At 69.1% G+C, this 56,880-nt stretch carries 52 protein-coding genes and 2 tRNA genes (2 of these 54 running past the window's edge); 15 read left to right on the top strand and 39 right to left on the bottom strand.

All coding sequences use genetic code 11. The annotated features are described in order from the left end of the window. The 15 genes from ABZ195_RS02160 to ABZ195_RS02090 all read right to left on the bottom strand — a co-directional run. A protein-coding gene (locus tag ABZ195_RS02160) for an ammonium transporter (protein ID WP_355214421.1) crosses the window boundary here: on the bottom strand, positions 1-794 show its 5' portion. Its footprint begins 541 nt before the window's first position; only the first 794 of its 1,335 coding nucleotides appear in the window; its start codon is at positions 792-794; its stop codon lies off the left edge, out of view. A gap of 301 nt (positions 795-1,095) precedes the next feature. Beyond that, positions 1,096-2,439 carry a signal recognition particle-docking protein FtsY gene (gene ftsY / locus ABZ195_RS02155; protein WP_355214919.1) on the bottom strand — a complete coding sequence of 448 codons (1,344 nt, stop codon included), beginning with the start codon at positions 2,437-2,439 and terminating at the stop codon, positions 1,096-1,098. Positions 2,440-2,487: 48 nt separating this feature from the next. Then, on the bottom strand, positions 2,488-6,084 hold the full coding sequence (gene smc / locus ABZ195_RS02150) for a chromosome segregation protein SMC (RefSeq protein WP_355214419.1): 3,597 nt from the start codon (positions 6,082-6,084) through the stop codon (positions 2,488-2,490). 26 nt (positions 6,085-6,110) lie between these two features. Next, the gene (locus tag ABZ195_RS02145) at positions 6,111-6,401 is read right to left on the bottom strand and encodes an acylphosphatase (RefSeq protein ID WP_355214417.1); all 291 of its coding nucleotides are present in this window, start codon (positions 6,399-6,401) and stop codon (positions 6,111-6,113) included. Beyond that, positions 6,398-6,805, bottom strand: a complete 408-nt coding sequence (locus ABZ195_RS02140; protein ID WP_355214415.1) for an OsmC family protein — start codon at positions 6,803-6,805, stop codon at positions 6,398-6,400. Before ABZ195_RS02140 ends, ABZ195_RS02145 begins: the two co-directional genes overlap by 4 nt. Positions 6,806-6,820: 15 nt before the next feature. Further along, complete coding sequence (gene mutM, locus ABZ195_RS02135; RefSeq protein ID WP_355214413.1) at positions 6,821-7,681, bottom strand: bifunctional DNA-formamidopyrimidine glycosylase/DNA-(apurinic or apyrimidinic site) lyase; 861 nt, start codon at positions 7,679-7,681, stop codon at positions 6,821-6,823. Next, positions 7,674-8,411 carry a ribonuclease III gene (gene rnc, locus ABZ195_RS02130; protein ID WP_355214411.1) on the bottom strand — a complete coding sequence of 246 codons (738 nt, stop codon included), beginning with the start codon at positions 8,409-8,411 and terminating at the stop codon, positions 7,674-7,676. The genes mutM and rnc overlap by 8 nt, the downstream gene beginning before the upstream one ends. Continuing rightward, positions 8,408-9,031, bottom strand: coding sequence for a DUF177 domain-containing protein (locus ABZ195_RS02125; protein WP_355214409.1), 624 nt, complete (start codon positions 9,029-9,031; stop codon positions 8,408-8,410). The genes rnc and ABZ195_RS02125 overlap by 4 nt, the downstream gene beginning before the upstream one ends. A gap of 67 nt (positions 9,032-9,098) precedes the next feature. Continuing rightward, positions 9,099-9,836: a cell division protein SepIVA gene (gene sepIVA / locus ABZ195_RS02120; RefSeq protein WP_355214407.1), complete on the bottom strand. Its 738-nt coding sequence runs from the start codon at positions 9,834-9,836 to the stop codon at positions 9,099-9,101. A gap of 192 nt (positions 9,837-10,028) precedes the next feature. Next, positions 10,029-10,508, bottom strand: a complete 480-nt coding sequence (gene coaD, locus ABZ195_RS02115) for a pantetheine-phosphate adenylyltransferase (RefSeq protein WP_355214406.1) — start codon at positions 10,506-10,508, stop codon at positions 10,029-10,031. A gap of 11 nt (positions 10,509-10,519) precedes the next feature. After that, a complete protein-coding gene (gene rsmD, locus ABZ195_RS02110; RefSeq protein ID WP_355214917.1) occupies positions 10,520-11,086 on the bottom strand; it encodes a 16S rRNA (guanine(966)-N(2))-methyltransferase RsmD in 567 nt (188 codons plus the stop codon). Then, positions 11,083-14,484, bottom strand: coding sequence for a pyruvate carboxylase (locus ABZ195_RS02105; protein WP_355214404.1), 3,402 nt, complete (start codon positions 14,482-14,484; stop codon positions 11,083-11,085). The genes rsmD and ABZ195_RS02105 overlap by 4 nt, the downstream gene beginning before the upstream one ends. 36 nt (positions 14,485-14,520) lie before the next feature. Next, the gene (locus ABZ195_RS02100; protein WP_355214402.1) at positions 14,521-15,150 is read right to left on the bottom strand and encodes a vitamin K epoxide reductase family protein; all 630 of its coding nucleotides are present in this window, start codon (positions 15,148-15,150) and stop codon (positions 14,521-14,523) included. After that, positions 15,147-15,989, bottom strand: coding sequence for a thioredoxin domain-containing protein (locus ABZ195_RS02095; RefSeq protein WP_355214401.1), 843 nt, complete (start codon positions 15,987-15,989; stop codon positions 15,147-15,149). The genes ABZ195_RS02100 and ABZ195_RS02095 overlap by 4 nt, the downstream gene beginning before the upstream one ends. 34 nt (positions 15,990-16,023) lie before the next feature. Further along, positions 16,024-17,079: an alpha/beta hydrolase gene (locus ABZ195_RS02090; RefSeq protein WP_355214915.1), complete on the bottom strand. Its 1,056-nt coding sequence runs from the start codon at positions 17,077-17,079 to the stop codon at positions 16,024-16,026. A gap of 94 nt (positions 17,080-17,173) precedes the next feature. On the opposite strand from ABZ195_RS02090, the gene ABZ195_RS02085 reads away from it, so the two are divergent. Both ABZ195_RS02085 and ABZ195_RS02080 read left to right on the top strand, forming a co-directional pair. Continuing rightward, entirely contained in the window at positions 17,174-18,031 is an 858-nt protein-coding gene (locus ABZ195_RS02085; RefSeq protein ID WP_355214399.1) for an aldo/keto reductase, read from the top strand. A 5-nt stretch (positions 18,032-18,036) separates the two neighbouring features. Further along, positions 18,037-18,873, top strand: a complete 837-nt coding sequence (locus ABZ195_RS02080) for an aldo/keto reductase (RefSeq protein ID WP_355214397.1) — start codon at positions 18,037-18,039, stop codon at positions 18,871-18,873. 10 nt (positions 18,874-18,883) lie between these two features. On the opposite strand, the gene ABZ195_RS02075 is transcribed toward ABZ195_RS02080, so the two are convergent. From ABZ195_RS02075 to ABZ195_RS02065, 3 genes are read right to left on the bottom strand one after another with little or no spacing between them, the layout of a single operon-like run. After that, the gene (locus tag ABZ195_RS02075; protein ID WP_355214395.1) at positions 18,884-19,585 is read right to left on the bottom strand and encodes an HNH endonuclease family protein; all 702 of its coding nucleotides are present in this window, start codon (positions 19,583-19,585) and stop codon (positions 18,884-18,886) included. After that, the gene (gene recG / locus ABZ195_RS02070; protein WP_355214393.1) at positions 19,582-21,831 is read right to left on the bottom strand and encodes an ATP-dependent DNA helicase RecG; all 2,250 of its coding nucleotides are present in this window, start codon (positions 21,829-21,831) and stop codon (positions 19,582-19,584) included. The genes ABZ195_RS02075 and recG overlap by 4 nt, the downstream gene beginning before the upstream one ends. A gap of 2 nt (positions 21,832-21,833) precedes the next feature. Further along, the gene (locus ABZ195_RS02065) at positions 21,834-23,462 is read right to left on the bottom strand and encodes a DAK2 domain-containing protein (protein ID WP_355214391.1); all 1,629 of its coding nucleotides are present in this window, start codon (positions 23,460-23,462) and stop codon (positions 21,834-21,836) included. Between the two features lie 212 nt (positions 23,463-23,674). Between ABZ195_RS02065 and rpmB the strand changes: the two genes are divergently transcribed. Then, positions 23,675-23,869 (top strand): 50S ribosomal protein L28, encoded by a 195-nt coding sequence (gene rpmB / locus ABZ195_RS02060; protein ID WP_264000057.1) that lies wholly within the window; start codon positions 23,675-23,677, stop codon positions 23,867-23,869. Positions 23,870-23,903: 34 nt separating this feature from the next. Here the strand turns inward: rpmB and ABZ195_RS02055 are convergent, their stop codons facing one another. After that, positions 23,904-24,587: a uracil-DNA glycosylase gene (locus ABZ195_RS02055; RefSeq protein WP_355214389.1), complete on the bottom strand. Its 684-nt coding sequence runs from the start codon at positions 24,585-24,587 to the stop codon at positions 23,904-23,906. A gap of 27 nt (positions 24,588-24,614) precedes the next feature. Next, a complete protein-coding gene (locus ABZ195_RS02050) occupies positions 24,615-25,571 on the bottom strand; it encodes a thiamine-phosphate kinase (protein ID WP_355214387.1) in 957 nt (318 codons plus the stop codon). A 100-nt stretch (positions 25,572-25,671) separates the two neighbouring features. Here ABZ195_RS02050 and ABZ195_RS02045 point away from each other — a divergent pair, with 100 nt between their 5' ends. Continuing rightward, the gene (locus tag ABZ195_RS02045) at positions 25,672-25,914 is read left to right on the top strand and encodes an Lrp/AsnC ligand binding domain-containing protein (protein ID WP_355214385.1); all 243 of its coding nucleotides are present in this window, start codon (positions 25,672-25,674) and stop codon (positions 25,912-25,914) included. Between the two features lie 9 nt (positions 25,915-25,923). After that, entirely contained in the window at positions 25,924-26,499 is a 576-nt protein-coding gene (locus ABZ195_RS02040; RefSeq protein WP_355214384.1) for a DUF3515 domain-containing protein, read from the top strand. Here ABZ195_RS02040 and ABZ195_RS02035 read toward each other — a convergent pair. The 3 genes from ABZ195_RS02035 to ABZ195_RS02025 are packed head-to-tail and all read right to left on the bottom strand — an operon-like array spanning position 26,496 to position 29,719. Next, on the bottom strand, positions 26,496-27,611 hold the full coding sequence (locus ABZ195_RS02035) for a D-alanine--D-alanine ligase family protein (protein ID WP_355214382.1): 1,116 nt from the start codon (positions 27,609-27,611) through the stop codon (positions 26,496-26,498). The genes ABZ195_RS02040 and ABZ195_RS02035 overlap by 4 nt on opposite strands. Positions 27,612-27,629: 18 nt before the next feature. Further along, positions 27,630-28,733, bottom strand: coding sequence for a cystathionine gamma-lyase (locus ABZ195_RS02030; protein ID WP_355214381.1), 1,104 nt, complete (start codon positions 28,731-28,733; stop codon positions 27,630-27,632). Between the two features lie 5 nt (positions 28,734-28,738). Then, positions 28,739-29,719 (bottom strand): NAD(P)H-dependent glycerol-3-phosphate dehydrogenase, encoded by a 981-nt coding sequence (locus ABZ195_RS02025; protein ID WP_355214914.1) that lies wholly within the window; start codon positions 29,717-29,719, stop codon positions 28,739-28,741. Positions 29,720-29,782: 63 nt separating this feature from the next. Between ABZ195_RS02025 and cofC the strand changes: the two genes are divergently transcribed. The 3 genes from cofC to ABZ195_RS02010 all read left to right on the top strand — a co-directional run bounded on the left by cofC (position 29,783) and on the right by ABZ195_RS02010 (position 33,656). Then, positions 29,783-30,460 carry a 2-phospho-L-lactate guanylyltransferase gene (gene cofC, locus ABZ195_RS02020; protein WP_355214379.1) on the top strand — a complete coding sequence of 226 codons (678 nt, stop codon included), beginning with the start codon at positions 29,783-29,785 and terminating at the stop codon, positions 30,458-30,460. Between the two features lie 22 nt (positions 30,461-30,482). Beyond that, entirely contained in the window at positions 30,483-32,657 is a 2,175-nt protein-coding gene (locus tag ABZ195_RS02015) for an RNA degradosome polyphosphate kinase (RefSeq protein WP_355214378.1), read from the top strand. A 66-nt stretch (positions 32,658-32,723) separates the two neighbouring features. Beyond that, positions 32,724-33,656 (top strand): NUDIX hydrolase, encoded by a 933-nt coding sequence (locus tag ABZ195_RS02010; protein ID WP_355214376.1) that lies wholly within the window; start codon positions 32,724-32,726, stop codon positions 33,654-33,656. A gap of 74 nt (positions 33,657-33,730) precedes the next feature. Here the strand turns inward: ABZ195_RS02010 and ABZ195_RS02005 are convergent, their stop codons facing one another. The 3 genes from ABZ195_RS02005 to leuC form a co-directional block, all read right to left on the bottom strand. Then, entirely contained in the window at positions 33,731-34,432 is a 702-nt protein-coding gene (locus tag ABZ195_RS02005; protein ID WP_355214374.1) for an HU family DNA-binding protein, read from the bottom strand. 202 nt (positions 34,433-34,634) lie between these two features. Continuing rightward, positions 34,635-35,228 carry a 3-isopropylmalate dehydratase small subunit gene (gene leuD, locus ABZ195_RS02000; protein ID WP_355214372.1) on the bottom strand — a complete coding sequence of 198 codons (594 nt, stop codon included), beginning with the start codon at positions 35,226-35,228 and terminating at the stop codon, positions 34,635-34,637. Between the two features lie 9 nt (positions 35,229-35,237). Then, positions 35,238-36,680: a 3-isopropylmalate dehydratase large subunit gene (leuC, locus tag ABZ195_RS01995; RefSeq protein WP_355214370.1), complete on the bottom strand. Its 1,443-nt coding sequence runs from the start codon at positions 36,678-36,680 to the stop codon at positions 35,238-35,240. Between the two features lie 95 nt (positions 36,681-36,775). Between leuC and ABZ195_RS01990 the strand changes: the two genes are divergently transcribed. Further along, on the top strand, positions 36,776-37,477 hold the full coding sequence (locus tag ABZ195_RS01990) for an IclR family transcriptional regulator (RefSeq protein ID WP_355214368.1): 702 nt from the start codon (positions 36,776-36,778) through the stop codon (positions 37,475-37,477). A 50-nt stretch (positions 37,478-37,527) separates the two neighbouring features. On the opposite strand, the gene ABZ195_RS01985 is transcribed toward ABZ195_RS01990, so the two are convergent. From ABZ195_RS01985 to ABZ195_RS01970, 4 genes are all read right to left on the bottom strand, one after another. Beyond that, positions 37,528-37,603, bottom strand: a tRNA-Glu gene (locus ABZ195_RS01985). 84 nt (positions 37,604-37,687) lie between these two features. After that, positions 37,688-37,762 (bottom strand) — tRNA-Gln (locus ABZ195_RS01980). Between the two features lie 116 nt (positions 37,763-37,878). Continuing rightward, entirely contained in the window at positions 37,879-39,348 is a 1,470-nt protein-coding gene (gene gltX / locus ABZ195_RS01975; protein WP_355214366.1) for a glutamate--tRNA ligase, read from the bottom strand. Next, positions 39,345-40,136: a fumarylacetoacetate hydrolase family protein gene (locus tag ABZ195_RS01970; protein WP_355214364.1), complete on the bottom strand. Its 792-nt coding sequence runs from the start codon at positions 40,134-40,136 to the stop codon at positions 39,345-39,347. Before ABZ195_RS01970 ends, gltX begins: the two co-directional genes overlap by 4 nt. A 175-nt stretch (positions 40,137-40,311) precedes the next feature. Between ABZ195_RS01970 and ABZ195_RS01965 the strand changes: the two genes are divergently transcribed. Next, positions 40,312-41,517, top strand: a complete 1,206-nt coding sequence (locus ABZ195_RS01965; protein ID WP_355214362.1) for an MFS transporter — start codon at positions 40,312-40,314, stop codon at positions 41,515-41,517. 46 nt (positions 41,518-41,563) lie between these two features. Then, positions 41,564-42,811 (top strand): amidohydrolase family protein, encoded by a 1,248-nt coding sequence (locus tag ABZ195_RS01960; protein ID WP_355214360.1) that lies wholly within the window; start codon positions 41,564-41,566, stop codon positions 42,809-42,811. On the opposite strand, the gene ABZ195_RS01955 is transcribed toward ABZ195_RS01960, so the two are convergent. From ABZ195_RS01955 to serA, 3 genes are read right to left on the bottom strand one after another with little or no spacing between them, the layout of a single operon-like run. After that, the gene (locus tag ABZ195_RS01955; protein WP_355214358.1) at positions 42,795-43,409 is read right to left on the bottom strand and encodes a hypothetical protein; all 615 of its coding nucleotides are present in this window, start codon (positions 43,407-43,409) and stop codon (positions 42,795-42,797) included. The two genes, ABZ195_RS01960 and ABZ195_RS01955, sit on opposite strands and share 17 nt — an antisense overlap. Before the next feature lie 38 nt (positions 43,410-43,447). After that, positions 43,448-44,455, bottom strand: a complete 1,008-nt coding sequence (locus ABZ195_RS01950; RefSeq protein ID WP_355214357.1) for a 3-isopropylmalate dehydrogenase — start codon at positions 44,453-44,455, stop codon at positions 43,448-43,450. Next, positions 44,452-46,038 (bottom strand): phosphoglycerate dehydrogenase, encoded by a 1,587-nt coding sequence (gene serA, locus ABZ195_RS01945; RefSeq protein ID WP_355214355.1) that lies wholly within the window; start codon positions 46,036-46,038, stop codon positions 44,452-44,454. Before serA ends, ABZ195_RS01950 begins: the two co-directional genes overlap by 4 nt. 52 nt (positions 46,039-46,090) lie before the next feature. Between serA and ABZ195_RS01940 the strand changes: the two genes are divergently transcribed. Both ABZ195_RS01940 and ABZ195_RS01935 read left to right on the top strand, forming a co-directional pair. After that, the gene (locus ABZ195_RS01940) at positions 46,091-47,539 is read left to right on the top strand and encodes an NAD(P)/FAD-dependent oxidoreductase (RefSeq protein WP_355214353.1); all 1,449 of its coding nucleotides are present in this window, start codon (positions 46,091-46,093) and stop codon (positions 47,537-47,539) included. After that, positions 47,536-48,198, top strand: a complete 663-nt coding sequence (locus tag ABZ195_RS01935) for an alpha/beta hydrolase (protein WP_355214351.1) — start codon at positions 47,536-47,538, stop codon at positions 48,196-48,198. Before ABZ195_RS01940 ends, ABZ195_RS01935 begins: the two co-directional genes overlap by 4 nt. Positions 48,199-48,253: 55 nt before the next feature. On the opposite strand, the gene ilvC is transcribed toward ABZ195_RS01935, so the two are convergent. From ilvC to ABZ195_RS01920, 3 genes are read right to left on the bottom strand one after another with little or no spacing between them, the layout of a single operon-like run. Beyond that, entirely contained in the window at positions 48,254-49,255 is a 1,002-nt protein-coding gene (ilvC, locus tag ABZ195_RS01930; protein WP_355214912.1) for a ketol-acid reductoisomerase, read from the bottom strand. A 52-nt stretch (positions 49,256-49,307) separates the two neighbouring features. Further along, a complete protein-coding gene (gene ilvN / locus ABZ195_RS01925; protein WP_355214349.1) occupies positions 49,308-49,817 on the bottom strand; it encodes an acetolactate synthase small subunit in 510 nt (169 codons plus the stop codon). Then, the gene (locus tag ABZ195_RS01920) at positions 49,817-51,688 is read right to left on the bottom strand and encodes an acetolactate synthase large subunit (protein WP_355214347.1); all 1,872 of its coding nucleotides are present in this window, start codon (positions 51,686-51,688) and stop codon (positions 49,817-49,819) included. The genes ilvN and ABZ195_RS01920 overlap by 1 nt, the downstream gene beginning before the upstream one ends. 324 nt (positions 51,689-52,012) lie before the next feature. Between ABZ195_RS01920 and ABZ195_RS01915 the strand changes: the two genes are divergently transcribed. Beyond that, positions 52,013-52,354 (top strand): PH domain-containing protein, encoded by a 342-nt coding sequence (locus ABZ195_RS01915; RefSeq protein ID WP_355214910.1) that lies wholly within the window; start codon positions 52,013-52,015, stop codon positions 52,352-52,354. 20 nt (positions 52,355-52,374) lie between these two features. Here ABZ195_RS01915 and ABZ195_RS01910 read toward each other — a convergent pair whose 3' ends face one another. Continuing rightward, positions 52,375-53,208 (bottom strand): DoxX family protein, encoded by an 834-nt coding sequence (locus ABZ195_RS01910; protein WP_355214345.1) that lies wholly within the window; start codon positions 53,206-53,208, stop codon positions 52,375-52,377. 137 nt (positions 53,209-53,345) lie between these two features. Between ABZ195_RS01910 and ABZ195_RS01905 the strand changes: the two genes are divergently transcribed. Continuing rightward, positions 53,346-54,467: a PQQ-dependent sugar dehydrogenase gene (locus ABZ195_RS01905; protein ID WP_355214343.1), complete on the top strand. Its 1,122-nt coding sequence runs from the start codon at positions 53,346-53,348 to the stop codon at positions 54,465-54,467. Here ABZ195_RS01905 and ABZ195_RS01900 read toward each other — a convergent pair. Both ABZ195_RS01900 and gatB read right to left on the bottom strand, forming a co-directional pair. Beyond that, positions 54,464-55,294, bottom strand: coding sequence for a glycosyltransferase family 2 protein (locus tag ABZ195_RS01900; RefSeq protein ID WP_355214341.1), 831 nt, complete (start codon positions 55,292-55,294; stop codon positions 54,464-54,466). The genes ABZ195_RS01905 and ABZ195_RS01900 overlap by 4 nt on opposite strands. Before the next feature lie 169 nt (positions 55,295-55,463). After that, positions 55,464-56,880: the 3' portion of an Asp-tRNA(Asn)/Glu-tRNA(Gln) amidotransferase subunit GatB gene (gatB, locus tag ABZ195_RS01895; RefSeq protein ID WP_355214340.1), read on the bottom strand. Its footprint extends 95 nt past the window's final position; only the last 1,417 of its 1,512 coding nucleotides appear in the window; its start codon lies off the right edge, out of view; the stop codon is at positions 55,464-55,466.

Genomic DNA, 56,880 nt, shown 5'->3' with positions numbered 1-56,880 from the left:
CCGGCCAAACCACCTGAGCTGACGGCCGATCCGGCGTTGAACCCGTACCAGCCGAACCACAGGAGCCCGGCACCGAGCATCACGAACGGCAGGTTGTGCGGCCGCATCGGCGACCCGGGCCAGCCCCGGCGCTTGCCGAGGATGATGGCCAGCACCAAGCCGGCCGTACCCGCGTTGATGTGCACGGCGGTACCACCTGCGAAGTCGATTGCCTTGAGCTGGTTGGCGATCCAGCCACCCTTCTCACCGGTGAAGCCGTCGAAGGCGAAGACCCAGTGCGCGACCGGGAAGTAGACGACCGTGACCCACAGGCCCGAGAACAGCAGCCAGCCACCGAACTTGAGGCGGTCGGCGACGGCACCCGAGATCAGGGCGACGGTGATGATGGCGAACATCAGCTGGAAGGCCACGAACACCGACATCGGGATGGTGCCGGCCAGCGGGATGTTGATCGCGTCGGCGGCTTCCACACCCTTGGCGGGATCGGCGGCGACGGCCGCCACGGCGTTACCGCCGATGATGCCCTTGAGCCCGAAGTACTGGGTCGGGTCGCCGACGAAGCTGAACTTGTCGTTGCCGAACGCCATGGAGTAGCCGTAGAGCGCCCACAGCACGGTGACGACGCCCATGGAGCTGATGCTCATCATGAGCATGTTGAGAACGCCCTTGGCGCGCACCATGCCGCCGTAGAAGAATGCCAGTCCAGGTGTCATCAACAGCACGAGTGCGGCGCTGGCCAACATCCATGCCGTGTCGCCGGTGTCCGGCGCACCCATTATCGGAAATCCGTCCACTCCCAGTTTCCTCCTTCGCCCATGCCACGGTTAGTCACCGATGACCTAGGCCAAGACAATGCGCACTGGTTGTTTCGCGGATGAGCCGCCCGTGTTTCGCCGATGTGAACGGATCGGGCGAATGCGTTTCGTCCGGGTTAACTGCCTCGTCAGCAGCCTGAAGCGCTCGTCAGCAGCTCATCGTTCCTCGCGCAAGCGCTCGTCAGCAGCTCATCGTTCCTCGCGCAGGCGCTCGTCAGCAGCTCATCGTTCCTCGCGCAAGCGCTCGTCAGCAGCTCATCGTTCCTCGCGCAAGCGCTCGTCAGCCCAGCAGCGCGTCGACGAACGCCGCGGGTTCGAACGGCGCGAGATCATCTGGTCCCTCGCCCAATCCGACCAACTTGACCGGCACGCCGAGCTCCTGTTGCACGCGAAAGACGATGCCGCCCTTGGCCGTACCGTCGAGCTTGGTCAGCACGACGCCGGTGATCTCGACGACCTCGGCGAAGACCCGCGCCTGGGGCAGGCTGTTCTGCCCGATGGTCGCGTCGAGCACCAGCAGCACCTCGTCGACGACGGCGCGCTTGGAGACGACCCGCTTGACCTTGCCGAGCTCGTCCATCAGACCGGCCTTGGTGTGCAGCCGGCCGGCGGTGTCGATGACGACCACGTCGGCCCCGGTGGCGATGCCCTGGACGACGGCGTCGAAGGCCACCGAGGCGGGATCGGCGCCCTCCGGGCCGCGCACTACTTCGGCGCCGACTCGGGCCGCCCAGCTCTGCAGCTGATCCGCCGCCGCAGCGCGGAACGTGTCGGCCGCGCCCAGCACGACGCGGCGGCCGTCGGCGACCAGGACACGGGCGAGCTTGCCGACCGTGGTGGTCTTGCCGGTGCCGTTGACGCCGACCACCAGCAGCACCGACGGCTTGTCGGCGTGCGGCAGGGCCCGAATCGCGCGATCCAGGTCGGGACGGAGTTCGTTGATCAGGACCTCGCGTAGAACGGCTCGCGCGTCGGCCTCGGAACGGACGCTGGTCGCGGCCATCCTGGCGCGCAGTGCCGTGACGACGGATTCGGTGACCACCGGGCCGAGGTCGGCGACCAGCAGGGTGTCCTCGATCTCCTCCCACGAGTCCTCGTCAAGGTCGCCACCGCCAAGCAGTCCGAGCATGCTGCGGCCAAGGGCGTTCTGGGACTTGGAGAGCCGTCCACGCAGACGCTCCAGCCGGCCGTCGGTCGGGGCGATTGGCTCGATCTCCGGTGCCGGCTCCTCGACCGGAGGCGTCTCGTCGACGGGCTCCTGCACCCTGGGGGCCGGCGGCGTCTCGACCCGGGGCACCGGCGCTTCGGGCAGCTGCACCTCCGAGATGGAGCGCTTCGGCGCGTCACGCGGGATCGTCGCGTCGTCGCCGACGGCAGGAAGACCCTCGACGTCGAGCAGATTCTTGGGTTTCGTCGGCGGCGGTGCGGCCGTGCTCTTGGCCTCGGTGAACGAGATGGTCGACGACGCGGTGTACCCGCCCGACTTGTCGACGGGCTTCTCGAGCTCCGTCGCATCCGTCGACGACAGGCTGATCCTGCGCCGCCGGTATCGCACCAGCCCGACGACCAGCGCCACCACGACGAGGACGGCGATGACCGCGAGGGCGATGTAGAGACCTAACAGCTGACCTTGTGTCACCGGGTCATTGTCTCAGGGTGGCCCCGTTCGAACTCACGTGGTCGTGGTGACCAGTTCCTGGCCGCGCATCCGCTGCGAGATGACCGTGGTGATGCCGTCCTCGCGCATCGTGACGCCGTAGAGCGCGTCGGCGATCTCCATGGTCGGCTTCTGGTGGGTGATCACGATGAGCTGCGAGACCTCGCGAAGCTGCTCGAAGAGACTGATCAACCGGCGCAGGTTGACGTCGTCGAGTGCGGCCTCGACCTCGTCCATCACGTAGAAGGGCGACGGACGGGCCCGGAAGATCGCGACGAGCATCGCGACCGCCGTCAGGGACTTCTCGCCACCGGACAGCAGCGAGAGCCGCTTGATCTTCTTGCCGGGCGGCCTGGCTTCCACCTCGATGCCGGTGGTCAGCATGTCCGACGGATTGGTCAGCACCAAACGGCCCTCGCCACCGGGGAACAGCGTCGCGAACACCTGGGTGAACTCGCGTTCCACGTCGGCGTAGGCCTCGGTGAAGACCTGCAGGATGCGGTCGTCCACGTCGGTGATGACGTCGAGGAGATCCTTGCGGGCGCCCTTGACGTCCTCCAACTGGGTGGACAGGAAGTTGTAGCGCTCCTCCAGCGCCGCGAACTCCTCCAGCGCGAGGGGGTTCACCCGGCCCAGCTCGGTGAGTTCGCGTTCGGCCTTCTTGGCGCGGCGCTCCTGCGTGGGGCGGTCGAAGGGCATCGGTGCGGGCGCAGTCACCTGTTCGCCGCGCTCCTTGGCCTGCTCGTACTCGGCCATCTCCAGCTCGGTCGGCGGCAGGGGCACGTCGGGGCCGTACTCGGAGACGAGGTCGTCGGTAGCCATGCCGAACTGTTCGAGTGCCTGCTGCTCGAGTTGCTCGATGCGCAGGGCCGCCTGGGCCTTGGCGACCTCGTCGCGGTGCAGGGAGTCGGTCAGCGCGGTGATCCTGGCACTGAGTTCCTGGACCTCGTGGCGCACCCGGTCGAGCGCTTCGACGCGATGACCACGCTCGGCGGCCAGGCCGTCCCTGGTGCGACCGGCGACGGCGACGGCCGTCGAGAGCCGGGCGGCGACCAACCGGCCGGACTCGGCCACGGCCACGGCCACGGCGGCGGCCTGCTCGCGAGCGATGCGCGCCCGTTGCGCGCGCAGCCGGGCCTCGCGTTCGGCCGTCGCGGCGCGACGTAGCGAATCCGCCCGTCCACGAACGGCATTCGCGCGTTCCTCCGCGGTGCGCACCGCCAGGCGTGCCTCGAACTCCGCGGTTCTGGCCTCCTCGGCGGCGGCCACCGACTCCTGGCGGTCGACGGGCTCGGAGTCGAAGGTGGGCACCTCTTGAGCGTTGCGCAGCCGCTCCTCGAGAGCGGTCATCTCCTCGACGGTCTTCATCCGGCCGGCCTCGAGCTCGTTGCGCTGTGCGTTGAGTCGTTGCCACTCCTCCTCGGCGGCCCTGGTCTCCTGACCCAGCCGGCCGAGTTGTTCGTAGATCCCGGAGATGGCGGCGTCGGACTCGTTGAGCGCGGCGAGCGCGTCCTCGGCCGCGTCGCGGCGGGCGGCCTGCTCGGCCAGCGCGCCGGACAGCGCGGCCGAGAGCTCCGAGACCTGCCGCTCGGAGGCCTCCAGCTCGCTGCGCGCCTTCTCGATCTCGCCGGTGATCTCCAGCGTGCTCGGCTTGCGGTCCGAGCCGCCGGTCAACCAGCCCGCACCCACCAGGTCACCGTCGGTGGTGACCGCACGCAGCCGGGGGCGCGCGGCGACCAGGTCCAGCGCCGCCGCCAGATCGGGCACCACGACGACGTCGGCGAGCATGGCTGCTGCGGCACCACGCAATCGGGGCGAGGGCTCGACCAGGTCGACCGCCCACACGGTGTCGGCGGGCAGGTCGAATTCCGAGTCACCCCGTGCCGCTTGCATTTCCGGCCAATCACCGATGACGATCGCGGCCCGTCCGCCGTCGGCGGCCTTGAGCGCCGCTACCGCGGACCGTGCCGCGCCGGAGCTGTCGGCGGCCACCGCGTCGGCGGCCGATCCAAGCACGGCCGCCACCGCCGCCTCGTAACCGGGGCGGACCCGCAGCATCGTGGCAACCGATCCGAGCAGGCCCGAGCCGTCGTGGTTCTTTTGCAGCCACGCCGCGCCGTCGCGGCGGTCCAAACCGACGCTCAGTGCGTCGATGCGCGCCCGCAGCGAGGCCACCTGGCGTTCGGCGGCGCGCTCGCCGGCCTGCAGTTCGGAGACCCGCTCGTCGGCCAGGCGCAACGCGGCCACGGTGCGATCGTGCTGGTCGTCGAGGCCGACTTCGCCCTCGTCGAGCTCACCGATGCGGCCCTGCACGGTCTCGAAGGCCGTCCTGGACTGCTCGACGCGCATCGCGGATTCTTCGAGGCTGACCGTCAGCCGGGCGACGCCCTCGTCGATCGACTCGACGCGGGTGCGCATGGTGTCGACCTGGCCGGAGAGCCGAGCCAGCCCCTCGCGGCGGTCGGCCTCGGCACGGGCCGCGGCGAGGTGCGCGCGTTCGGCTTCGGCGGCCAGGCGTTCGCGCTCGCCCAGTTCGGCGCGGGCCGCCTCCTGCCGGGCGCGGCACTCCGCGAGTTCGGCGAGCAGCTCCTGCTCGTGTTCGGCGACCATCTCGGCCTCGGCGTCGAGTTCGTCGGGGTCGGGTCCCGTGGCCGCCTCGACGTCGGCGTCGAGCAACTGCGTGCGCTCACTCGCGATGCGGACGGTGGCGCTGACGCGTTCGGCCAACGCCGAGAGCCGGAACCACGTCTGCTGCGCGGCCTCGGCCCGTCCGCTGAGATCGGCCACGGCCGTCTCGTGGGCGCTGAGTTCGAAGGTCGCCGTCTCCAGCCGGGTGGTGACCTCGTCGTGCTCGCGCCGCAGCGTCGTCTCCGCCTGGTTGGTGTCGTTGAACTCGGTGCGTCGGGCGACGAGGTCGTCGGCGGCCAGGCGCAGGCGGGCATCGCGCAGGTCCGCCTGGATCGTCTGCGCCCGCCGCGCCATCTCGGCCTGCCGACCCAGTGGTTTGAGTTGACGCCGCAGCTCGCTGGTCAGGTCGGTGAGGCGGTTGAGGTTCGCCGACATCGAGTCGAGCTTGCGGACCGCCTTCTCCTTGCGCTTGCGGTGTTTGAGCACGCCGGCGGCTTCCTCGATGAACGCGCGCCGGTCCTCGGGGCGCGACTCGAGAATCTCGGAGAGCTTGCCCTGGCCGACGATGACGTGCATCTCGCGGCCGATCCCGGAGTCGCTCAACAGTTCCTGGACGTCCATCAGCCGGCAGCTGCTGCCGTTGATCTCGTACTCACCGGCGCCGTCGCGGAACATCCGGCGGGTGATCGACACCTCGGAGTACTCGATGGGCAGCGCATTGTCGGAGTTGTCGATGGTCAGGGTCACCTCGGCGCGCCCCAGCGGTGCCCGCGAGGACGTACCCGCGAAGATGACGTCCTCCATCTTGCCGCCACGCAGGGTCTTGGCGCCCTGCTCGCCCATCACCCAGGTGAGCGCGTCGACGACGTTGGACTTGCCCGATCCGTTGGGCCCGACGACACAGGTGATGCCCGGTTCGAAGCGCAGAGTCGTCGGCGAGGCGAAGGACTTGAAGCCCTTCAGCGTCAGACTCTTCAGATGCATGACGTGCGAGCTTACCTGCGAGGTTGCTACCGCTCGGTGAAGCCCTCGATCGGATCCCCGGCCGCCGACCAGTCCTCGACGACCACGTCGACGGTGCCCGGCGTGGCGCCGCCGCGGAGGAGTTCGAGCAGCCGCTCGCAGGCGTCGCGAGGTCCGCGGGCGACGACGTGCACGCGACCGTCGGCCGTGTTCGCCGCGTATCCCGTCAGTCCGAGTTCCAATGCCCGCGAGCGCGTCCACCACCGGAACCCGACGCCTTGGACATGGCCGTGCACCCAGGCGTCGAGGCGGACCTCGGGGTCGGGTGACTGGGTCACGTGGGGGTGACCTCGAAGGTCACCTCGGTGCCGGCCTTGAGAGTGCGCCCGACGGTACAGACCTTGTCGATCGACCGCTCGACGATGACGACGAGCTTGCGAATCTCCTCCTCCGACAGAGCCGAGAGGTCGACCTCGAGCTTCTCCTCGAGCAGGGGGTAGAGCTCCTGCTCGCGGTCGGCCGGTCCGGTCACGCGGATGGTGGCCGGGTAGTCGTCGCCGAGCCGCATCCGCAGGGGGTGGTCACTGCTCATCCCACTGCACGCCGCGAGGGCGATCTTCAGTAGTTCGCCGGGGGTGAAGACGCCCTCGACGTCCTCGGAGCCCACCAACACCTCCGCCCCGCGACTGCTGTGGCCGGTGTAGCGGCGCACACCGGTGCGCTCCACCCAGAGTTCGGTCATGGCGTGTCTCGTCTCCTAATTCACTCGTCGTCGACGGGGTCGTGGCTGGCATGTCGGGCAGTAGTACGACGACCGGTTCATGAACTTCTCCCGGACGATGGCCGTACCGCAGCGCCGGCAGGGCAGGCCCTCCTGGCCGTAGGCGTCCAGGGACCGGTCGAAGTACCCCGACTCGCCGTTGACGTTGACGTAGAGCGAGTCGAAGGACGTGCCCCCCTGGCCGAGGGCGTCGGTCATCACGTCGGTGGCGTGGCCGAGAAGGGCGCTCAGCGTCGACGCGCTCAACGTCTCGGCGATGCGGGCGCCGTTGACCTTGGCCCGCCACAGCGACTCGTCGGCGTAGATGTTGCCGATGCCCGACACGACGGTCTGGTCCAGGAGTTGTCGCTTGATCTCGGAGTGCTTGCGCCGCAACACCTTCACCACCGCTGCCCGATCGAACGAGGGATCGAGCGGATCGCGGGCGACGTGCGCGACGGGAAGGGGCACCTCGGTACCGTCGACGGTGACGAGTTCGGTGAGCATCCAGCCGCCGAAGGTGCGCTGGTCGACGAAGCTCATCGCCGTGCCGTCGTCGAGCAGTGTGGCGACGCGCAGGTGTTCGGTCTTGGCGACCTCACCCAGCAGCATCTGGCCGCTCATGCCGAGGTGCACCACGAGGGCTTCACCGCTGCCGAGGGTCAGCCAGAGGTACTTGCCGCGTCGCCCCGTCCCGGTGATGACGTTGTCGAGCAGGCGTGCGGTGAGATCGGTCGGGCCCTCCACGTGGCGGCGCACGGCACGCGGGTGGTTGACCCGCACCGCGGTGATGGTGCGTCCGACGACGTGGGCGGCGAGACCGCGTCGGACGACCTCGACCTCGGGTAGCTCAGGCATCCTGCTCGGGCTTGCCGTTGAGGGACGCACCGTCGGCACCGAGGGCCTCGATCGCCTTGTAGGCCGCGGCGGCCGCCTGCTGCTCGGCCTCCTTCTTGGTGCGGCCCTGACCGTGGCCGTAGTCTTCGGCACCGACGACGGCGCGGGCGGTGAAGTGCTTGTCGTGTTCGGGGCCGGTCGAGTCGACGACGTAGGCGGGGACACCCAGTCGCCGGACCGCGGCGAGTTCCTGCAGGCTGGTCTTCCAGTCCAGGCCCGCGCCAAGGTTGGCCGCGGTATCCAGCACGTCGGCGAACAGCCGGATGACGACGTCGCGGGCGACTTCGTGACCGTGCTGGACGTAGGTGGCGCCCAGCAGTGATTCCACCGCGTCGGCGAGCAGGTTGGCCTTGTGCGCGCCGCCGCTGCCGACCTCGCCGCGTCCGAGCAACAGGTAGGCGCCGAGCCCGTCGGGGGTCAGCGTCCTGGCGATGCCGGCCAGCGCCTGGGTGTTGACCACGGCGGACTTCAGCTTCGCCAGCTCACCCTCGCTGCGGTTGGGGTACCGCGTGAAGATCTCGGCGGTGATCACCAATCCGAGCACTGCGTCGCCGAGGAATTCGAGCCGCTCGTTGGTGGGCAGTCCGCCTGCCTCGTAGGCGTAGCTGCGGTGCGTCAGTGCCAGGGTCAGCAGGTCGTCGGGGAGGTCGACGCCGAGGGCTTCGAGCAGCGGTGCGCGGTCGACCGTCACTCGCGATCCCCGGCGGCCGGATCCGGCAGGTCCTCCTGGACGGTCTTCATGGCCGCCAGCTTGGCCCACCTGGGGTCGATGACGTCGTGGCCGTGCGGTTCGGGGTCGTTCTCGAAGTCCGCCAACGGAACTCCGCATTCCGGGCACAGGCCCGGGCAGTCCTCGCGGCACAGCGGCGAGAAGGGCAGCTGCATGCCGACGGCGTCGATGATGGGCTGCTCGACGTCGACGGTGTCGTCCACGACGCGCCCCACTTCGTCGTCGTCGTCGGTGGTGGCCTCGGTGGTGCTGTCGGGATAGGCGAACAGTTCGGTGAGATAGATCTCCACCTCGCCGGAGACCGGGGTCAGGCAGCGGGCGCACTCGCCGGCGGTCGGGGCCGACACCGGTCCGCTGACCAGGACGCCCTCCGACACCGATTCCAGGCGCAGGTCGAGGGTCACCGGCGCGCCCTCGGGGATGGCGATCAGTTCGATGCCGATGCGTGACGGCGCGGGCACCGTCTCGGCGAAGGTGATCATCGAACCGGGACGCATGCCGAGCCGCGAAACGTCGAGCACGAAGGGCGTTTTGCGGTTGCCCCAGGCGCCGCCACGGGCGCCGTTCTTCGATCCGGCCATTCGTCGATCCTACGGCGGTGGCCCCGCCCGCCCCGAATCCAATCGGCGGCGGGACGGCTGAGGGCCTCTACCGTTGCGCGTAGTCGTGGGTGCCGGCGGCAGTCCGCAGCTGATGGCGTCCCCGTCCGACGGAGCGCAGCGTGCCGTTGAGGTAGTCCTCGAACTCGGCGAGCTTGCTGTCGACGTAGATGTCGCACTCGCCGCGCAGACGATCCGCCTCGGCGTGGGCGGTGTCGATGAGACGCGTCGCCTCCGACGTCGCGGTCTGCACGATCTCGGTCTGCGAGACCAACCGCTGCTGTTCCTTGATGCCCTCTTGGACGGCCTTCTCGTAGGACAGGTTGCCGTTCTCGATGAGGCGGTCGGCCTCGGCCTTGGCCCGTCCGGTGCTGGCTTCGTACTCGCGCTTGGCGGTGGACATGATGCGGGTGGCCTCCTCACGGGCCTCGCCGACCATCCGTTCGCTGTGCTGTCGCGCCTCGGCCACCATGCGGTCGGCCTGGGCCTTGGCGTCGGCGACCATGCGGTCGGCCTCGCCTCGGGAGTGGTTGAGCAGCGAGTCGGCCTCGGCTGTCGCACTGGCGACCATCGAGTCGGCGTGCGCCTTCGCGTCGTGCAACATCCCGTCGCGGGCGTCGAGCACGTCCTGGGCGTCGTCGAGTTCGCCGGGGATGGCGTCCTTGATGTCGTCCAGCAATTCGAGCACGTCGCCTCGGGGCACCATGCAGCCGGCCGTCATCGGCACACCGCGGGCTTCCTCGACGATCGCTCCGAGCTCGTCGAGCGCCTCAAATACTCGGTACACGGCAACACCCTCCCGGCCTAGTTGGTCGTTACCAGTGTGCCTGGTGTTACTCGTGTGACTCGGGACGCCACGCCGGTGAGTCGCGCATTCACCGCAACGCCGCGTCCCCCGTCGAGTGTGCTGTGAGATCGCGATCACGCCGAAGTTCGCGATCTGTCCGCACACGCGGCGCAGAGGAAGGGGCGGTTGGGATCAGCGCGCGGCGAGCTTGGACCGCAATCGCGCATTGACCGGCTCCGGCAGCAACGCCGACACGTCCCCGCCGAGCAGCGCGACCTCCTTGGCCAACGACGACGAGACGAACGAATACTGCGGATTGGTGGCGACGAAGAAGGTGTCGACGCCCGCGACGTGCTTGTTCATCTGCGCCATCTGCAACTCGTATTCGAAGTCGGTGCCCGAGCGCAGACCCTTGACGATCGCCGACAGACCACGGGAAGTCGCGAAGTCCACCACCAACCCGGTTCCGCTCTCCACGCGCACGTTCGGCAGATGTGCCGTCGACTCCCGGATCAGCTCCATCCGCTCCTCGGCGGTGAACATGCCCTTCTTGCTGGGGTTCACCAGCACGGCGACGACGATCTCGTCGAACTGGGCGGCTGCCCGTTCGAACACGTCGACGTGACCGAGGGTGACGGGATCGAACGAGCCCGGGCATACGGCGCCACTCATGTCCGACGACGCTACGCGATCTCGCCGAACTCCAGGCGGGTGTCTCCGTAGCGGCGCTCCCGGTCCGCAGCCCACCCGGCGGGCCACGTCACCGCGGGCGCCGATGCCGGGCGCTCGAGGACAGCGACGGTGCCGTGCGCCACCCAGCCGCCGTCGACCAGCACCGTCAGCACCGCGGTCACGTCGGCCGAGGACACCTCGTAGGGCGGGTCGGCGAACACCAGATCCGCGGGCCGGTCGGTGCCGACGGCCAGCACGGCGGCGACGGTGCCGCACCGCACGGTGGCACCCGTTGCCCCGAGTGCGGCCGCGTTCTGCTCGATGACCGCCGCCGCGCGCCGGTCGGCCTCGACGAAGACCGCGGTGTCTGCGCCACGCGAAAGTGCTTCCAGACCAAGCGCACCCGAGCCGGCATACAGGTCCAACACCGCGCTTCCCGCGAAGTCCAGCCGGGCGGCCAGCACGTTGAACAGCGACTCCCGGACCCGGTCGGTGGTGGGCCGGGTCCCGCGCCCGGCCCGACCCTGCGGCACCACGAGCCGGCGGCCGCCGAACTGGCCGCCGATGATCCGGGTCAGCGGATCACCGCCAGCAGGTCCCCGCCCTCCACCTGCGCCGTGGCCGAGACCGCCACGCGTTCGACGGTGCCCGCCTTCGGAGCGGTGATCGCCGCCTCCATCTTCATGGCCTCGATGGTGGCGATGGTCTCCCCCGCGTCGACCGTGGCCCCGGCCTCGACGGTCACGGTGACCACGCCGGCGAACGGGGCGGCCACGTGGTCGGCGTTGGTCCGGTCGGCCTTCTCGGCGGCGGGGACGGTGTCGGCGATGCTCTCGTCGCGCACCACCACCGGCCGAAGCTGGCCGTTGAGGATGCACATCACCGTGCGCATCCCCCGCTCGTCGGGCTCGGAGATGGCCTCCAGGCCGATGATGAGGTCGACGCCGCGTTCGATCTGGACGCGGTGCTCGTCGCCGTAGCGCAGACCGTAGAAGAACTGGTTGGCCGACAACCGCGACGTGTCGCCGTAGACCTCGCGGTGCGCCTCGAAATCCCTTGTCGGGCCGGGAAAGAGCAGCCGGTTCAGCGTCTGCTGCCGACCGACGCCCGGCTGGGCCAACCGGACTTCGTCGGCGGGGTCGAGCGGCTCGATCGGCTTGGCCGGGGCGCGTCCCTGCAACGCCTTGGTGCGCAGCGGCTCCGGCCATCCTCCGGGTGGATTCCCAAGGTCGCCTCGCAGGAACCCGATGACCGAGTCGGGAATGTCGAACCGCGCGGGGTCCTCGGCGAATTCGTCGGCCGTGACGCCCGCGCCGACGAGCGCGAGCGCGAGATCGCCGACCACCTTGCTCGACGGCGTGACCTTGACCAGATGGCCCAGCACCCGGTCGGCACCGGCATAGGCGTTCTCGACGTCCTCGAACCGGTTGCCCAGACCCAGCGCGGTGGCCTGCTGGCGCAGGTTGGACAGCTGCCCACCCGGGATCTCGTGGCTGTACACCCGGCCCGTCGGCGCGGGAGGACCGGATGCCGCAACATCGAAGGGCGCGTACACCTTTCGCAGCGCCTCCCAGTACGGCTCGAGCTCGCAGACGTTGCGCAGCGACAATCCGGTGTCGTACGGGGTGTGCATCGCCGCGGCGACGATCGAGGACAGTGACGGCTGACTGGTGGTGCCCGCCATGGGTGCCGCCGCACCGTCGACCGCACTGGCCCCGGCCTGCCACGCCGCGGTATAGGTCGCCAACTGCCCGCCCGGGGTGTCGTGCGTGTGCACGTGCACCGGCAGATCGAAGCGACTGCGCAGCGCCGAGACCAACGTGGTGGCCGCGGGCGCCCGCAGCAGGCCGGCCATGTCCTTGATCGCCAGCACGTGGGCACCTGCCTGCACGATCTGCTCGGCGAGCCGCAGGTAGTAGTCCAGGGTGTAGAGCGTCTCGCCGGGATCGGAGAGATCGCCGGTGTAGCTCATCGCCACCTCGGCGACCGCCGTGCCGGTCTCCCGGACGGCGTCGATGGCCGGGCGCATCGAGTCGACGTCGTTGAGCGCGTCGAAGATTCGATAGATGTCGATGCCGGTGGCCGTGGCCTCCTGGACGAATGCCGCCGTCACGACCTCTGGGTACGGGGTGTAACCCACGGTGTTTCGCCCCCGCAGCAGCATCTGCAGGCAGATGTTGGGCACCACCTCACGCAACGCCGCGAGCCGCTCCCACGGATCCTCCTTGAGGAACCGCAGGGCGACGTCGTAGGTCGCCCCACCCCAGCACTCCAGCGACAGCAGTTCCGGGGTCATCCGCGCGATGTAGGGCGCCACCGCCAGCAGACCAGAGGTCCGCACCCGCGTTGCGAGCAGCGACTGATGGGCGTCGCGGAAGGTGGTGTCGGTGACCCCCACCGCGGGAGAGTCACGCAGCCAGGCGGCGAACCCCTCCGGCCCCAGCTCGACCAACCGCTGCCGGCTACCGGGCGGCGGCGTCGACTCGGTGTCCCTGACCTCGATGTCGGGCAGCTTGTCCTGCGGGTAGACCCGATCGCGATCGCCATAGGGCGAGTTGACCGTCACCTCGGCGAGGTAGTTGATGATCTTCGTGCCGCGGTCGGCCGAGGCGTGCCCGGTCAGCAGTTGGGGTCGTTCGTCGATGAACGACGTCGTGACGCGGCCGGCGCGGAAGTCGGGGTCGTCGACCACCGACAGCAGAAAGGGAATGTTGGTCGACACCCCGCGGATGCGGAACTCCGCGAGCGCCCGCCGAGCCCGCGCGACCGCGGTGGAGAAGTCCCTGCCCCGACACGTCAGCTTGACCAACATCGAGTCGAAGTGCGCGCCGATCTCCGCACCGAGGGTGGTGCCGCCGTCGAGCCGGATGCCCGCCCCACCCGGAGACCGGTATCCGGTGATGCGCCCGGTGTCGGGGCGGAAACCCTTGGCGGGATCCTCGGTGGTGATGCGGCACTGCATGGCGAAACCCCGGGGCGGGGGCAGTGTCTCCTGGCTCAGGTTCAGATCGGCCAGCGTCTCCCCCGCCGCGATGCGCAGCTGGCTGGCGACGAGGTCGACGTCGGTGATCTCCTCGGTGACGGTGTGCTCGACCTGGATCCGGGGGTTCATCTCGATGAAGACGTGCTTGCCGCGCTCGTCGAGCAGGAACTCCACCGTCCCGGCGCACGAATAGCCGATCTGGCGAGCGAAGGCGACCGCGTCCCCGCAGATCTTGGCTCGCACCTCCTCGGACAGATTGGGGGCCGGTGCGAGCTCGATGACCTTCTGGTGGCGACGCTGCACGCTGCAGTCACGCTCGTAGAGGTGCATGACGTTGCCCTTGGCGTCGGCCAGGATCTGCACCTCGATGTGACGCGGGTTGAGCACCGCCTGCTCGAGGTAGACCAACGGATCGCCGAACGCGGACTCCGCCTCGCGGCTGGCGGCCTCGATGGACTCGGCCAGCGCATCGGCGTCGGTGACCCGCCGCATCCCGCGACCACCGCCGCCCGACACCGCCTTCACGAACAGTGGGAACTCCATGTCGGCCGCTGCGGCGACCAGATCCTCCACCGAGGCCGACGGATCCGAGGACGCCAGCACCGGCAGTCCGGCGTTGCGGGCCGCGGCGATCGCGCGGGCCTTGTTGCCCGTCAACTCCAGGACGTGGGCGCCGGGTCCCACGAAGGTGATGCCCGCCTCGGCGCACGCGGCGGCGAGTTCGGGGTTCTCCGACAGGAAGCCGTAACCCGGATACACCGCGTCGGCACCGGAGTGCCGGGCGATGCGGATGATCTCGTCGATGGAGAGGTAGGACCGGACGGGGTGCCCCGGCTCGCCGATCTGATACGACTCGTCGGCCTTCAACCGGTGCGGCGAGTTGCGATCCTCGTAGGCGTACACCGCGACGGTGGCGATGTTCATCTCGTAGGCGGCTCGGAACGCCCGGATGGCTATCTCACCGCGGTTGGCGACCAGGAGTTTGGAGATCACGCGGGCTACCCTAACGCGGTCCTCGCCCGGACCGGCCTAGATCAGCGTCGACCAGTAATTCCAGAAGCGGACCAGGATCAGCAGGATCAGTCCGGTGAACCACAGCGCCACCAGCGACCACCGCCACTGGTGGACGATGCGGGCTAAACCGTTGCCCGCCAACGGGCGCAGCGCGATCGACGAGACGACGACCAGCAGCGGGATCGTCACCGTCCACACCACCATGCAGTACGGGCACAGTGCGCCGATCACGTAGAGGCTCTGATAGATCAGCCAGTGCACGAAGACCACACCGATGAGCGTCCCGACCGCCAGACCGGCCCAAAACCATTGCGGCAAGGCCACCTTCGCCACGGCCAGCACGCCGGCGACGACCACGACCGAGAAGGCGACGACGCCGAGCAGCGAGTTGGGGAAGCCGAACTCCGCGGCCTGCGGAGTCACCATCACCGAACCGCACGACAACACCGGGTTGATGCTGCACGACGGCACGTAGGCCGGGTTCTCCAGCAGCTTGACCTTCTCGACGGTCAGCGTGATGGCCGCGGTCAGCCCGACTGCACCGGCGATCAGCACCCAGACCGCGCTCGGCATGCCGACGGGCCGGGCGGACCGGCTCTCGGCGGGCGCAGCCGACGGGGTCGGCTCGGTGGTGGTCGAGGTCATCTCGTGGTGGTGGGGATCGGGCTGGCCGGGGGCGCCGCGGCCGGGGTCTGGACCGGCGCGGTGGCCGTCGGGGTCGGCGCCGGTGCGGGGGGCGCGGCACTGGCACCGGGGATGTCGCCGACGATCTCCTTGATCTTGGCCACGAGTGCGTTGGGGGTGGAGAACTGGTAGTCCTCGCCGTTGATGCGCACGGTCGGCGTGCCGGTGATCTTGTTGGCGGCCGCAAGGCCCTTCACCATGTCGAGGTAACGGCCGTTGTTGATGCAGTCCGGCACCTTGCCGGCCACCCCGGCCTGCCGGGCGGTCTCGATCAGCTGCTGGTTGGTCGGGAACGACGTGCCCGTCTCGCTGGGCTGCTGGGCGTACATCGCCGCGTGGAAGCGGCGGAACGCCTGCTTGTCCGGACTGGTGTCCTCGTCGGCCACGCAGTAGGCGGCGGCGCCGGCCCGCGAAGAGTAGTTCTGGTTCGCCGGGCGGTCCAGGATGGCGACCATGTAGAAGTCGGTGGCGATCGCGCCGCTGTCGATCAGCGTGCTGATCGTCGGGCCGAAGGTCTGCTCGAAGTTTCCGCACACCGGGCACAGGAAGTCCTCGTAGAGCGACACCACGGCCTTGGGCTCGGTGGTACCCGGCTTGGTGACCACGCTGCTGGTCGCGACGCGGATCGCCTTCGACTCGCCACCTGCCGGTTTCGTGCTGCCAGAACTGACGATGTAGGCGACCAGCGCCACGGCGAAGATGACCACCACCGCGGTGAGTCCGACTTGGATCATCACGTTGCGCTTGCGGTCGGCAGCCTTCAGGTCGTAGCTGGCGGTCTTCTTGGGTTTCGTGGCCACGGCACTAGGGTACCGGCGGCCTGCGGCGGTTTACTTAGGCCCGGCTCAGGTGCGCCCGAACGGCGGAGACCACCTCGGCGGTAGCGGTCGCGCTGGCGCCACCCAGCGGGAAGAAGTTCGCGAAGGCGTGCACCACCGGACCGAACTGCCGATGGTCGACGGGGACGCCCGCGGCGGCCAGTGCCTCGGCGTACTGGTTGCCCTCGTCGCGGAGCGGATCGAAGCCGCCGGTGAGCACCATCGCCGGAGGCAGACCGGAGAGGTCGTCGGCCAGCAGCGGGGAGACCCGCGGATCGCCGACGTCGAGCGCAGATCCGGTCAGGTAGTTGTCTCGGAACCAGTCCATGTCCTTCTTGGTCAGGAAGAAGTTCTCCGCGAAGAGCGTCTTGGACCTGGTGTCGCTGGAGAAGTCGGTGGCGGGGTACAGCAGCACTTGCAACGCTGGAACGGTGATGTCGTCGTTGCGCGCCAGCTGCGACACCACCGCGGCCAGGTTGCCTCCGGCGCTGTCGCCGCCGACGGCCACCCGCGTGGGGTCGGCCCCAAGTTCGGCGGCGTGCGCCAGCGCCCAGCGGTAGGCCGCGTAGCAGTCGTCGACCGCGGCGGGTGCGGGGTGTTCCGGTGCCAGCCGGTAGTCGACGGCCATGACGTGGATCCCGGCGTCGCGGCACAGCAGTCGGCAAAGCGCGTCGTGGGTCTCGAGGTCGCCGACGACGAATCCGCCGCCGTGGAAGAACACCAGCAGCGGAGCCGGGCCCGCTGACGAGCGCTCGCGCGAGGTGCCACCCGACACCGAGACGTCGGCCGGTGTGTAGTGCCGGACCGGCAGCGGGCCCGTCGGCCCCGGGATCGTGGAGTCGCGCACGCCGACGGATATGCCAGCGTCGATCATCGCCGACAGCGTGCGCAGCTGAGAGCGGGCGACGGCGACGTCACTACTGGCCACCAGCCCGTTGACGCCGGCCGAGCGTTGGGCGGCCAACATGAACTGCAACGTCGTGTCGAGGGTGTTGCCGTCGACGGTCACCGTGCGGCGCCGCAACAGCAGCCGCTTGACGGCGTCGGGCACGTGCGGCAGAACTCGCAGCATCACCCGACTGGTGGCGTTGAGGACTGCGAGCCGAGCGGGGCCCGGGAGCGCGGCCTCCGCGTGCGGCACGGGTCGGACTGGCAGACTCGCCGTCATGGCATCTCCTTCGAACACGTCGGGTTCCTCGGTGGCGCTCAACGACGGGAACTCGATTCCCGCCGTCGGCCTCGGAGTGTGGCAGACCCCGGCCGGTGAGACCGAGCGCGCCGTTCGCGCCGCGCTGGACGCAGGTTATCGGCACGTCGACACCGCGGCGGCGTACGGAAACGAGGCGGAGGTGGGCCTGGCGCTCGCCGGTGCGGCCGAGACGGGTCTGGCCAGGGACGACGTCTACGTGGTCACCAAGCTGTGGAACGCCGACCAGGGCTACGACTCGACGCTGCGTGCGTTCGACCAGAGCATGTCGAAACTGGGGCTCGACTACCTCGACCTCTACCTCGTGCACTGGCCGTTGCCGGAGGTGAACCGATTCGTCGACACGTTCAAGGCGTTCGCCCACCTTCGCGATCAGGGCCGAATTCGCTCGATCGGCGTCAGCAACTTCGAACCGGAGCATCTGACGACCCTGGTCGACGCGACCGGAATCGTGCCGGCGGTCAACCAGATCGAGCTGCATCCCCTTCTCCCCCAACGAGAGTTGCGCGAGGTGCACGCCAGGATGGGCATCGCCACCGAGGCGTGGAGCCCGCTGGGGCAAGGATCGCTGCTGGAGAACGCGACATTGGTCACCATTGCCCAGGCCCACGGCAAAACGCCAGCGCAGGTGCTGATTAGGTGGCACGTCCAGCTCGGTAATATCGTCATCCCGAAATCGGTGAACCCCGACAGGATTGCGAGCAACTTCGACGTGTTCGACTTCGCACTGAGCGAATCGGACATGGCGTCCATCGAAACGCTCGACGACGGGACTCGACTGGGTCCCGATCCACGGACCTTCAACTTCACAGGGTAGGTGACATGACCTCGGCGGCAATTCCAGCGGTGGCACTCAACGACGAGAACAGCATTCCGTCGCTCGGGATCGGGGTCGGCGAGCTGTCCGACGACGAAACCGAACGCGCCGTGTCGACCGCGCTGGAGATCGGTGTGCGGCTGATCGACACCGCGGCGGCCTACGGCAACGAGGCGGCCGTCGGACGCGCCATCGCCGCGTCGGGCATCCCTCGCGCGGAGATCTTCGTCACGACGAAGCTGGCGCATGCCGACCAGGGCTTCCGGGCGGCGCAGGACGCGTGCCGGGCCAGCATCGACCGGCTCGGCACCGACTACGTCGACGCCTATCTGATCCACTGGCCGGGCACCGACCCCGGCGTCTACCTGCACAGCTGGGGCGGCATGCTCAAGCTGCGCGAGGACGGGCTCGCCAAGTCGATCGGCGTGTGCAACTTCTCGGCCGAGGACCTGTCCAACCTCGTCGACCTGTCCTACGTCGCGCCCGCCATCAACCAGATCGAGCTGCACCCCCTGCTCAACCAGGCCTCGCTGAGGGCGGCCAACGCCGAGCACGACATCGTCACCGAGGCCTACGGCCCACTGGGCGTCGGCCGACTGCTCACCAACGCGACCGTGACGTCGATCGCCGCGGAGTACGGCAAGTCCCCGGCCCAGATACTGATCCGGTGGAGCCTGCAGCTCGGCAACGTGGTGATTCCGCGGTCGGCGACCCCGGGGCGCATCGTCGAGAACGCCGACGTCTTCGAGTTCGAACTCTTGGCCGAGCACATGGAGGCGCTCGACGGCCTCGACGAGGGCACCCGCTTCCGCCCGGACCCGGCCACCTACGACGGGTCCTAGGCCTTCCGGCCTACCCCAGCGGGCAGGTGCTCGCGGCCTCGCGCAACACCACCGCCGAGCGGTCGTCGACCGGCAGGGCATACCCGCGGAGCACGGCGGCGAACTGCACCGCGTACTGGCACCAGAACGCATGGTTCGGAGGCATCCAGTCGGCCGGCTCGGAGTCCCCCTTGTCCTGGTTCGCCTTGCCCTGCACCGCAAGCAGATTCGCGGGATCGTTGGCGAATCGGCGGCGCATGTCGTCGGTCCAGTTCCGGGCGCCGAGATCCCAGGCCAGCGCCAGCGGCACGATGTGGTCGATCTGCACCGCCGCCCCCACCTGATTTCCCCGGGTGAACGGGATGGTCTCGTTGGTGTACGGGTCGTACAGCGTGCCGGTGGCGACCGCGGTCGGGCACCGTGAGATCGCCGTGAAGGTCTTGTCGACGAGGTCGCGGTCGAGGATGTCGTTGCGGGTGTCGCAGCCGTTGTGCCCGCCGGGTGCGGAGGTGTCATCGGTCCACGCCTCACCGAATGCCGCTCGTCGGTAGTCGTTTCCGTGCACGCGCGTCGGCGTCGACGCAATCCCGGCGAGGACGTCGACTCCGGCTGCCACGACGGGGACGTCGGCGTCGGCGACGTAACGGGCCTCGCGGTCGGCGGCGGTGGTGACCTGAACCGCGACCACGATCGCCACGGCCACCGCCGCGATCAACCAGCCGGGCGACCTCACGCCTTGTCCAGGTAGTCGACGCGCTCGGTCTCGACGAACGGCGCTGCCAGCGTGGCGATCCCGGGGTTGTCCGCGAGCGTGGGGTCGACGTCGTAGATCTCCTCGACGAACGCGCGGGCCGCCTCGATCACCTCGCGATGTTCGGCCAGCGACAGCATCTTCAGGGTGATGGGCCGGCCCGATTGGCTCAACCCCAGCACGTCGCCTTCGCGCCGCTCCTGCAGGTCCAGGTCGGCGAGGACGAAGCCGTCCTGGGTGGAGGCGACGGCCTTCAACCGTGCCCCCGCCTTGGATTCCTCGGGGAGGTTGGTCGCCAGCAGGCACAGACTGGGGTGCGCGCCGCGCCCGATGCGGCCCCGCAGCTGATGCAGCTGGCTGATGCCGAACCGGTCGGCGTCCATGACGACCATGACCGTGGCGTTGGGCACGTCGACGCCGACCTCGATCACCGTCGTGCACACCAGCACGTCGACCTCGCCGGCACGAAACGCCGTCATCACGGCGTCCTTCTCCTCGGCGGGCAGCCTGCCGTGCATCAGCCCGAGGCGCAGACCCCGCAGCGGCCCGGCGTTCAACTTCTCGTACAGCTCGACCACCGACGTGGTCGGCGGACCGTCCTGGGTGACCGTCGCCTTCTTGCCGGATCCCTTTGCCGTGCCGTCGTTCTCGTCGATGCGGGAGGCGACGACGTAGGCTTGGCGGCCCGCGTCGACCTCCTCGACGATGCGCTGCCAGGCTCGTTGCAGCCACGCCGGCTTCTGCCCGACGAAGATGGTGTTGGTGACGATCGGCTGCCTGCCCCGTGGCAGCTCACGCAGCACCGAGGTCTCCAGATCGCCGTAGACGGTCAGCGCGACGGTTCGCGGAATGGGCGTCGCCGTCATCACCAGCAGGTGCGGCGTGATGCCGTCGACGGCCTTGGCGCGCAGGCGGTCTCGCTGCTCTACGCCGAACCGGTGCTGCTCGTCGACGACGACCATGCCCAGGTTGCGGAATTCGACGGTGTCCTGCAGCAGCGCGTGGGTGCCGATCACGATGCCCGCCTCGCCGCTGGCGACCTCGTCGCGCACCTGCCGCTTGACCGGTGCGGTCATCGACCCGGTCAGCAGCGCCACCCGGGTCGCACCGTCTTGACCGCCGAGCTCACCGGCCGAGGCCAATGGTCCGAGGACGTCGCGAATGGACCGGAAGTGTTGGACGGCAAGCACTTCGGTGGGCGCCAGCAATGCGCACTGATAGCCGGCGTCGACCATCTGCGCCATCGCCAGCACGGAGACGATCGTCTTGCCCGATCCCACCTCGCCCTGCAGCATGCGGTGCATCGGCTTGTCGTCGGCGAGTTCGACCCTCAGCACGTCGAGCACCTCGCGTTGGCCCTCGGTGAGGTCGAACGGCAATTGCTCTGCCAGTGCAGCCGCCAGCCCCCCCGTCCGCGGTGGCGCCGACGGACCCGTCGATCTCAGCTCGCCATGGCGCCGTTCCACCAGCGCCCACTGCAGGCCGACGGCCTCGTCGAAGGCCAGCCGCAGTCGGGCGCGTTCGCGCTCCTGCTCACGCTCGGCGAGGTGGATGTCGCGCAGCGCCTCGTCCTCGGTCGGCAGATCCCAGTGATAGCGAAGGGGTTCGGGCAGCGGGTCGTCGAAGGGGTCCAGCACGTCGAGCACCTGGCGCACGCACGCGTAGAGGTCCCAGCTCTGCACCTTGGCCGTGGCCGGATAGATGGGAAAGAAGTCGCGTTCGAAGGCCGAGAGCAGCACCTCCCCGTCGGCCGCGCGCGAGGTCTCGGCGATCGTGGCGAGCGACTTGGTGCCCCGGCCCTGACCGGCGCCCTCGAGCACGAGGAAGGCGGGGTGCGTCAATTGCATGGTGCCGTTGAAGAAGCCGACCTCACCCGAAAGCATCAGCCGGGTGCCCTCCGTCAGGATCTTCTTGGTGAACCTGGCATTGAAGAAGGTGGCCGTGACCTTTGGTTTGCTGTTGGCCAGGGTGATCACCAGGAACTCGCGCTTGGGCTGGCGGTTGGTCCAACGGAGGTCGGCCTTGGCGATCACGTCGACGAAGGTGACGTGCTCACCCTCCCGGGGCGGCTCCCAGCCCTCCTCGAGCACGGAGATGCCGTGGCTGTAACCGCGCGGGTAGTGGCGCAGCAGGTCGTCGACCGTGCGCAGACCGAGGTGCTCCTCCAGCGGCTTGGCGGCCTTGGCGCCGATGACCCGGTCCAGCCGGTCGGTGAGCTTGACCGTCATCGCTACTCCACCCCGATCAGCAGCGCGTCACCCCGGTGCCCCGTCTGATAGGTCACCAGTTCGGCACCGAGGTGGTGCCGGTGGACGTGCTCGCGCAGAGCGGCGCCCACCGCGGGGTCGACCCCGTCGCCGGTGAGGACGGTGACCAGTTCGCCGCCGGCACCCAGCAACAGGTCGATCAGGCCGGCGCCCGCGGCGGTGACGTCGCGCGCGACGATGAGGACCTCATCACCGGAGATGGCGAGTCCGTCGCCGGGCCGGCAGGAACCTGCCCAGGTCAGCGCCTTCTCGGTGGCCACGCGCACCGAACCGTGGCGGGCACCGCCCGCGGCCCGCGCCATCGTGTAGCCGTCGTCGACGGCTTGGCGGGTGACGTCGTGGACGGCCAGCGCCGCCAGCCCCTGCACCATCGAGCCCGCGGGCACCGGCACCACGTCGATGCCCCATCCGATCGCGGCGGTGCAACCGGCCACCAGCTCCTCGGCCGCGACGTAGCCGTTGGGCAGCACGAGGATCTGCGCGGCGCCCGCGTCGACGAGGGCGCGCAGGAGCTGGTTGGCACTGATCGCGGCGTCAGCGTCCCTACGCAGGACGTGCGCGCCCTCGCCCTCGAACAGATCGGCGGCGCCGTCACCGTCGACGACGGCCAGGACGGCCCGGTCGCGCGTCCACCCGCCGGAGGGACGGGACCCGCCGCCGGTCAGGGCCGTGATCTGGATGCGACTCGGGGTACCGGCGTTCAGCCCGGCTTCGACCGCGGCGCCCGCATCGTCGGTGTGCACGTGCACCGAGTAGCGCCCGTCGGTCCCGGAGGCGGCGATCGTCACCGAGTCGCCGAGCTGCTCGAGGCGCAGCCGGAGGGCATCGAGCCCGGCGTGGTCGCACCGGTCGACGACGTACATGACCTCGAACTGCGGGGGAGCCTCGGCGGTGACCTCGGCCGCAGACGCGTCGAGCCCGGTGCGCTCGTAGGTCGCGCGCTGCGGGGCGTGCCCGGTGAGCGTGGCGGTGAGCGCGTCGAGCAGGACGAGCAACCCTCGGCCGCCGGCGTCCACCACACCGGCCTCGGCCAGCACGTCGAGCTGCTCGGTGGTCTTCTCGAGCGCGACGACCGCGGCGTCGGCCGCCGTGGCGACGACCTCCACGACGTCCGCGCCGTCGTCGGCGGCACCTTCGGCGGTGCTCGCCGCCGCCGCGAGCACCGAGACGATGGTGCCGGGAACGGACTCGCCAACCGAGGCGTTGGCCAGTACGACCGCGTGCCGCAGCGACGACGCGAGCAGCCGCCCGTCGAGGTCGGCCAGCACCCCGTCGCGTTCCTCGGCGGCGCCGCCCGCGACGTCGGCCAGGCCGCGCAGGATCTGCGAGAGGATCACCCCCGAGTTGCCGCGGGCACCCTGAAGTGCGCCCTCGGCGAGGGCCGCGGCCACCTCGGCGACGTCGGTGGTGTCCACCGACTCCGCCCTGGCGCCTGCCGCCCGCATGGTGAACAACATGTTGGTTCCGGTGTCCGCGTCGGCGACGGGAAACACGTTGAGGCGGTTGATCTCGTCGGTCCGGCCAATCAGATGGTCGACGGCGGTGTGCGCCCATTCGCTCAATGCGGTGGCGTCGAGCCGGCGTGCGGACATGCCCAACCGCCTCTCCTCGACCCAACGCGGCTACGTGCGCGTCAGCCTAACCACTCTGCCCGACAGCGCCCTGGCGCCGCCGCGTTCATCCACGAGCCGTCGCGACGGTGGACATCGTTTTGGCGATCGCACGGGCGGCCGGTATCCTGGTCAGGTTGTTGGGTCACCCGCGTTGCGGTCGTTGGCCCCCAGTACCGATCAAGGAGTTTCACATGGCTGCGGTTTGCGATGTCTGCGGAAAGGGCCCCGGCTTCGGCAAGTCGGTGTCGCACTCCCATCGTCGGACGAACCGCCGGTGGGACCCGAACATCCAGACGGTGCACGCCGTCTCCCGCCCCGGTGGCAACAAGAAGCGCATCAACGCCTGCACCTCGTGCATCAAGGCGGGCAAGGTCACGCGCGGCTGATTGCCGCTCCACCCCTCGACCCGGCGACCTGCCCCTAGGGCAGGCGCCAGTCGACCGGTTCCCCACCCAGCTCGGTCAGTAGTTCGTTCGTCCGGCTGAACGGTCGAGAACCGAAGAATCCGCGCGACGCCGACAGCGGCGACGGATGCACCGACTCGATGGTCGCGCAGTGCGCACCTGCCAGCATCGGCTTGAGTGTCTGCGCGTCCCGCCCCCACAGCACCGCCACCATCGGCGTCGACCGGGCCACCAGGGCTCGGATCGCGCAGTCGGTGACGGCCTCCCATCCCTTGCCGCGGTGCGACGCCGGGCTGCCCGCGCGCACCGTCAGCACCCTGTTGAGCATCATCACGCCCTGCTCGGCCCACGGCACGAGGTCACCGCAGCTCGGCGCGGGATGACCAAGATCGGTGACGTACTCCTTGAAGACGTTGTCCAGGCTCCGCGGCAACGGACGGACGTCGGGCGCCACCGAGAAGCTGAGCCCGACGGCGTGCCCGGGAGTCGGGTACGGATCCTGTCCGACGATCAGCACGCGCACCTTCTCGAGCGGAAAGGTGAAGGCGCGCAGCACGTTCTCCCCTGCCGGCAGATAGCGCTGACCCGCGGCGATCTCGGAGCGGAGGAATTCGCCCATCTGGGCGACGTGGTCCTCGACCGGGGCGAGGGCGGTGGCCCAACCGGGGTCGACGAGTTCGGAGAGGGGGCGCGCAGTCACGAGAGGTCAACCTAGCGGCCGGTGAGCTCAGAACGACCGCCAGCCCCCGGGCCCGATCCACGGAGCCCCGTCGACCAGCACCCGCGCCGGACCGTCGAGCACCACGCCCACGGCACGCCAGCCGGCGGGAATCTCGCCGGGGAACGTCGCGACGAGCGCGTGGTCCTCACCGCCGCCGAGCACCAGTCCCCAGGGGTCCTCCCCCGTGGCCGCGGCCGCCGCTGCGACGGCGTCGTGGTCGGCGGCCAGCGCGGCCCGCGACAGGTCCATTCCCACGGCGGAGGCGTCGGCCACGTGGCGCAGATCGGCGAGCAGTCCGTCGGAGACGTCGGTCATCGCGGTGGCACCGGCGTCGGCGGCCACCCGGCCCTGCCCGTACGGCACCGACGGCACGAGGTGGTCGCGGCGCAGCTCGGGGAAGTCACGAACTTCGTTGCGCCACAACGCATAACCCGCCCCCGAGCGACCGAGATCGCCGACGACGGCGACCGTGTCCCCCGGTCGGGCTCCGTCGAGCAGCACCGCCGACCGACCGGCCAGGCCACCGAGCACCGTCACCGACACCACCCACAGCGGCGCGGCGACCAGGTCGCCACCCACGATGCTCGCCCCCAACGTCTCGGCCTCGGTCCACATCCCGTCGGAGAGTTCCTGAGCGGCGGCGCCGGCAGTGTCCTCGGGTGCGCCGAACCCGACGACGAACGACGTCGCCGCCGCGCCCATCGCCTCGACGTCGGCGGCGTTCTGCGCGATGGCCTTTCGGCCGACGTCGTACGGCGTGGACCAATCGAGCCGAAAGTGCCTGCCCTCGACCAACATGTCCGTGGACACCACCACCCGCCCGTCGGGTGCGGTGACCAACGCGGCGTCGTCGCCCGGGCCGACGAGCACTCCCGGCGGGTGGGCACGACCGTGCACGAGGCGGTCGATCACCGCGAACTCGCCGAGGTCGGCCAGCGTCTCGGCGCGCTCGTCGTCAGCCATCACACCCCTCGATTGCGAGTCCTGAACACCGGCGCGACCTGCGGTAGGTTTGGGTCCCTGCGGCGTGGAGTCTATGCAGCCCGAACGGAGGACGGCGCGAGTGGTCGAGGCATTCATGCTGATTCAGACCGAGGTGGGTCGCGCCGAGGTGGTAGCCGAGCGACTGGCGGCGCTGCCCGGGGTGGCGTCGTCGGAGTACGTCACCGGGCCCTACGACGTCGTGGTCCGCGTGGCCGCCGAGACGAACTCGGAGTTGCAGTCGGTCGTGGTGCGCAGCGTTCAGGGGGTGACGGGGATCACCCGCACCCTGACCTGTCCGATCGCCGGAGTACGGCACTCCTAGAGTGCAGGGGTGACCGAGTTCGTTCCCCCATCCGTCCCGCCGGAAGCTCCCGAGGACGCCTCCGACGGACCTCCCCGTCGAGTCCTGGTCGCGGCGGTCGGCGTCGCAGTCGTGGCGGTCGTAGCCCTGCTGGCCGTGGCGGCCACCCGTGAGGCGACTCCCCCGCCGGCGCCCGTCGCCATCGCGGCCGCGCCCGCACCCCAGGCCGACAGCGACGGGTGCAAGGCGCTGATGGCCGACCTTCCCGACGACCTCGACGACTACCACCGTGCCGAGGCGATGGCCCCCGCGCCGCAGAGCACCGCCGCGTGGCAGGCCGAGCCGGGTGGCGACCTGGTGGTCCTGCGTTGCGGAATCGACCGGCCCGACGACTTCTCAGCCAGCGCACCGCTGCAGGGCGTCGACGACGTGCTGTGGTTCCGCATTCCCGGAGACGGCCGTACCACCTGGGTCGCCGTCGACCGGCCGGTGTACGTCGCGTTGACGCTGCCCGAGGGTTCGGGGGCGACACCGATCCAGCTGCTGTCGCGGGCGGTGGCCAAGGCGCTGCCCGCGGTCACCCCCGATCCGGGACCGGTGCGCTAACGCAGACCGGTGCCCCGCGCGACCGCCGTGTCGACCATCGCGGCGAGCAGCGTCGGATAGTCCACGCCGCTGGCGGCCCACATCCGCGGGTACATCGAAATCGTGGTGAAGCCCGGCATGGTGTTGATCTCGTTGATCACCGGGCCGTCCTCGGTGAGGAAGAAGTCGACGCGGGCGAGGCCCTGGCAGTCGATCGCCCGAAAGGCCTTGATCGCCAATCGTCTGATCTCGTCGGCGATCTGGTCGTCGACCTTCGCGGGCACGTCCAGCTCGGCGGCGTCCTCGAGATACTTGGTGGCGAAGTCGTAGAACGCGTCCTCCCGGCCACGGACGCCGGCCACCCTGATCTCCCCGACGGTGCTGGCCTCGACGTGACCGTCGGGGAATTCCAGGACGCCACACTCCAGTTCGCGCCCGGGCACCGCGGCCTCGACGATCACCTTGGGGTCGTGGCGGCGGGCGTGGGCGATGGCCGCGGGGAGCTCGTCCCAGGCGGTGACCCGGCTGACACCGATCGACGAGCCGCCGCGGGCGGGCTTGACGAAGACGGGCAGCCCGAGCCGCTCGCGGTCCTCGAGTTCGACGGTGTCGTCGTGGGCGCGCAAGACCACCTGGTCTCCGATCGGCAGACCCTCGGCGGCGAGCAGCTTCTTGGTGAACTCCTTGTCCATGCCCGCCGCACTGGCCAGCACACCGGCACCGACGTAGGGCACCCCGGCCAGTTCGAGCAGGCCCTGGATGGTGCCGTCCTCGCCGTAGGGTCCGTGCAGCACGGGGAACACGACGTCCACCGAGGCCAGGACGTCACCCGGGCCGTCGCCGAGGGACAGCAGCTCACCGCGTCGTCCCGGATCGGCGGCGAGGGCGAGCGCCGTGCCCGCTGCGCTGGTGACCTCGGGCAGCTGGCCGTCGGTGATGGCCAATGACTCGTGGCCACCGTCGGTGAGCACCCAGGAGCCCTCGGGGGTGATGCCGACGGCGACGACGTCGAAGCGCTCCGGATCGAGGTTGCGCAGGATGCTGCCAGCCGAAACGCACGAGATGGCGTGCTCGGAGCTTCGTCCGCCGTAGACGACGGCGACGCGGACACGGGGGCTCGAGCTGTCGGTCACAACCTAGAGAGGCTACCGCTAGGCCAGTGCAGCGGTGATGTCGGCGATCAGATCGTCGGTGTCCTCGATGCCCAGCGACATCCGCGCGAAGCCCACGGGCACGGGGTCGCCCCAGCGCGCACGGCGGTCCAGCGAGCTGTGCAGGCCACCGAAACTGGTGGCGGCGACCAGCAGGGCACTGCGCTCGACCAGCCGGTGCACGGCGGCGGCGTCGGCCAGTTCGAACGCGACGAGGCCGCCGAAGCGTCGCATCTGCGTGCACGCCACGGCGTGGGCCGGATCCTCGGGCAGCCCGGGATAGCGCACCGACTTCACCGCCGGATGTTCGCGCAGCATCAGGGCCATGGCCATGGCGTTGTGACATTGTCGCTCGAAGCGCAGCCCGGCGCTGCCGAGGCTGCGCAGCGCGAGCCACGCCTCGAACGGGCCGAGGATGGCTCCGGCCAGCAGCCGTTCGCGTGCGACGGCGGCCATCACCTCGGCGTGACAGCTGGCGACGTATCCGGCGAGCAGGTCGCTGTGTCCCGACAGGGCCTTGGTGGCGCTGGCCACCACCACATCGGCACCGAGCGAGAGGGGTTGCTGCCCAAGCGGCGTCGGCGCGGTGTTGTCGACCACGAGGGTGGCGCCGCGGCTGCGGCAGACGATCGCCAACGCATGCAGGTCGACGACGTCGAGGGTCGGGTTGACGGGGGTCTCCGCGATCACGACGTCGGCGGTCTCGGCAGCGGCGCACATGTCGGCGGCGGGCACCTCGTGAACGACGACGCCGAGGGGGGCCAGGTATTCGGCGGCGTAGAGGCGCACCTGGTAGTACCCGTCGGCGGGGACCACCAGGGTGCTGCCCGGCTTGGTCACCACGCGCAGCACCGAGGTGATGGCCGCCATCCCCGATCCGAAGCACAGCGCCGAGGTGGCGCCCTCGAGTTCGGCCAGCGCCGACTCGAGTTGGCGCCAGGTGGGATTGGAGCTGCGACCGTAGGTGTCGCCGGGCTCGGACTCGTCGGACGAGAGGTGGTAGGCCGCGACCGGCACCGGCGGCGAGGACACCGGTTGACCGGGAACGTGTTGGGAGGCAGCAGCTTTGACGCTGCGAGTGGAATCCCCGTAGTGGGCGCTCACGACGTCTACTCCGGTTTCGTACTGCGACCGAGGAGCAGTGCCACCGCGGCGTCGACCGACAAACCCCGGTGGCACACCCGGTGCACCGCGTCGGTGAGCGGCATCTCGACGTCGTAGCTCTCGGCCAGCGCGAGCACCGACTGGCACGAGGTGACGCCTTCGGCCACGTGACCGCCCGCGTCGCGCAGTGCGGTCTCCATGGTTCCGCCGCGGCCCAGCCGTGCCCCGAACGCCCGGTTGCGTGACTGGGGGGAGGTGCAGGTGGCCACCAGGTCGCCGACGCCGGCGAGCCCTGCGAGCGTGGCGCCCTTGGCCCCCAACGCAAGTCCGAGTCGCATGATCTCGGCGAGACCGCGGGTGATGATCGCCGCCGCGGTGTTCTCCCCCAGGCCCACCCCGGCAGCCATGCCGCTGGCGAGGGCGATGACGTTCTTGCACGCGCCGCCGATCTCGGCGCCGACGACGTCGGAGTTGGTGTACGGCCGGAAGTAACCGGTGGAGAAGGCGCGCTGCAGGGTCACGGCGCGGCCGGAGTCGGTGCAGGCGACGACGGTGGCCGCGGGCTGCTCGTCGAGGACCTCACTGGCCAGGTTGGGCCCGGTGACCACCGCGACGCGAGAGGGGTCGACGCCGGTCACCTGGACGATGACCTGGCTCATCCGCAGCAGCGTGTTCAGCTCGATGCCCTTGGCCACGCTCACCAGCGTGGTGTCGGCACCGATGTGGTCGCGCCACGGCACCAGATTGGCGCGCAACGTCTGCGACGGCACCGCGAGCAGCACGGTGCAGGCGCCGTCGAGTGCGTCGGCGGCGTCACCCGTCGCCCGGATCGAGGACGGCAATTCGACCTCGCCGACGTAGCCGGTGTTGCGGTGGGTGTCGTTGATCTCGTCGGCCAGCTCGCTGCGCCGCGACCACAGCGTCACCTCGTTGCCCGCGTCGGCGAGCACCTTGGCCAGAGCGGTACCCCACGCCCCAGCACCCATCACTGCCGCCTTGACCACGGGAACAAATCTAGCCTGAGTCGCGCTGCTGGCAGGATGACATGCATGACCGGGGCGAGCGCAGCGACGGGGAATGCACCCGGGGCGGCGGCGGAGAACCGAGGCCTTGGGCTGATCATCGCCGTGAAGCGACTGAGCGCCGCCAAGACGCGCCTCGCCTCGGCGTTCTCCCCCGGTGACCGCGAGGGCGTGGTGCTGGCCATGCTCCTCGACACGATCACCGCCGCGTCGTCGGTGATGGCGGTCCGCACCATCACCGTCGTGACCCCGGATCCCGTCGCCGCCGAGGCCGTGCGAGAGCTCGGCGCCCGTGTCTTCGACGATCCCACGCCCGCGGGGCACCCCGACCCGCTGAACAACGCGATCGCCGTCACCGAGGCCGCGATCCGTGCGGAGACGCCGAACGTCGGCGTACTGCAGGGCGACCTGCCCGCGCTGCAGGCGCGTGAGCTGGCCGAGGCCGTCGCCCGGGCCCGTCAGCACGAGCGCAGCTTCGTCAGCGACCGGCATGGCACGGGCACCTCGGCCCTCTTCGCGTTCGGCGTTCCGCTCGACCCCGTCTTCGGTGCGGATTCGGCACGCAGACATAGGGATTCGGGTGCGGTCGAGTTGACCGGCGAGTGGCCCGGGCTGCGCTGCGACATCGACACTCCCGACGACCTCGCCACCGCGTTGGGCCTCGGGGTGGGGGCCGTCACCAAGAACACCGTCGGCGGCACCTAGCACCTGCGCGCGGGCATGGGGGATGATCATCGGTGTGACCGAAGCCGAGACACGACCTTCCACCACGGACTGGGTATCGGACGGCAGCACGCCCGACGCTCCGCCGGCCACCACCACGGGTGTCGTCGACCCCTCCGAGTCCGAGGCCCTGCCCGACGACCGCTACCTGAACCGCGAATTGAGCTGGCTCGACTTCAACTCGCGGGTGCTGGCGCTGGCGGCCGATCCGTCGCTGGCGCTGTTGGAGCGGGCCAAGTTCCTGGCCATCTTCTCGTCGAATCTCGACGAGTTCTACATGGTTCGCGTCGCGGGCCTCAAGCGCCGCGACGAGATGGGGCTCTCCGTTCGCTCGGCCGACGGCCTCTCCCCGCGGGAGCAGTTGAGGCGCATCGGCGAGCGCACCCAGCAGCTGGCCAGCAGGCACGCCAAGGTGTTCATGGAGTCCGTGCGGCCTGCCCTGGCCGACGAGGGCATCATCGTGGTGACGTGGGCCCAACTCGACGACGACGAACGCGCGCGACTGTCGGTGTACTTCCACGAACAGGTGTTTCCGGTCCTCACGCCGCTAGCCGTGGACCCCGCCCACCCGTTCCCCTTCGTGAGCGGGTTGAGCCTCAACCTGGCGATCACCGTCCGCCAGCCCGAGGACGGCACTCAGCACTTCGCGCGAATCAAGGTGCCCGACAACGTCGACCGCTTCGTCGAACTTGGCCCGCGCGAAGGCGGCGCGGCCATCCGGTTCCTTCCGATGGAGGAACTGATCTCGGCGTTCCTGTCGGTGTTGTTCCCGGGGTTGGAGGTCGTCGAGCATCACGCCTTCCGCATCACGCGAAACGCCGACTTCGAGGTCGAGGAGGACCGCGACGAGGACCTGCTGCAGGCTCTGGAGCGCGAACTCGCGCGTCGCCGCTTCGGGTCGCCGGTGCGACTCGAGGTCGCCGACGACATGACCGAGAACATGCTCGAACTGCTGCTGCGCGAACTCGACGTGCACCCGGGTGACGTGATCGAGGTGCCCGGCCTGCTCGACCTGTCGTCGCTGTGGCAGATCTACGGGGTGGACCGACCCAAGCTCAAGGATCCGCCCTTCGTGCCCGCCACGCCGCCGGCGTTCGGGGAGCGGGAGACACCGAAGAGCATCTTCGCCACCCTGCGCGACGGTGACGTGCTGGTGCACCACCCGTATGACTCGTTCTCCACGACGGTGCAGCGCTTCATCGAGCAGGCCGCCGCGGATCCGAACGTGCTGGCCATCAAGCAGACCCTGTACCGGACGTCCGGTGACTCCCCGATCGTCAGCGCGCTGATCGACGCCGCCGAGGCAGGCAAGCAGGTCGTCGCCCTCGTCGAGATCAAGGCCCGCTTCGACGAGCAGGCCAACATCAAGTGGGCGCGCGCCCTCGAGCAGGCTGGCGTGCACGTGGTCTACGGTCTGATCGGTCTCAAGACCCATTGCAAGACATGCCTCGTCGTGCGCCGGGAGGGTTCGACGATTCGGCGCTACTGCCACATCGGCACCGGCAACTACAACCCCAAGACCTCGCGGCTCTACGAGGACGTGGGGTTGTTGACCGCCTCCCCCGACATCGGCGCCGATCTGACCGATCTCTTCAATTCCCTTACCGGGTACTCCCGCAAGGTCTCCTACCGAAATCTGCTGGTCGCCCCGTACGGCGTGCGCAGGGGGATCATCGAGCGCATCGAGCGCGAGATCGCCGCCCACCGCGACGGCGGTGACGCGCGGATCCGGGTGAAGGCCAACGCCCTCGTCGACGAGCAGGTCATCGACGCGCTCTACCGTGCCTCACAGGCGGGGGTGCCGGTGGAGGTCGTGGTGCGCGGCATCTGTGCGCTCCGGCCCGGAGTGCCGGGATTCTCCGAGAACGTCACGGTGCGGTCGATTCTCGGGCGGTTCCTCGAGCATTCGCGAATCATTCACTTCCGCGCCATCGACGAGTTCTGGATCGGCAGCGCCGACATGATGCATCGTAATCTCGACCGTCGCGTCGAGGTGATGGCACAGGTGAAAGATCCACGATTGTCCGATCAGCTCAACGACGTGTTCGAGTCGGCGATGGATCCGACCACCAGGTGCTGGGAATTGGGGCCCGACGGTCACTGGACCGCGTCGCCGCACGAGGGTCAGACGGTGCGAGACCACCAGGTCTCGCTGATGGAACGCCACCGGCACCCGTGACACCGGCGGGTGTCCGGCGGCTGGCGTGCTGATCGTCACGTTCTCGAATGACCTGCAGGAGTTGAGGTGACGAAGAAATCGCCGTCGTCGACGGCCAAGAAGGTGACGTCGGCGGCCGGTGCGGTGCTGTGGCGTCCCGACGAGGACACCGGTGGGGCGACGCCGCCGCTGGTGGCGGTCGTGCACCGGCCACGCTATGACGATTGGTCCTTGCCCAAGGGCAAGGTGGATCCCGGTGAGACCGAGCCGGTGACCGCCGTGCGCGAAGTCCTCGAAGAGACGGGCTACGCCTCGGAATTGGGCCGGCGGCTGGCCGCGGTCAGCTATCCGCTGGAGTCGGGCGTCAAGCACGTTCGGTATTGGGCCGCTCGCGCGCTGGGCGGTGAGTTCAGCCCCAACGACGAGGTCGACGAGCTCCTCTGGCTCTCCCCCGCCACCGCGCTCAAACGATTGCAGTACCCCGACGACCGGAAGGTGCTGCGGCGCTTCGCCAAGAAGCCGGCCGACACCCGGACGGTGCTCGTGGTGCGGCACGGGACGGCCGGCACCAAGGCCCGATACAAGGGCGACGACCGCAATCGACCGCTGGACAAGCACGGTCGCGCGCAAGCCGAATCGCTGGTGGGGCAGCTTCTGGCCTTCGGCGCCACCGAGGTCTACGCCGCCCCGAGGGTGCGGTGCCACCAGACGGTCGGTCCGCTGGCCGACGAGCTGGGCGTGCCGATCCACGACGAGCCCACGCTGACCGAGGAGGCCTACGCCGACGCCCACGGTCCGGCCCGGCGGCGCATGCTGGAGATCGCCGCAACCCCTGGCACGCCGGTGATCTGCTCGCAGGGCAAGGTCATTCCGGATCTCATCGCCTGGTGGTGCGACCGTGACGGCGTGCGACCGGACAGGTCACGCAACCGCAAGGGCAGTACCTGGGTACTGTCGCTGGTCGACGACACGTTGATCGCCGCCGATCACATCGGCAGCCCCTTGGCCGCCGACGGGTAGTCCAGACACAGACACGCCGTGGATCGGAGCGATCCACGGCGTGCCTTGTACCGGAATGACTTCCGGGCTCGCTGCTACTTGCGGCCCTTCTTGGCGGGGGCCTTCTTGGCCGGCGCCTTGGTGGCGACGGTCTTCTTGGCCGGCGCCTTGGTGGCGGCGGCCTTCTTGACCGGTGCCTTCTTGGCCGGCGCCTTGGTGGCGGCGGTCTTGGCCGGTGCCTTGGTGGCGGTGGTCTTCTTGGCCGGTGCCTTGGTGGCGGTGGTCTTCTTGGCCGGTGCCTTGGTGGCGGTGGTCTTCTTGGCCGGCGCCTTCGTGGCGACGGTCTTCTTGGCCGGCGCCTTCGTGGCGACGGTCTTCTTGGCCGGCGCCTTGGTGGCGACGGTCTTCTTGGCCGGCGCCTTCGTGGCGGCCTTCTTGACCGCCTTCTTCGCGGCGGTCCTCTTGGCGGGCGCGGCGGTGGCACCGCGCTTCACGGCGGGGCCCTCCGACGGGAGACGCTGTGCGCCAGACACAACGGCCTTGAACTGAGCCCCTGGACGGAATGCCGGGACGGACGTCGGCTTGACCTTGACGGTCTCACCGGTGCGCGGGTTTCGCGCAACACGGGCGGCGCGGCGGCGCTGCTCGAACACGCCGAAGCCGGTGATGGTGACGCTGTCGCCCTTGTGGACGGCACGCACGATGGTGTCGACGACGTTCTCCACGGCGGCGGTCGCCTGCCGACGATCGGTGCCCAACTTGTCCGTGAGGACGTCGATGAGCTCTGCCTTGTTCATGCAAAACCTCCGAAGCCAGTGGCCCACCTTGAGCCAACTGAAAGCTACGGTAAACCTTTACACCGCTGATTTCCAAGAGCCACGCCCAATTTCAGGAATAGCTGGCGTCATTTTCGGCAATCGGGTTGCCCCACACCACCGGTGGTACGGCGGTCCCAAAATGGGCTTGCTGGGGGTGATTTCAGCCCCGTTCGGGTCGCTGTTAGGCCGAAACCGTGCGCGGCTTCCAGCTCGGCCGGCGTTCCTCGAAGGCCGTGATCTCATCCTGTTTGCGCAGCGTAAGGCCTATATCGTCGAGGCCCTCGAGCAGCCGCCAGGCGGTGTAGTCGTCAATCTTGAACGGCACCATGACTGTTCCCGCGTGGATGCTTCGATCTTCCAGATTCACAGTGATTTCCAGGCCCGGTTGCTGCTCGATCAACTTCCACAGGAGTTCCACATCGTCTTGGGCGACTTCGGCGGCCAAAAGTCCCGCCTTTCCCGAATTCCCGCGGAAGATGTCGGCGAAGCGCGAGGAGATCACCACCCGGAACCCGTAGTCCATGAGCGCCCACACGGCGTGCTCGCGCGACGAGCCGGTGCCGAAGTCAGGACCCGCCACCAGAACCGAACCCCGGTCGAACGGCGGGAGGTTCAGGACGAAGGAGGGATCGTTGCGCCAGGCGGAGAACAACCCGTCCTCGAAACCCGTTCGGGTGACCCGCTTCAGATACACCGCGGGGATGATCTGGTCGGTGTCGACGTTGGATCGGCGCAGGGGAACGCCGATGCCGGTGTGCGTGCGGAAGGCTTCCATGGCTGTCTCCTAGCGATTCTGGGGCAGGTCGGCGGGCGAGGACAGAGTGCCGCGGACGGCCGTCGCCGCGGCGACCGCGGGCGAGACCAGGTGGGTGCGCCCGCCCTTGCCTTGCCGCCCTTCGAAGTTTCGGTTCGACGTCGCCGCGCACCGCTCGCCCGGTGCGAGCTGATCGGGATTCATGCCGAGGCACATCGAGCAGCCGGCCTGGCGCCACTCGGCCCCCGCCGCGACGAAGACGTCGCCGAGCCCTTCGGATTCGGCCTGAGCGCGGACCTTCATCGACCCCGGCACCACCAGCATCCGCATCCCGTCGGCAATCCTTCGGCCACGCAGGATGTCCGCGACGACCCGGAGATCCTCGATGCGACCGTTGGTGCACGATCCCACGAAGACCGTGTCGATCGCGATGTCACGCATTGCGGTGCCCGGCTGAAGGTCCATGTACGCCAACGCCTTCTCGGCCGATTGACGCTCCCCCTCGTCGAACATCAGTTCTGGGTCGGGCACCGAGGCGCTCAGCGGAACACCCTGACCGGGGTTGGTACCCCAGGTGACGAACGGGCTCAACTCGGCCGCGTCGAGGTAGACCTCGGTGTCGAATTCGGCCCCCTCGTCGGTGCGCAACCGGGTCCACGCCTCGACGGCAGTGTCCCAGTCGGCGCCGGCGGGGGCATGCGGACGACCCTTCAGGTAAGCGAAGGTGGTCTCGTCTGGCGCCACCATGCCGGCGCGGGCGCCGGCCTCGATGCTCATGTTGCAGATCGTCATCCGGCCCTCCATCGACAGCGCTTCGATGGCGCTGCCGCGGTATTCGATGACGTAGCCCTGCCCGCCGCCGGTGCCGATCTTCGCGATCACGGCGAGGATGACGTCCTTGGCGCTGGTGCCGGGGGGCAGTACGCCGTCGACGTTGACCGCCATGGTCTTGAAGGGGCGCAACGGCAGCGTCTGCGTGGCGAGCACGTGCTCGACCTCGGAGGTGCCGATGCCCATCGCCAGGGCGCCGAACGCGCCGTGGGTAGAGGTGTGGCTGTCACCGCACACGATCGTCATGCCCGGCTGGGTGAGACCGAGCTGCGGTCCGATGATGTGGACGATGCCCTGCTCGGCGTCGCCCATCGGGTAGAGCCGGACGCCGAATTCGGCGCAGTTGCGTCGCAAGGTCTCGACCTGCGTACGCGAGATCGGATCGGCGATCGGCTTGTCGATGTCCTTCGTCGGCACGTTGTGGTCTTCGGTCGCGATCGTGAGATCGGTACGGCGAACCGGGCGCCCCGCCAACCGAAGTCCGTCAAACGCCTGCGGGCTGGTCACCTCGTGGACCAGGTGCAGGTCGATGTAGATCAGGTCGGGTTCGCGCGCGGCGTCCTGGCCGGCGCCGTGGGCCACGACGTGGTCGGCCCACACCTTCTCGGCCATGGTGCGCGGCGTGTCCGGGTTTCCAGTCATGGCTGTCCACATCCCTTCGGGCGACGGGCAGAGGGCGCTGCCGTCGCGCGGGTCTCAGTACGGCGTCCCATCATTCGGGACGCTAGTATCTCCCTATGAGACACGATAGCGGTATCGGCGTGCTCGACAAAGCGGTGGGCGTCTTGCACGTCGTCGCCGAGTCTCCATGCGGTCTGGCGGAACTGTGCGAGCGCACCGGTCTGCCGCGGGCCACCGCCCACCGGCTGGCCGCAGGTCTCGAAGTGCACCGACTGCTGGCCCGCGACGCCGACGGGCGATGGTGCCTCGGCCCCGCGCTCAACGAACTCGCCGGCCGGGTCGACGACCCGCTGCTCGCCGCGAGCGCGGCGATCCTGCCCAGGCTTCGCGAAATCACCGGCGAGAGCGTGCAACTGTATCGACGGGAGGGCACGTCCCGGGTGTGCGTGGTGGCCTTGGAACCACCGGCGGGACTGCGCGACACCGTGCCCGTCGGCACCCGCCTGCCGATGACGGCCGGTTCGGGGGCCAAGGTGTTGCTCGCCTACAGCGACCCGGCCACCCAGCAGTCGGTGCTGGCGACGGCCAAGTTCACCGACCGCACGCTGGCCGAGGTGCGCAAGCGGGGCTGGGCCCAGAGCGCGGCCGAGCGGGAACCCGGCGTGGCGAGCGTCTCGGCGCCGGTGCGTGATGCTCGTGGTGCGGTGGTGGCGGCGATCTCGGTGTCCGGACCCATCGATCGCATGGGCAGGCGGCCCGGCGCTCGGTGGGCGGCCGACCTGCTGGCCGCGGCCGATGCGCTCACCAGGCGGCTCTGACCCCTCGACGACGAAAGGCGCCTACCCCGAAGAGTAAGCGCCGTCATGTCTGGTACCCCCGATGGGATTCGAACCCACGCTACCGCCGTGAGAGGGCGGCGTCCTAGGCCGCTAGACGACGGGGGCTAGAACTAATTCCGGTTGGTCAGCATAGCTCAGGAGAACGACGTCGACCTAATCGTCCGACGTCGCGCGCCGACCTTCCGAAATTGGCTGGGGTACCAGGACTCGAACCTAGAATGGCGGTACCAGAAACCGCTGTGTTGCCAATTACACCATACCCCAATCGACGCCATAACCGCTGATCACGGGCGTCTCGCCGGGTCATCACCCGCTGGAGTTCACCAGCGCGTGCAATCACCGACCGACGAGCACACTACCAAAGATTTCGGCGCCCGATTTCACGCCTGGGCCGACGCGTGGTCCCGCCCGCCCCGCAGTCGGGCCACGCTGCGGTCCCGGCCCAGCAGTTCCATCGACTCGAACAGCGGCGGGCTGACCGAGGCGCCGGTGACCGCCACCCGGATCGGGCCGAACGCCTTACGCGGCTTGAGCTCGAGACCGTCCAGCAACGCGGCCTTCAGCGCCGCTTCGATGCCCTCGGTGGTCCACTCGGGGACCGCCTCCAGCGCCTCCAGGGCGGCGTCGAGCACGGGCACTGCGTCGGCGCGCAACTCCTTGGCGGCGGACTTCTCGTCGAGTCCGTAGGACGCCTCGTCGAAGAACTTCAGCAGATCCCACGCGTCGCCGAGCACGACGATCCGCGTCTGCACCAGAGCGGCCGCCTCGGCGAAACCCGCGTCGTCCAAGCCGGTGTCGTGGCCGTGCACGACGAAGTACTCACGCAGTCGCGCGGTGAAGTCCGCGGCGTCGAGCATTCTGATGTGCTCGGCGTTGATGGCGTCGGCCTTCTTCTGGTCGAAGCGGGCGGGATTGGAGTTGACGTTCGCGACGTCGAAGGCGGCCACCATCTCGTCGAGGCTGAAGAGGTCGTGGTCGTCGGCGATCCCCCACCCCAGCAACGCCAGGTAGTTCAGCAGTCCCTCGGGGATGAAGCCACGATCGCGATGCAGGAAGAGATTGCTCTGCGGATCGCGCTTGGACAACTTCTTGTTGCCATCCCCCAAGACGCTTGGTAGATGGGCGAACTCGGGCACGCGCTCGGCGACGCCGATGCGGATGAGTGCTTGGTACAGCGCGATCTGCCGCGGAGTCGACGGCAGGATGTCCTCTCCGCGCAGGACGTGGGTGATCTTCATCAGGGCGTCGTCGACGGGGTTGACCAAGGTGTAGAGCGGATCCCCGTTGCCGCGGGTGATCGCGAAGTCGGGCACCGTTCCGGCGGCGAACGTGGTCGGACCGCGGACCAGGTCGACCCACGACAGATCCTCGTCGGGCATCCGCAACCGCAGCACGGGCTTTCGCCCCTCGGCGACGAACTGGGCACGGTCGGCCTCGGTCAGGGCCCGGTCGTGGTTGTCGTAGCCCAGCTTGGGATTGCGACCGGCGGCGACATGGCGAGCCTCGACCTCCTCGGGAGTGGAGTAGGCCTCGTAGACCTCGCCCGCGGCGAGAAGCCGTGCCACGACGTCGCGGTAGATCTCGCCGCGTTCGGACTGCCGGTAGGGCGCGTACGGTCCGCCGATCTCCGGACCCTCGTCCCAATCGAGCCCGAGCCACCGCAACGCGTCGAGGATGGCTGCGTAACTGTCCGCGCTGTCCCGGGCGGCGTCGGTGTCCTCGATGCGGAACACGAAGGCGCCACCGGTGTGGCGCGCATACGCCCAGTTGAAGAGCGCCGTACGCACCAGGCCCACGTGAGGGGTACCCGTGGGCGACGGACAGAACCGGACTCGCACCGCGGCGGTCATGACTTGCCCTTGCGCACAACGGGATTGGTGAGCGTTCCGATGCCCTCGACGGTGATGCTCACGGTGTCGCCGTCCTCGATGGGGCCGACACCCTCCGGCGTACCGGTCAGGATCAGGTCACCGGGCAGAAGGGTCATCACGGCCGAGGCCCACTCGATGATGGCCCCGATGTCGTGGATCATCAGCGAGGTTCGGCTGTGTTGCCGCACTTCACCGTTGACCTCGGTGCGCAGATCCAGGTCGAACGGGTTGACGTCGGTGTCGATCCACGGGCCGACCGGGCAGAAGGTGTCGTGCCCCTTGGCGCGCATCCACTGCCCGTCCTTCTTCTGTTGATCGCGCGCCGACACGTCGTTGGCGATGGTGTACCCGAGGATGTTCTCGGCGGCCTTCGACGCGGGGACGTCCTTGCATGGCCTGCCGATGACGGCGGCCAACTCGCCCTCGTGGTGGACCGGATGGGCGTCGGCGGGAAGTTGGATCGGCACGTTGGGCCCGATGATCGCGGTGTTCGGCTTGAGGAAGATGACCGGATCCTCCGGCGCGACGCCGCCCATCTCGGCGGCGTGCGCCGCATAGTTCTTGCCCATGCACACCACCTTGCTGGCCAGGATGGGCGCCAGCAGGCGGACGTCGGCCAGCGGCCAAGACCGGCCGGTGAAGGTTGGGGTGCCGAAGGGATGCTCGGCGATTTCTCGGGCTCGTGCCTCGAGGGCACCGTTCGCGACGTCACCTTCGATGCTCACGAAGGCGACCCCATCTGGACTGGCAATTCGACCGAGGCGCATTTTTCAAGCCTAGGACACCGCCCGCGGTCGGCACGCCGCACGTCATTGCGCGCGCGGGGCAGGCGGCCATGGGGACGGGTCCAGCCAGTCGGACTGCGGCACCGACGAGATCAAGCGTTCTCATATAGTGAGATACATATTCGGCATGGTGGGATCGCCGTGCCACGATGGAGGGATGTCCGAACTCGTCGGGACTGCGCGTCGCTGGTCGATGCTGGTCATCGCGCTCACCACTACCCTGTGTGCCAACGTCTTCATCAACGGGGTGGCCTTCCTCATCCCGACCCTGCACGTCCAGCGCGGCCTCGACCTGGCCCAGGCGGGACTGGTCTCCGCGCTGCCCAGTTTCGGGATGGTGGTCACGCTGATCGCCTGGGGCTACCTGGTCGACATGTTCGGTGAACGCCTCGTGCTGGCCGTCGGGTCCGCGTTGACCGCCGCCGCAGCCTTCGCGGCGGCCTCGGTCGACTCCCTGGTCGCCGTCGGCGTCTTCCTGTTCCTCGGCGGCATGGCGGCCGCGAGCAGCAACTCGGCCAGCGGACGCCTGGTCGTCGGGTGGTTTCCGCCCCACCAGCGCGGCCTGGTGATGGGCATCCGCCAGACGGCGCAGCCCTTGGGAGTCGGGTTGGGCGCGTTGGTGATTCCGCAACTCGCCCAGGGCAGGGGGGTATCGGCGGCACTCATGTTCCCCGCGATCGCATGCGCCGCGGCGGCCGTGGTGAGCGCGGTCGGCGTCGTCGACCCACCCCGTCCGCCCCGGGCGGAGGCGCCCGCCGAGGACCTGGTCAACCCCTACCGCGGGTCGTCGACGCTGTGGCGCATCCACGCCGTCTCGGTGCTACTCGTTGCACCGCAGTGCGTGGTGTGGACGTTCACCCTGGTGTGGCTGATGACCGACCGCGGATGGTCGGCGGCCTCGGCGGGTGCGATGGTCACCTTCGCCCAAATCCTTGGCGCGGCGGGCAGAATCGCCGCCGGCAGGTGGTCGGACAAGGCGGGTTCGCGACTGCACCCCATCCGCACCATCGCCATTGGCGCGGCCGTCGCGATGGCCCTCCTCGCCGCGACGGACCTGATCCACTCTCCGCTGTCCATCGTGGTGATGGTCGCGGCATCGGTCATCACCGTGTCCGACAACGGCTTGGCGTTCACCGCGATCGCCGAACTGGCGGGTCCGTTCTGGAGTGGCCGCGCCCTGGGCACGCAGAACACCAGCCAACTGCTGACCGCAGGCATCGTGCCGCCCGTATTCGGCGCGCTGATCACGGTGGCCGGTTACCCGTTGGCGTTCGCGGTATGCGCGTTGTTCCCGCTGGTGGCGCTTCCACTCGTGCCCGTGGACGCCGATCCGCTGCGAGCTCGGCGGTCACCCGCCGAGTGACGGGATCCCTTGCCAAGACCTGGACCGACTGGTGAAGTCGAACTCGATGTCATCGCTACTCCTTCGCAACGCCACTCTCGTCGACGGCACCGGGAGCCCTCCGGTTCCGTCGGCCGCGGTCCTGGTCGACGACGGCAAGATCGCCTGGGCCGGCGCCGAGGCGGACCTCCCCACCGGGCCGTCCGCCGACCGGCCGACGCCAGTCGACCTGGCCGGCAACACGATCTGCCCCGGATTCTTCGATTGCCACGTCCACCTCGGGCTGCCCGGCGCGGGTGGGCTACCCCTGGACCGCATCCTGCATCCGTTGTCCTATCACTATTTTCAGCTCGTAGAACGCCTACGGATCACGCTGCACAACGGTGTCACCACGGCCCGGGACCTCATGGGCCTCGACGCCGGGGTGCGCCAAGCCGTTGCCGACGGACTGGTCGCGGGACCGCGGCTGCTCGTCGCGATCGACATGATGAGCCAGACGTCCGGACACGCCGACTTTCACCTGCCCTCCGGCGTCGACCTGACCCCGCTGGTGGGTGGCTCGCTGGTCGACAGCGTCGACGAAGCGCGCCGTCGCACGCGGGAACTCGTCGCCGCCGGTGCCGACGTCCTCAAGATCGCCTCCAGTGGCGGCATTGCGTCACCCAGCGATCAACCCGAATGGCTTGGCATGCGCACGGAGATGATCGCCGCCGTGGTCGCCGAGGCGAAGGCCTACGGAGACAAGCCCGTCGCCGCCCACGCCATCGGCTACGCCGGGATCGAGGCCGCCGTGGAGGCGGGCGTGACGAGCATCGAACACGGATACCAGCTCGACGACACCTTGCGGAAGCGGATGGTGGATCAGGGGATCTTTCTCGTACCGACGCTCCTGGAGACGATGTCGGACGTCACCGTGTCGCCCGCGGCGCGCGAGAAGAGCGCGCGCTGGCATCGGATGGCCCACGAGGCGGTGGCGGCGTCGGCGGCCGCGGGCGTCAAGATCGTCGTCGGCACCGATGCCGGGCTGAGCCCCGACCATGGCACCAACCTGCAGGAGCTCGGTCTGCTGGTGCGATTCGGTGGCCTCACGCCGATGGAGGCGATCGTCGCGGGAACGCGGACGTCGGCGGAACTCTGTGGGCTGGCGGACGTACTCGGTACCGTCGAGGCGGGAAAGATCGCCGACGTGGTGGTGGTCCGCGGTGACCCGCTGGCCGACGTCGAATCCCTTGGCAAGCCGGAGAACATCCTCCTGGTGATCAAGGACGGCGCCGTCGCCGTCGACCGAGGCGGTTTCCTCACCGCGACGGCGTGACGGCCGCCCGCGGCAACACCAGCAACGCGGCGGCGAGGAAGCACAGCGCCCCGAGGAAGGTGCCGAGGTTGGCGAGCGCCTCGTCGGCGACCGTCCCGGTCCGGTAGACGAACGCCCCGACGGCACTCGCCGCGAAGGCGATGCAGCCGATCATGTTGACCCACTGGGCCTGCCAGTCGCGTGAGTCCGGCCGCCAGCGACCAACGCCGGCCGAGACCGCGAGGACGCCGAACACGGCACTGACCAGGAATGCGAGCGACCCGGTGGCATCCGGCGCCCACACCAGTCGGCGCTCGGCCATCACGGCGTGCGCCCACACCGCCGCCCCGGTGCTGACGTTGAACAGCACGGTGCCGCCGAATTGGACGGCGGCCGAACGCCATTCGTCAGTGCCCTCGGGCCCCGCGAGCACCAGCTGAATCCAGGCGGCGCTGGTGAAGAACCAGGAACCCACGAAGCACAGCGCATTGGCCGCACCCGCCCCGGCGACCGCGGAGAATCCGGGCACCGTCGCGGCGGCGAAGAAACTCGATCCGACGACGAACAGCCAGCATTGGTGGGTGAGGGTCACCGTCGACGCCAGGCCGGTCCTCGCCATGGCCAGAACCTACCTCGAACCGGGCGTGCGCCCGTCGGTCAGAGCAGACCCACGATGCGGTCGCCGGTCTCGGAGGTGGAGAGCGTCGCGCCGTCGAGCGTCGCGAGGTGCTTGGCGACGGCGGCGTCGACGCGAGCGGCCGCGGCGTCTTCACCAAGGTGGGCCAGCAGCAGGGCCACCGACATGACCGCCGCGGTGGGGTCGGCGATGCCCTTGCCGGCGATGTCGGGCGCACTGCCGTGAACCGGTTCGAACATCGACGGGTTGGTGCGCGTCGCGTCGATGTTGCCGCTGGCGGCCAGCCCGATGCCGCCGGAGACCGCCGCCGCGAGGTCGGTGATGATGTCGCCGAACAGGTTGTCGGTGACGATCACGTCGAACCGGCCCGGATCGGTGACCATGTGGATCGTGGCGGCGTCGACATGCTGGTAGGCGACCTCGACGTCGGGAAACTCCCGACCCACGTCCGCCACCACTCGCGACCACAGCTTTCCGGCGAAGGTCAGCACGTTGGTCTTGTGCACCAACGTCAGGTGCTTGCGCCGCTTGGCGGCTCGCGCGAATGCGTCGCGGACGACGCGCTCGACGCCGAACGCGGTGTTCAGGCTGACCTCGGTGGCCACCTCGTGCGGCGTACCGACGCGGATCGCGCCACCGGTGCCCGTGTACGGGCCCTCGGTGCCCTCGCGCACGACGACGAAGTCGACGTCGACGTCCCCCAGCGGGCTGGTGACCCCGGCGTGCAGCTTGGACGGGCGCAGGTTGACGTGGTGGTCGAGCTCGAACCGCATCCGCAGCAGCAGGCCGCGTTCGAGCACGCCGCTGGGTACCGAAGGATCTCCGATGGCGCCCAACAGGATTGCGTCGTGAGTGCGCAGCTCGTCGACGAGACCGTCCGGCATCACCTCGCCGGTGGCGTGATAGCGCCGGGCGCCGACGTCGTAGGTCGTCTTCTCGGCCCCCGGCGCGACGACGTCGAGCACCTTGAGTGCCTCGTCGACGACCTCGGGTCCGATGCCGTCACCGGCGATCACGGCCAACTTCATGTCAGGTCCACCAATTCCAGGGTCGTGGCGCTGACGTCCGCGCCGAGGGCGGTCAACACGTCGCCGGGGACCTGGCGGTCCAGCCGCAACATGATCGTGGCGCCCTCGCCGTCGGCGTCCTGACTCAGTTGGGCGGCAAGGATGTTGACACCTTCCCCGCCCAGCCTCGTCCCAATCGTGCCGAGCGCCCCGGGAACGTCGCTGTAGTTGATGATCAGGTTCACGCCCTCGGCGCGCAGATCGAGGTTGCGACCGTTGATCTGGACGATCTTCTCCACCTGCCGCGGGCCCGACAGGGTGCCGGTCACGTTGACCGTCGAGCCGTCGGCGGCCACGGCCCGCACGTCGACGACGCTGCGGTGGTTGGGGCTCTCGGGCTCGGTGTCGATGCTGGCCTCGACGCCGCGTTCGGACGCCAGCGCCGGAGCGTTGACGAAGGTCACCTGGTCTTCGATGACGGCGGAGAACAGACCGCGCAGCGCCGAGAGCTTCAGCACCTCGACCTGTTCGGAGGCAAGCTCGCCGCGCACCTGCACGCACAGGTTGGTCGGCAGCTCGGCCGACAGCGCCCCGACGAGCAGCCCCAGCTTGCGCACCAGGTCCAGCCAGGGGGCGACCTCTTCCCCGACCACGCCGCCGCCGACGTTGACGGCGTCGGGGACGAACTCCCCCGCCAGAGCCAGCCGCACGCTGGCCGCGACGTCGGTGCCGGCGCGATCCTGCGCCTCGGCGGTCGACGCGCCCAGGTGCGGGGTGACGACCACCTCCGGCAGCTCGAACAGGGGGCTGTCGGTGCACGGTTCGGTGGAGAAGACGTCGAGTCCGGCGCCACGGACGTGACCGCTCTTGATCGCGTCGGCCAGCGCCTGCTCGTCGATCAGTCCACCGCGGGCGGCGTTGACGATGATGACGCCGGGTTTTGTCTTGGCCAGGGCGTCGGCGTTGATGAGACCCGCGGTCTCCTTGGTCTTCGGAAGGTGCACGGAGATGAAGTCGGCGCGCCCGAGCAGCTCGTCCAGCGGCAGCAGCTCGATGCCGAGTTGCGCGGCGCGGGCCTGTGAGACGTAGGGGTCGTAGGCGGTGATGTGGGCACCGAACGCGGCCAGGCGCTGCGCGACGAGCTGTCCGATGCGGCCCAGACCGACCACGCCGACCGTCTTACCGAAGATCTCCACACCGGAGAACTTCGACCGCTTCCAGGTGTGCTCGCGCAGCGTCGCGTCGGCCGCCGGGATCTGGCGGGCCGCAGCCAGCAGCAGCGCCAGCGCGTGCTCGGCGGCGCTGTGGATGTTCGAGGTGGGTGCGTTGACCACCAGCACGCCGCGTGCGGTGGCGGCGTCCACGTCGACGTTGTCGAGGCCGACACCGGCGCGGGCGACGATCTTCAGCTTGGGGGCCGCGGCGATGACCTCGGCGTCGACGGTCGTCGCCGAGCGCACCAGCAGCGCGTCGGCTTCCGGGACCGCGGCCAGTAGCTTCTCCCGGTCGGGGCCGTCCACCCACCGCACCTCTACCTGGTCTCCCAGGGCGGCAACGGTCGATTCGGCGAGTTTGTCGGCGATCAAGACAACGGGCAGGCTCACGCGGACAGCGTAGTGGGCTCTAATTGAGTGATGCAGGGCAGGAGCGGTTCCAGTGCGCAGTAGCGAGATAGCAGACGTCACGGTCGTCGGCAGTGGGCCCAACGGCCTCAGCGCAGCCGTGATCTGTGCCCGGGCCGGGCTGGCGGTGCGCGTCGTCGAGGCTCAGCCCACCGCGGGCGGCGGCGCTCGGACGATGCCCGACCCCGAGTATCCCGGCGTCAGCCACGACATCTGTTCGGCGGTGCATCCGCTGGCGCTGGCCTCACCGTTCTTCGCCGAGTTCGATCTTCGGGCCCGTGGTGTGCAACTGGCCGTACCCGACATCGCGTACGGCAATCCGCTGCCGGACGGGCGCGCCGCGATCGGCTACACCGACCTACGCCGGACCTGCGAGGAGCTCGACGGCGGCGCGTCCTGGCGGCGTCTACTCGGCCCACTGGTGGCCAATTGGGACGGTGTGGTCGGCCTGATGCTTGGTGACAAGCGTTCGATCCCGCCGTCGATCGGCGCCGCACTTCAGGTCGGTCCACGGCTGCTCGCGCAGGGCACGCCGCTGTGGCGCAGCCTGAGCGGCGACGACGCCCGCGCCCTGTTCAGCGGCGTTGCCGCCCATACCATTTCGCAAATGCCGTCGCTGGTGTCCTCCGGTGCCGGCTTGATGCTGGCGACGCTCGCGCATTCCGTGGGATGGCCGATCCCGGTCGGTGGGTCCCAAGCGATCCCCGACGCCCTGATCGCCGATCTCCGTTCCCACGGCGGCGAGGTGGTCGTCGGCGAGGAAGTCACCCGTCCTCCCAAGGGGGTCGTGCTGTACGACACGGCGCCGACCGCGCTTCTGGACGTCTACGGCGACGACCTGCCGTCGAGGTATGCCAAGGCGCTGCGTCGCTACCGATTCGGACCTGGCGTCGCGAAGGTGGACTTCGTCTTGTCCGGCGAAATCCCCTGGCGCGACGAACGATTGGCCCACGCGCCGACGCTTCACCTCGGTGGCACCCGCGCCCAGATGGCGCTCGCCGAGGACGAGATCGCCCACGGTCGCCTGGCCGAGTGGCCGATGATCCTGGCCGCGCTCCCCCATCTCGCGGATCCGGGCCGCGTCGACGCCGACGGACGACGGCCGTTCTGGACCTACGCCCACGTGCCGGCCGGTGCCGAGGTCGACATGGCCGAGACGGTGACGAGGGTCGTCGAACGCTTCGCGCCCGGGTTCCGCGACGTGGTGGTCGCCGCCCGCAGCGTGCCCGCCTCGCGGCTGGCCGACCACAACGCCAACCTGGTCGGCGGGGACATCGGCGTCGGCGGCAACAACATGTTCAGCGCACTCACCGGACCGACGCTGCGCCTGGACCCCTGGTCGACTCCGATCCCGAAGGCCTACCTCTGCTCGTCGGCCGCCCCTCCCGGCGGAGGCGTCCACGGGATGGCCGGCTACTACGCCGCCCGCACGATGCTGCGCCGCGAGTTCGGCATCACGACGTTGCCCAAACTGGCGCCGTGACGACGTTTCTGCTGGTGCCCGGCGGTGGATGCGACCCGTCGTGCTGGCGTTTGGTGGTCGACGAGCTGGCGCGCCGGGGGCACCGCGGGATCGCCGTCGACCTTCCGTGCGAAGACGAGTCGGCCGACCTGGAGGCCTATGCCGACGCCGTGGTTCGGCAGCATCGCGACGACGGGGAACCGCCGGTGGTGGTCGCGCATTCCTTTGGTGGCTTCACCGGCGCGCTCGCGTGCACTCGGATGGAGGCGGCGGCGCTGATCTACGTGCCGGCGATGATTCCCCGCCCCGGGGAACGCCCGGGCGACTGGTGGGTTGCCACCGGGTGTGCCGCCGCCCAGCGCGCCGCGGCTCAGGCCGGCGGATGGGACGTCGACGACGAGAACGCGCTCTACTACAACGGAGTCGACGAGGCCGTCGTCGCCGCGGAAGTCCCACGCGGGCAGTCCGACACACCGACGCTGAAGCCGTGGCCGTCCGAGCTGCCGCGGGTCAGGACGAGGTTCGTGCTGTTCGCCGACGACAGGTTCTTCCCGGCGGACTTCATGCGTGGCGTCGTCGCCGACCGGTTGGGCGTCGAGCCCGCCGTGACTCCGGGCGGACACATGGCCATGCTGTCGCACCCGGTGGAACTGACCGAACGACTCCTCACCCCGACATGACTTCGGCGCGCGAACGATCGCTGAGCGAACGTTCGCGCGCCGAATTCGGGTGTTGCTAAGCCGTCTCGGTGATCGGCCGGTCGACCCAGCTCATCAGGTCGCGCAGCTTCTTGCCGGTGACCTCGATGGGGTGTTCGGCGTTCTCCTTGCGCAGCTTCTCGAGGCGCTTGTTGCCGTCCTCGACGTTGGCGACGAGTTCGCGGACGAAGGTGCCGTCCTGGATGTCCTTGAGGATGGCGCGCATGCGCTCCTTGGTGTCGGCGTCGATGACACGCGGACCGGACAGATAGCCGCCGAACTCCGCGGTGTCGGACACCGAGTAGTTCATCCGCGCGATGCCGCCCTCGTACATCAGGTCGACGATCAGCTTGAGCTCGTGCAGAACCTCGAAGTAGGCCATCTCGGGGGCGTAGCCCGCCTCGACCATGACCTCGAAGCCGACCTTCACCAATTCCTCGGTGCCGCCGCACAACACGGCCTGCTCACCGAACAGGTCGGTCTCGGTCTCTTCCTTGAACGTGGTCTTGATGACGCCGGCGCGGGCGCCACCGATGGCCTTGGCGTAGGACAGCGCGAGCGCCTGACCCTCGCCAGTGGGATCCTGGTCGATGGCGATCAGGCAGGGCACGCCCTTGCCGTCGACGAACTGACGACGAACCAGGTGGCCCGGCCCCTTGGGCGCGACCATGCCGATGGTGATGTTCTCCGCCGGTTCGATGAGGTCGAAGTGGATGTTCAGGCCGTGGCCGAAGAACAGGGCGTTGCCCGCCTCCAAGTTCGGCTCGATGTCGTTCTTGAAGATCTCCGCCTGCGCGGTGTCCGGGGCAAGCAGCATGATCACGTCGGCCCACTTGGCGACCTCGGCCGGAGTGTCGACCTCGAGGCCCTGCTCGGTGACCTTCTCGCGGGACTTGGAGCCCTCCTTGAGACCGACCTTGACCTCGACGCCCGAGTCGCGCAGCGACAGCGAATGCGCATGCCCCTGGCTGCCGTAGCCGATGACGGCGACCTTGCGTCCCTGGATGATCGACAGGTCTGCGTCGTCGTCGTAGAACATTTCAACTGCCACGTTATTTCCTTCTCTTCGTTCGTATTTCGTCGAAACTTGGTTACTTGGTGGTGACGATGCCGCGCGGACCGCGCGAGAGCGTCACCATGCCGGACTGCGCGATCTCCCGGATACCGTAGGGCTCGAGGAGATTCAGCAGCGCCGTCAGCTTGCCAGGCGTTCCGGTGGCCTCGACCACCAAGGACTCGGCAGAGACGTCGACGACCTTGGCGCGGAAGAGATTCACCGCCTCGATGATCTGCCCCCGGGTGGTGGCGTCGGCGCGGACCTTGATCAGCGCCAGCTCACGAGAGACCGAGTTGTCCTCGTCCTGCTCGACGATCTTGATCACGTTGATCAGCTTGTTGAGCTGCTTGGTGATCTGCTCGAGCGGGAAGTCCTCCACCGAGACGACGATCGTCATCCGGGACAGGTTCTTCTGTTCGGTGGCACCGACGGCGAGGCTCTGGATGTTGAAGCCACGCCGGGAGAACAGCGACGCCACGCGGGCGAGGACGCCTGGCTTGTCCTCGACGAGCACCGACAAGGTGTGGGTCTTGATGGTTCCCATCAGGCGTGCCCCTCGTTGCCCTGGTCGTCGAACAACGGCCGGATGCCCCTGGCCGCTTCGATCTGGTCGTTGCTCATGCCGGCGGCCACCATCGGCCACACCTGCGCGTCGGCACCGACGATGAAGTCGATCACCACCGGACGATCGTTGATCGCCCGGGCCTGGTTGATGACGTCCTCGACGTCTTCGGCTCGCTCGCAGCGCAATCCGACGCATCCGAGCGCCTCGGCGAGCTTGACGAAGTCGGGGATGCGGTGGCTGTGCGTGGACAGGTTGGTCTGGCTGTAGCGCTCTTCGTAGAACAGCGTCTGCCACTGCCGCACCATGCCCAGGTTGCCGTTGTTGATCAGCGCGACCTTGATGGGCGCGCCCTCGACGGCGCACGTGGCCAGTTCCTGGTTGGTCATCTGGAAGCAACCGTCGCCGTCGATGGCCCACACCTCGGCCTCCGGACGAGCGAACTTCGCACCCATCGCGGCGGGCACGGCGTAGCCCATGGTGCCCAGGCCGCCGGAGTTGAGCCACGTCTTGGGCTTCTCGTACTTGACGAACTGCGCGGCCCACATCTGGTGCTGCCCAACGCCCGCCACGTACACCGCGTCCGGACCTGCGATCCGGCCCAGTGATTCGATGACGAATTCCGGGCTGAGGCTGCCGTCGCTCTGCGGTCCGTAGCTCAACGGGAACGTCTCCTGGACGCCCTTGAGATACCCCCACCACTCGTCGAGGTCCAGCGTTGTGGAGTCGGTACCGTCGCGGCGCAGCGCGTCGAGCAGATCGGAGATCACGTTCTTCACGTCACCCACGATCGGCACGTCGGCGTTGCGGTTCTTGCCGATCTCCGCGGGGTCGATGTCGGCGTGGATCACCTTCGCGTCGGGTGCGAACGAATCCAGCTTGCCGGTCACGCGGTCGTCGAAGCGGGTGCCCAGCGCGATCAGCAGGTCGCTCTTCTGCAGCGCACCGACGGCCGCGACGGTGCCGTGCATGCCGGGCATTCCGAGGTTCTGAGAGTGACTGTCGGGGAACGCGCCCCGGGCCATCAGCGTGGTGACCACCGGAATACCGGTCAGGTCGGCGAGTTCCAGCAGTTCGGCGGAGGCCTCCCCGCGGATCACGCCGCCGCCGACGTAGAGCACCGGCTTGCGGGCCGCGGCGATCAGCTTGGCGGCCTCTCGCACCTGCCGGCTGTGCGGCCGGGTGTTGGGCTTGTAGCCGGGCAGGTCGATCTTCGGCGGCCAGCTGAACGTGCACTGGGCCTGCAGCACGTCCTTGGGGATGTCCACCAGCACGGCGCCCGGACGGCCGGTCCGGGCGATGTGGAACGCCTCGGCGATCTGCTGGGCGATGTCGTCGCCGTGGCGAACCAGGAAGTTGTGCTTGGTGATCGGCATGGTGATGCCGGAGATGTCGGCTTCCTGGAACGCGTCGGTGCCGATCAGCGCGCGGCCGACCTGCCCGGTGATCGCGACGACCGGGATCGAGTCCATCTGCGCGTCGGCCAGCGGGGTCACCAGGTTGGTCGCGCCCGGCCCGGAGGTGGCCATCATGACGCCGACCTTTCCGGTGGCGTGGGCATAGCCGCTGGCGGCGTGGCCGGCGCCCTGTTCGTGACGGACCAGCACGTGGCGCAGCTTGACCGAGTCGAAGAGCGGGTCGTAGACCGGCAGCACGGCACCGCCGGGGATGCCGAAGATGACGTCGACGTCGAGTTCCTCGAGTGAGCGGATGACGGCCTGAGCGCCCGTCATCTGTTGCGGCGCAATCTTTCTCGGCTGCGCCGCCGGGGTGGCTTCGCGGGTGGTGGGGCCAGCCGGTGTGCCGTTGGGTCGGGTGCCCGGCTCCGGTGGCCGCGTGGTCGGTGCGCTCACGATGTCCTCTACGTCTTCAAGTGGGTGATACGGGTTCTCGGGCAACAAAAAACCCCCGTCAGCGGATGCTGCACGAGGGTTGCGCGTCGGCTCGTAGGCTCTGACTGGTTACTCAGTCGGGTTACGCTCCAACGCGCGAACCAAGTACTACGAGAATCGAGACGGTCTTCATAACCAGCGACGGTAGCCGCCACACTGCTCAAAGGTCAAATTCGGTCGTCACGGGCCGACGGTCACCGAGGCTGCGCTGACTGGGAGGATGGGGTGGTGAGTCCTTCCCCCGCTTCCCCGTCCTCGACGCCGGTCGTCATCAGGATCTCGCCGATGGCGCACTTCGCGGTCTCCATCTTCACGTTGGGTCTGCTGGCCCTGGTGCTGGCCAATCCGGTGTGGTTCACCGCGCTGCTGATCCTGCCGATCGTCGCGTCGCTGGCGATCGCGCGTTACCGCACCACCGCCGACCGGGACACCGTCACCGCGCGCACCCTCCTCGGCAGCCGGTCGGTCCCGTGGGAGGACGTCGACGGGTTGCGATTCGACCGCAGTTCGTGGGCGTCGGCTCACCTCAAGGACGGGTCGGACCTGCGCCTGCCGGCAGTGACGTTCGCGACCCTGCCGCAGTTGACCGCCGCCACCGACGGCCGGGTGCCGAACCCTTACGCCTAAGACCTCAGACGAGCGAGACCTCAGACCAGCGGGTTCGCGCCGTTGAGGAGCACCCAGACTCCGACACCCGCGGCGATGCCCAACACCAGCGCCACGGCCGATCCGACGAACGGGCGGCGAGACCAGCCCCGTCCGGCGTCGAAGCCGTACTTGCCGGGCCCGGTCAGCACGAGGGCAACCGCGATCAGCAGCAGCATGACGAGGTACTCGTGCCCGTCGGGCAGGAAGAACGAGAACGTTCCGCGCGCCGGTTGCGCCGCGACGGCGGCCAGCAACGAGTTGATCAGATAGGCGACCGCGCCGGCCGCGGCCACCGGGGTGAACAGTCCCAACACCAGCAGTACGCCCGCGCCGATCTGACCGGCGACGCCGACGTAGGTCAGCACGTTGGCGTGCTGATAGCCCATGTCGACCAGTGACTGCTGAAAACCGTTGAGCCCCTGGCCTCCCCACAGGCCGAAGGCCTTCTGCAGCCCGTGGGCGATCAGCAGCGCGCCCAGTCCCATGCGCAGAATCATCAGGCCGAGGTCCTGGGTACCCCGTCGACCCCGTTGGTCGGACGGACCGAAGCCCACGTCGGGCTCGATCTCCGTCGGCTCGGCCGACGGGGTCTGGTACTTGCCCGCGGGCTGGACGTAGGGCAGCGGCTCCGGCTCGTGGAGTAGTCCGTAGCCGGAACGCTCGGGGGTGGACGTATTCGAGTCGTACCGCGGGATCGCGGTGGTCTCGAAGTCGCCCGCGTACGTCGAGGAGGGTAGGTCGTCCTCCGGGTCGACCAGGCGCGCCGACGCAGGACGCGAGGCGGAGTCTTCAGGTCTCTGCCACGCGCGCGGATCGTGAGAAGTACTGGTCACGTTTCCCAGCGTAAGTGCTAGTCACCTGGGAATCGTGGATTGGCGCGTCGCTTTCGTGCAGTCATTGCCAAGCCGTGACCAAGGGTCGCACCGACCGACGTGGCGCGCACTGCCCGACGATCCGTAATCTGGCGAGCATGAGTGTGCACCGGCAATCGCGAGGAGTGCTGGTGCTGCTGTGCGCGGCGTTGCTGGTCGGGTCGGGCTGTGCCCGCTTCGACGACAACCAGTCCCAACCGTTCACCACCCAGCCCGAGATGGCGCCGCCCCCCAGCGAGGAGCCCCCACCCCCGCCACCCCTGCCCGGTCAGCCGTTCCCCAAGGTCTGTGACGCCAAGGGCGTGATGCAGGGCTGCCTGGAGAGCACCAGCGGCCTGATCATGGGCCCGGACAGCAAGTCGGCGCTGGTCGCAGAACGGATCACCGGCGCGGTCAAGGAGATCGCCACCAACGCCGAGCCCAAGGTCAAGCTGGTGATTCCGGTCGACCCGTCCGGTGACGGCGGCCTGATGGACATCGTCCTGTCCCCCACCTACGCCCAGGACAAGCTGATGTACGCCTACATCAGCACACCCACCGACAACCGCATCGTCCGCATCGCCGACGGCGACGTCCCCAAGCCGATCCTGACGGGCATCCCCAAGGGCGCCACCAACAACATGGGCGCGCTGATGTTCACCAGCCCCACCACGCTGGAACTGCTCACCGGCGACGCCGGCGACCCCGGTCAGGCGACGGATCCAGGTTCGCTGGCCGGCAAGCTGATTCGCATCGAACAACCGACCACGGTCGACCAGGCTCCTCCGACCACCGCACTGAGCGGAATCGGCGGCGCCGGCGGACTCTGCATCGACCGAGCCGACGGTTCCCAATACGTGACCGACCGGACACCGACCGGTGACCGACTGCAGCGCATCACGAAGGACTCCGTGGTCTCCACGGTGTGGACGTGGCCGGACAAGCCTGGCATCGCCGGGTGCGCGGTCACCGACGGCAGCGTCCTGGTCAACATGGTCAACACCAAGCAGACCGTCGCCGTGCGCCTGGCGCCCGACACGGGTGCGGTGACCGGCGATCCCGAGGTGGTCCGGCAAGACACCCATGGTCACGCCTGGGCGCTGAAGTCCTCCCCGGACGGCAACATCTGGGGTGCCACGATCAACCGGACCTCCGGTGACGCCGACAAGGTCGACGACGTGGTGTTCCCGTTGTTCCCGCAGGGCGGCGGATTCCCCCGCACCAACGCCGAGAACACCTAGCCGTCGACGAGATATCGCCGGAGACCGTGCTTGCGCACGAGGTGCAGCGCTGCCCTCGTGGATTGCCACCGCCGCGTCTTACCCCTGACGTCGGCACGGTGATGCACGAGCTTGATGCTGGGGTCGAAGTAGCTCGCCACGCCAGCACGTCTCAGTCTGATGGCGAGGTCCTGGGTCTCGTGCTCCCGCATCGCCGCGTCGTATCCACCGACGACGCGGAAGGTCTCGGCCGCGACGAGCATGTTGCCCTCGTGTACCCAGTAGGTCGGCGCGGCCATTGGGTCGGTCAGGATCTGCGGCCAGCCGCGCATACCGCGTGCCATCAGGGCGGCGAGGGTGCGCGCGAGCCGGTCGCGCTTGCGCGCCAAGTCGATCAGCATCGGCAGGCCTGCGGTCAGTTGTGACCGCAGCCCGAACACCGGACCGTAGTTGAACGGCTCCTGCCAACCGTCGCTGCGGCAGACGAGGCCGCCGATCACTCCCACGCCAAACGTCTCGTACTGCGCGACAAGCTTCCTCGCCGTCGCGGCGACCTCGTCGGTGTGCACGTCCATGTCGGAGTCCACGAAGTGGATCAGGGTCTCCCCGTCGACGCATGTCAGGATCTGGTTGCGATTCGCCGCGGCGCCCCGGTTGGTGGCATGGCGCAGGACCGTCACGCCGTCGCCGTACTTGGCCGCGACCTCGACGCTGCCGTCGGTGGAGGCATCGTCGAGGACGAAGACGTGGTCGTACCCCTGGCGCAAGAGTTGCGGCAGCAGCCGGTCGAGGTGTTCGGCCATGTTGTAGTTCGGCACCGCCGCGACGACGGTTCGCTCACTCGCCACTGCTCTTCACATCCCTGGTTGCAGGTGGATCGAGGGAATGGCCGTCGTCGGCATGGTTCGATGGGCGAACGCCACGATCACGTCATGGCAAAGCATACCGGTCGCAGAAGAGGGCCCTGAACAGACCAGACCGCGCGACCGGCCACGTCGAGCGACGTCGGAGTGTCGGCTACCCGTCGACGCCGCAGGCGACCAGCACCAGTTCGCGAACGCGTGCGGCGTCGGCCTGCCCCTTGGTGGCCTTCATGACGGCGCCGACGACCGCGCCGGCGGCCTGCACCTTGCCGCCGCGGATCTTCTCGGCGATGTCGGGGTTGGCGGCGAGCGCCTCGTCGACGGCCGCCTGAATCACCGAATCGTCACGCACGACCGCCAGTCCGCGGTCGGTCATCACCTGTTCGGGCTCACCCTCGCCGGCCAGCACGCCCTCGATGACCTCGCGGGCCAGCTTGTTGGACAGCTTGCCGTCGTCGACGAGCTTCAGCACGGCGGCGACCTGCTTGGGCGTGATGGCCAATTCCGGTGCGGTGAGACCGCGTTCGTTGGCCTTCTGCACCAGGAAGTTGCCCCACAGCGCCCGGGCCCCCTCGCTGGATGCGCCCTCGGCGACGGTGGCGGTGACCAGGTCGATGACGCCGTTGTTGACCAGGTCGCGCATGACCTCGTCGGAGATGTCCCAATCCTGCTGAATGCGGTTGCGCTGCAACCACGGCAGCTCGGGGATGGTCTCCCGCAACCGTGCGACCAAATCCTCGCTCGGTGCCACCGGCTCGAGGTCGGGCTCCGGGAAGTACCGATAGTCCTCGGCGGTCTCCTTGCGCCGACCCGCGCTGGTGTAGCCGTCCTCGTGGAAGTGCCTGGTCTCCTGGACGATCTCGCCGCCGCCGTCGAGAACTGCTGCCTGCCTGCGCATCTCGTAGCGGACGGCGACCTCGACACTCTTGAGCGAGTTGACGTTCTTGGTCTCGGTCCGCGTGCCGAACTCACTGGCCCCGACGGACTTGAGCGAGACGTTCGCGTCGCAGCGCATCGAGCCCTGGTCCATCCGGACGTCGGAGACTCCCAAGCCGCGCAACAGGTCTCGCAGCGCGGTCACGTAGGACCTGGCGATCTCGGGGGCCCGGGCACCGGCGCCCTCGATCGGCCGGGTGACGATCTCGACCAGTGGCACCCCGGCCCGGTTGAAGTCGAGCAGCGACGTGGTGGCACCGGCGATGCGGCCCGTGGCACTGCCGAGGTGCGTCAGCTTGCCCGTGTCCTCCTCCATGTGGGCGCGCTCGATCTCCACCCGCCAAATGGTGCCGTCGTCGAGGGGGACGTCGAGATGACCGTCGACCGCGATCGGCTCGTCGTACTGGCTGATCTGATAGTTCTTCGGCTGGTCCGGGTAGAAGTAGTTCTTGCGGGCGAAGCGACCCCACGGGGCGATCTCGCAGTTGAGCGCGAGGCCGATCCGGATCGCCGACTCGACGGCGGCGGCGTTGACCACGGGCAGTGCGCCGGGCAGCCCGAGGCACACCGGGCAGACGTTGGTGTTGGGCTCGGCGCCGAAGTGGTTGGCGCAGCCGCAGAACATCTTGGTCGCC

Origin of the sequence: Mycobacterium sp. NPDC006124, assembly GCF_040614235.1 — a bacterium.
Taxonomy (GTDB): Bacteria; Actinomycetota; Actinomycetes; order Mycobacteriales; family Mycobacteriaceae; genus Mycobacterium.
The sequence above is the reverse complement of the archived record's forward strand: the minus strand, read 5'-3'. Positions and strand labels throughout refer to the sequence as shown.

Excerpts from the sequence above, each read along its gene's own strand:
- ABZ195_RS01955 (WP_355214358.1), bottom strand. The coding sequence starts at position 43,409 with ATGGCGAGGACCGGCCTGGCGTCGACGGTGACCCTCACCCACCAATGC.
- smc (WP_355214419.1), bottom strand. The coding sequence starts at position 6,084 with ATGCATCTGAAGAGTCTGACGCTGAAGGGCTTCAAGTCCTTCGCCTCG.
- ABZ195_RS02015 (WP_355214378.1), top strand. The coding sequence starts at position 30,483 with ATGATCATCGGTGTGACCGAAGCCGAGACACGACCTTCCACCACGGAC.
- ABZ195_RS01970 (WP_355214364.1), bottom strand. The coding sequence starts at position 40,136 with ATGCGCCTCGGTCGAATTGCCAGTCCAGATGGGGTCGCCTTCGTGAGC.
- ABZ195_RS02100 (WP_355214402.1), bottom strand. The coding sequence starts at position 15,150 with ATGACCTCGACCACCACCGAGCCGACCCCGTCGGCTGCGCCCGCCGAG.
- ABZ195_RS02005 (WP_355214374.1), bottom strand. The coding sequence starts at position 34,432 with ATGAACAAGGCAGAGCTCATCGACGTCCTCACGGACAAGTTGGGCACC.
- ABZ195_RS02065 (WP_355214391.1), bottom strand. The coding sequence starts at position 23,462 with ATGTCCGCACGCCGGCTCGACGCCACCGCATTGAGCGAATGGGCGCAC.
- ABZ195_RS02140 (WP_355214415.1), bottom strand. The coding sequence starts at position 6,805 with ATGACCGAACTCTGGGTGGAGCGCACCGGTGTGCGCCGCTACACCGGC.
- recG (WP_355214393.1), bottom strand. The coding sequence starts at position 21,831 with ATGACGGTCAAGCTCACCGACCGGCTGGACCGGGTCATCGGCGCCAAG.
- cofC (WP_355214379.1), top strand. The coding sequence starts at position 29,783 with ATGACCGGGGCGAGCGCAGCGACGGGGAATGCACCCGGGGCGGCGGCG.
- ilvN (WP_355214349.1), bottom strand. The coding sequence starts at position 49,817 with ATGGGAACCATCAAGACCCACACCTTGTCGGTGCTCGTCGAGGACAAG.
- ABZ195_RS01905 (WP_355214343.1), top strand. The coding sequence starts at position 53,346 with ATGAGTGTGCACCGGCAATCGCGAGGAGTGCTGGTGCTGCTGTGCGCG.
- ABZ195_RS02090 (WP_355214915.1), bottom strand. The coding sequence starts at position 17,079 with ATGCTGCGAGTTCTGCCGCACGTGCCCGACGCCGTCAAGCGGCTGCTG.
- ilvC (WP_355214912.1), bottom strand. The coding sequence starts at position 49,255 with ATGTTCTACGACGACGACGCAGACCTGTCGATCATCCAGGGACGCAAG.
- ABZ195_RS01960 (WP_355214360.1), top strand. The coding sequence starts at position 41,564 with ATGTCATCGCTACTCCTTCGCAACGCCACTCTCGTCGACGGCACCGGG.
- gltX (WP_355214366.1), bottom strand. The coding sequence starts at position 39,348 with ATGACCGCCGCGGTGCGAGTCCGGTTCTGTCCGTCGCCCACGGGTACC.
- mutM (WP_355214413.1), bottom strand. The coding sequence starts at position 7,681 with ATGCCTGAGCTACCCGAGGTCGAGGTCGTCCGACGCGGTCTCGCCGCC.
- ABZ195_RS01950 (WP_355214357.1), bottom strand. The coding sequence starts at position 44,455 with ATGAAGTTGGCCGTGATCGCCGGTGACGGCATCGGACCCGAGGTCGTC.
- ABZ195_RS01990 (WP_355214368.1), top strand. The coding sequence starts at position 36,776 with ATGAGACACGATAGCGGTATCGGCGTGCTCGACAAAGCGGTGGGCGTC.
- coaD (WP_355214406.1), bottom strand. The coding sequence starts at position 10,508 with ATGAGTGGCGCCGTATGCCCGGGCTCGTTCGATCCCGTCACCCTCGGT.
- leuD (WP_355214372.1), bottom strand. The coding sequence starts at position 35,228 with ATGGAAGCCTTCCGCACGCACACCGGCATCGGCGTTCCCCTGCGCCGA.
- ABZ195_RS01915 (WP_355214910.1), top strand. The coding sequence starts at position 52,013 with ATGGCGCACTTCGCGGTCTCCATCTTCACGTTGGGTCTGCTGGCCCTG.
- ABZ195_RS01965 (WP_355214362.1), top strand. The coding sequence starts at position 40,312 with ATGTCCGAACTCGTCGGGACTGCGCGTCGCTGGTCGATGCTGGTCATC.
- ABZ195_RS02080 (WP_355214397.1), top strand. The coding sequence starts at position 18,037 with ATGACCTCGGCGGCAATTCCAGCGGTGGCACTCAACGACGAGAACAGC.
- rpmB (WP_264000057.1), top strand. The coding sequence starts at position 23,675 with ATGGCTGCGGTTTGCGATGTCTGCGGAAAGGGCCCCGGCTTCGGCAAG.
- leuC (WP_355214370.1), bottom strand. The coding sequence starts at position 36,680 with ATGACTGGAAACCCGGACACGCCGCGCACCATGGCCGAGAAGGTGTGG.
- ABZ195_RS02050 (WP_355214387.1), bottom strand. The coding sequence starts at position 25,571 with ATGGCTGACGACGAGCGCGCCGAGACGCTGGCCGACCTCGGCGAGTTC.
- ABZ195_RS02085 (WP_355214399.1), top strand. The coding sequence starts at position 17,174 with ATGGCATCTCCTTCGAACACGTCGGGTTCCTCGGTGGCGCTCAACGAC.
- ABZ195_RS02025 (WP_355214914.1), bottom strand. The coding sequence starts at position 29,719 with ATGGGTGCTGGGGCGTGGGGTACCGCTCTGGCCAAGGTGCTCGCCGAC.
- ABZ195_RS02125 (WP_355214409.1), bottom strand. The coding sequence starts at position 9,031 with ATGGCCGGATCGAAGAACGGCGCCCGTGGCGGCGCCTGGGGCAACCGC.